Genomic DNA, 52,471 nt, shown 5'->3' on the forward strand with positions numbered 1-52,471 from the left:
TCGGACGCCGTCACCGCGCCGTCCGACACGGCCATCTTGGCGCTGAGCGCAATCAGAGCGAGGGTGAATGCGGCATCCTTGCCGCCGGGGAGCCAGGTATCCGGATCGAGCGCATTCGCCAGCGAACCCACGACACCGGTGCGCTCGCCGACCGAGCCGATAAAGGCGCCGAGGCGCTGCCAGACGGACACAGGGCTCTCCAGATTGCCATGGTGTGCAAACGTCGACGTCGCCGACTCAATTCGAATTTGTCGTAACACGAAAGCGGGCGGCCGCCCACGCAGGGCGCCCGTCGCGCTTTATGAACCCTGACTAGAACAGCAGGAAGTCGAAGTCGCGGTCGTCACGGAACCGCCGGCGATTGTCGCGATTGGGACCCTCGTCGAGGAAGAACCCATCCGGATCATAGTCGCTGTCATTAGCTGCCGAGCCGGAGCGGTTCGTATTGATCAGACCGCGCCGCTCCAGATAGTCGGCGAGCGAGCCGGAATCCCACTCCTCCAGCTGATCGCCATAGATCACCTCACCCTCGTCATCACTGAGCGGGAAAGGCTCGACGGACGGGGAACGGCTGGCCTGCTGGCGCGGCGTTTCGTCGATGATCAGCGGCGTCTCGGCAGGTGCCGAAGGCTGCGACGGCAGCACTGCGACGCTGCTCGTGGCAGGACGTGCGCTGCGCGGTAGCGGCACCGGCGGCGTCTCCTCCTCGCGCGGCAGCGAAGCCACATCCGTCGTCCCCGGCAGGCTCACCGGCGCGGCAGGCTTTGGCACGGAGCCAGAATTGACCGCCGGCGCCTTCACGGCAGCAGGTGCGGCCGGCGCATCGGAGATATAGTCGGGCAAGGGCTTGCCGATCTGAACGAATGTGTCGACCGGATCGCCCGAGACGCTGGCAGTCTCGATGGCATCGGGCGTCGCAGTCGGTTTGGCGGCCGGCAGCTGCAGCTTCGGCGCGGTCGTGACGGCTGAAGTGTCGGAGGTCATCGTCATGGCGCTGTCGCTCGGGCTGCCCAGCAGCACGTTCGCAGCAGGCACCGCGAGGATCACGAACAGGCCGGTCCAGGCAAGACCGCCTTTGAGCTTTGAATCGAACTTCATCTTGCGAACAGCCCCTAGTCAGTGCCCCCGCACCGCATGGGTGAACGAAAGCCGATCAACGTGGCCATATTGTGGATTGGCCAGCATTGGGAACACTGCGCTTTCGTGGCTGAACGGGACCTGAACGCCGCGCCTCAATCCGGCCGGATGCCGAGCAAACGCGCCAGCGCCAGAATGAGACTGGAGCGGTTGAGCGTATAGAAATGGAACTCGGTATGGCCTGCATCGACCAGTTCCAGAACCTGCTCGGCGGCGACCGCAGAGGCCACCAGCGCGTGGGTCTCCGGGTCCTCGTCGAGGCCCTCGAAACGGGCCGCCAGCCAGTCCGGGATCGAAGCCCCGCACCGCGCCGCAAATCCCGAAATCTGCTTGAAACTGTGGATCGGCTGAATCCCCGGCACGATCGGCGCGGTAATGCCCGCTGCCCGCGCCCGCTCGACGAAACGGAAATAGTCGTCGTTGTCGAAATACATCTGCGTGATGGCCCGCGCCGCCCCCGCGTCGAGCTTGCGCTTCAGATTGTCGATATCGGAGGCCCAGTCGGCGCTTTGCGGGTGCTTTTCCGGATAGGCTGCAACCGTGATGTCGAACTCCCCGATGCGCCGGATGCCGGCAACGAGATCAGCCGCATTGGCATAGCCTTCGGGGTGCGGCGTAAAGGGCTGACCGATCCCTTCGGCCGGATCGCCGCGCAAGGCAACGATACGGCTGATCCCCGCGTCCTGATAGCCGCGCACCACGGCATCGACTTCGTCGCGAGACGCGCCGACACAAGTCAGATGCGCCGCCGCATCGACCCCGGTCTCGGCCTTGATCGAGCGCACCATGCGCAGCGTGCGCTCGCGCGTCGACCCGCCCGCCCCATAGGTCACCGACACGAAACGCGGATTGAGCGGCGCCAGCCGGTTGACGCTCTCCCAGAAGCGCTGCTCCATCACGTCGGTCTTGGGCGGAAAGAACTCGAACGAAACCTGGAAAGGCGGCCGCGCATCGCCGGACTGACGGCTGGCGCGAGGATCGTTAGGCAGGGTCATGACGCAAGGGTTCCGGTTTCGTCGATAAGGCGCCAGAGGCACACGGTAAGTCCCTCGTCGGCATTGGCGGGTGGAAAGCTGCGCAGTTCGGCGACGCCAAGCCCGGCGGCACGCGCCCAGTTTGCCATCTGCTCGGCCCCGAGGCCAAGCCGCCGGTGCGCGTGGTGAGTGCGTAGAAATTCGAGTTCATGCGGGCCGAAATCGATCACCAGCATTTCGCCGCCGGGCGCCAGTGCTTGCCGCGCATGGGTCAACATCCGGCCCGGATCGTCGAAATAATGCAGCACCTGATGCAGCACGATCAGATCGGCCTTGCCGATACCGGGGTCGAGATCGGCGATATCGCCCAGCCGCACCTGGGCATTGGCAATCCCAGCGCTGCCCAGCTTGGCCCGTGCCACCGCGATCATCTCGCGGCTCGAATCGACGCCGATGCCGCGCCGATACACATCGGCCAACAGTTCCAGCATACGCCCCGTGCCGGTCCCCAGATCAAGCATGAAGTCGACCTTGCGGCCGCCCATGATTTCGACAATGCCGGCCTCGACCGCCTCTTCCGGCACATGCAGCGCGCGCAGCCCGTCCCAGCTCTCAGCCACCGTGGCGAAATAGGCGGCGGCCTGGGTTTGCTGGGCGGCGTGAACCGCATCGAGACGCGTCTTGTCGCGCTGGCGCTCGGGGTCGTCGGTCGGCAGCCTGTGGATCAGCCAGCGGGCCAGATCGCCCCCCACCATGTCGTCTTCGGCCAAACGGTAATAGGCCCAGGCGCCTTCGGCATTGCGACGCACCAGACCGGCATCGGCAAGCAGCTTCAGGTGACGCGAGACGCGCGGCTGGCTCTGGCCAAGAATTTCAGTGAGATCCTTGACCGACTGCTCGCCGTCGGCGAGCAATGCGAGCAGGCGCAGACGGGTGGGTTCACCCGCCGCACGCAGCATGCCGATCAGGTCTGTCGAGTCGCTCATGCACCCTCACGAGATATAAAGATATCTTTATATCTATCGCGCCGAGCGGTCCAGCGTTTCATCGCGCCACAGCTTTCGATCACCAATAAACCCTTATCATCCGGGCGACAGGGCCCACAGCTGGCGGCGCCGCCATGGCGCAGTCTGACGAAGGCGCATCACTGCTTTACCTAACGCTACCTAACCCTGTTCAATGGCGCGGGGTCGCGTGCGCGCGATCCGTATTGGAGGAGTTTCATGAAATATCGCTATCTGGGCCGCTCAGGCCTTCTGGTCTCGCGCCTGTGCCTCGGCACCATGACATTCGGCAATTCGCAATGGGGCTGCGACCAGGAAACATCTAGCGCGCTGGTCGACAAATTCGTCTCGGGCGGCGGCAACTTCATCGACACGGCGAACGGCTATTCGGGCGGCGAGTCCGAGAAAATGCTGGGCGTGGCGCTGAAATCGCATCAGCGCGACGAACTGGTCATCGCCACCAAATGCTGGTTCCCGACATCAAGCGCCACCAACGCCCGTGGCCTGAGCCGCAAGAACATCGTCGAGGCTTGCGAAGCGAGCCTCAAGCGGCTCGATACCGACTATATCGACCTGTATCAGTTCCATGGCCCCGACCCGCAGACTCCGATCGAGGAATCCCTGCGGGCGGTCGGCGACCTGATCCGCGCCGGCAAGATCCGCTATCTGGGCTGTTCGAACTTTTATGCCTGGCAGATCGCCCATGCCAACGGCATGGCAGCGCTCAAGAACTACGAGCCGCTCGTATCGGCCCAGCACCTCTACAATCTGGTGCGCCGCGACATCGAAAGCGAAATCCTGCCTGCCTGCGACAATCTCGGCCTCGGCATGATCTGCTGGAGCCCGCTGGCCGCGGGCATGCTGTCGGGCAAGTACCGCAACAAGGACAAGCCCGACGAACTGTCGCGCATCGGCATCCAGGCGTCGATCACCCTGCCCCGCTACTGGTTCGACGATGCCTTGAACATGATCGATGTGGTCTGTGAGATGGCCGACGATCTCGGCCGCAGCCCGGCCCAGGTCGCGCTGAGCTGGCTGCTCGGCGACGAGCGCGTGACGGCCGCCATCATCGGTGCCCGCAAACTCGAGCAGCTCGAAGACAATATGGCTGCAGGCGATTTCGATCTGAGCGCCGAACAGCGCCAGAAGCTGACCGACGCCATGCCGCTCAAGCTCGGCTATCCCTATGAATGGATGGAAACCAATCTGGCGAGCACGTTCAAGCAGCACGAAATGGCGCCTGCGCATATGCAGCGCCTGCCCTGATACGAAAAACGGGCGGCCATTGGCCGCCCGTTGTCACTTTACTCGATACTGCGCCTAGTTCGTGGCAGAGATCTTTTCATCGGTATTGCCGCGCCGGCGGAAAGCATGTGTCCGCCAGAGCTCGAAAATGCCCTGCGCCTCTTCCTTGCTCAGCGCCTCGAAGCGGGTGCGTACCTTGGACAGGTCGTCCTGGGTCGGCATGTCGCGCCACGGCATGGTCGATACGATGGCCTCGAACAGGTCCGGCGCCACGCCGAGTGCCCGTAGAGCAACGGTCACGGCCACATAGTCCTGCATGGCCAGCCATTTGACAAAAACTTCCGGCCCCACATGCAGCAGCATGGTGAGCGCCGCAGCGCTGTGATGGCCGTAGCCGAAGCGGGCAAACCGCACCAGCGCACGCTCATTGAGCTCCTTGCGGTCGGACAGCGCCTTGACCTGATTATAGGCGACCTTCCATTCCTGCGCCGAAAAGCCGGCCCGGTTCCGCATCCGGTTATAGACCACCGCGCTGACCTTGCCCGCGGTCTCGCGATCGACCTTGACCGCGTCGCCAGCAATGGTCTCGAGGATCTTGCCGCTTTCGGCGTTGATCTCGCCACCGAGCGATTTCCAGTCGATGTCCTCGCGACCGCGAAGATCATTGGCGATCGCCTGATTCTCGGCCGCCAGCCTGGCAAGCTTTTGCAGCGTATGGACATCGAGTTCGGCATTGGTGTTGCGCACCAGACGCGTCACCGATTCCTCCTCGCCATGCTCGACAATAGCTTCGCCGACGCGCGCCGCGACTTCTTGGCGACCGGCAATTGCGACGCGATGCGCCTCGGACTGCTTGGACGCGATCTCGATCAGATCGTCGTCCGACAGAACGTTCGAGAATTCAAGCAGGGGCGTGGCCACCCGAATCTCGTCATTTGCAAGCTTGACGACCACGTTGCCGGGCGCCCGATCGAGCGGAGCCAGCAGCTTGGCGACGTGTTCACGCGCTTCCATCTCGACCAGTTCGGCGAGCTGACACAATACTTCATCGTACTGCATGACCTGCTCGTCATCACAACGATCCGAGACGTAGGAGAACAGCTGGGCCATGTTTCGGAACAGCTGGTCTCTTTCGACGATGTTGGAATCCCCGTTCAGGACCCGAAAAGTCGAGAAAGCGCGTGCCTCGCCTTCATCCAGTTCAGTCATGTCACTTCCTTCCGGCTTCTGCCGACGACACGCTACCTTGCACCCACAGGTACATTCGGGCGCTGAAAGCAACGCGCGGCAGTTGAACGAAATGCCACCGAACCAGGCAAGGTCTCGTCAACCTACGAGCCACGGAAGCACCGAGGGGACAATGGCCCCCTCGGTGGCCAGTTCCTCTCAGGCGAGGTCGAACCGGTCGGCGTTCATTACCTTGACCCACGCAGCGACGAAATCGCCGGTGAACTTTTCGGCGGAATCCGACTGCGCATAGACCTCGGCCAGCGCACGCAGCTGCGAGTGCGAACCGAAGATCAGATCGACGCTCGTGCCGGTCCAGCGCAGATCGCCACTCTTGCGGTCACGACCTTCGTAAACGCCCTCCTCGCCCTCCTTGGGCTGCCAGGCGGTCGCCATGTCGAGCAGGTTGACGAAGAAGTCGTTGGTCAGCACTTCCGGCCGGTCGGTGAAGACGCCGTGTTCGTTGACGCCCGCCTTGAGCACACGCAGTCCGCCGACCAGCGCGGTCATTTCCGGACCCGTCAGCCGCAGCAGCTGCGCCCGGTCGACCAGACCTTCTTCAGGTGCCATGAACCGGCGCGGGCTCAGATAATTGCGGAACCCGTCGGTGCGCGGCTCGAGCGCCTTGAATGAGTCGACGTCCGTCTGCTCGATCGATGCATCGGTCCGCCCCGGCGTGAACGGCACGGTGATCTGCTGCCCGGCCTCGCGCGCTGCCTTCTCGATGCCCGCACCACCGGCGAGGACGATCAGGTCGGCCAGCGAGACCTTCTTGCCGCCGGACTGGCGTGAGTTGAAGCCGCCCTGGATGGTTTCGAGCTTGGCCAGAACATGCGCCAGTTGCTCGGGCTGATTGACCTCCCAGTCCTTCTGCGGCGCAAGCCGGATGCGTGCGCCATTGGCACCACCGCGCTTGTCGGACCCGCGGAAGGTCGAGGCCGAGGCCCAGGCGGTCGAAACCAGTTCGGAGACGCTGAGGCCCGACGACAGGATCGTCGCCTTCAGCTCGGCGATATCAGCCTCGTCGATCAGTTCGTGATCGACCGGCGGCACGACATCCTGCCAGATCAGGTCTTCCGCCGGCACTTCGGGGCCGAGATACCGGGCCTTGGGACCCATGTCGCGATGCGTCAGCTTGAACCAGGCGCGGGCAAAAGCGTCGTTGAACTGGTCCGGGTTCTCGAGGAAACGCCGCGAGATCTTCTCGTATTCAGGGTCGAAGCGCAGCGCCAGGTCGGTCGTCAGCATGGTCGGCAGACGCTTTTTCGACGGATCGAACGGATCCGGGATCGAGGCCTCGGCATTCTTGGCCTGCCACTGCTGCGCCCCGGCGGGGCTCTTGGTCAGCTCCCACTCGAAAGCGAACAGATTCTCGAAGAAGTGGTTGCTCCACTGCGTCGGCGTCTGTGACCAGATGACTTCCGGCCCGCCGGTGATCGCATCGGCGCCGACACCCGTGCCATGCGTGCTCTTCCAGCCCAGCCCCTGATCCTCGAGCGCTCCGCCTTCCGGCGCTTCGCCGATGAACGAGGGATCCCCCGCGCCATGGGTCTTGCCCAGCGTATGCCCACCGGCGATCAGCGCCACCGTTTCTTCGTCGTTCATCGCCATGCGCGCAAAGGTCTGGCGGATGTCGCGGGCGGCCGCGACCGGGTCGGGATTGCCGTTCGGCCCCTCGGGATTTACGTAGATGAGGCCCATCTGCACCGCACCCAGCGGCTCGGACAGCTCGCGCTCGCCGCTATAGCGTTCATCGCCGAGCCAGGTGCCTTCCGGCCCCCAGAACAGCTCTTCCGGCTCCCACACATCGGCGCGGCCACCGGCGAAGCCAAAGGTCTTGAAGCCCATGGATTCGAGCGCGACATTGCCGGTCAGCACCATCAGATCGGCCCAGGAAATCTTGTTGCCGTACTTCTGCTTGATCGGCCAGATCAGCCGGCGCGCCTTGTCGAGATTGGCATTGTCCGGCCAGCTGTTGAGCGGCGCGAAGCGCTGCTGTCCGGCGCCGGCGCCACCCCGGCCATCGGTGATGCGATAGGTACCGGCGCTGTGCCAGGCCATGCGGATGAACAACCCGCCATAGTGACCGAAATCGGCCGGCCACCAGTCCTGCGAGTCGGTCATCAGCGCCCTGAGGTCAGCCTTGACCGCGTCCAGATCCAGCGTCTTGAACGCTTCGGCATAGGCAAAGTCCGGTCCCATCGGGTCCGACAATGCCGAGTTGCGGTGGAGGATCTGCAGGTCCAGCTGATCCGGCCACCAGTCGCGATTGCTATGGCCACGTGTCCCATGCACCACCGGGCATTTGCCGGCGCCGCCTTCACTCAAGGCATCCATGTTGATCTCCGATCTGTCTTCGAGACTGAAATGTCTGGGCCGCGGGGCTCCGCAATGCGGCACACGCCCGCCACCGGCTCAGCCGGCCTGCCCTTGGCAGCAGTTATGGCCCACGAGGCAGGATAACACCAATTGATTGTCCTGCTTGTGATGATAACATAGACTTATCATGACTATGACCCTGAGACAGCTCCACTATGCCACGACGCTCGCTGAAACCGGCCATTTCGGCCGTGCTGCCGAGCGCTGCCACGTCTCTCAGCCGGCGCTCAGCCAGCAGATCCGCCAGATCGAGGAGCTCTGCGGCGCGGCGCTGTTCGACCGGCTCGGCAAGTCGGTGCGCCTCACGCCCTTTGGTCACGAGTTCGTCAGCCGGGCCCGCCCGATCCTCGAACAGACCGACGCGCTCGAGGCGATGATCGCCGGGCGGCGCGGCGAGCCCGACCGTCCCCTCCGATTCGGTCTGATTCCCACGGTCGCGCCCTACCTGCTGCCCGAGATCTTCCCGGTGCTCGAACGCGACCTGCCAACGCTCACCTTCGCCGTCAGCGAGGCGCGCACCGATGCGCTGCTCGAAGCCCTGGTCGACGGCAGCCTCGATCTGGCGCTCATCGCCACCGAACCCGAACCCGGGGGACCCAGACTCACGCTCGCGCCGCTGTTCGCCGATGAATTCGTGCTGGCGACCGACGCCAGCGCGCCCGTCTCGGAGCCCGTGCCGCTCGCCACGCTCGACCGCACCCGCATGCTGCTGCTCGACGAAGGCCACTGCTTTCGCGAACAGGCGCTTGCCGCCTGCGCCATCGACCCAGAGGCCAGCCGTCGCACCTTTGCCGCCACCTCCCTGTCGACCATCGTTGAATTCGTCGCCAACGGTCAGGGCGTGACGCTGCTGCCGGAGATCGCCATCCGCAAGGAGGCGACCGACAGCCGCATTCAGATCCACCGGCTGGCGGCGCCCGGTGCGCGGCGCATGCTCTATCTGGTGTGGCGCGAGGCGACGCCTTTTGCGCCGCTGTTCGAGCAGGTCGCTGCGACGATCAGGCCGTTGAGGGCGGCGGCACCGGCACCCGGGCGCGTCGCCGCCGAATGATCGAGTCGGCGGTGTAGACCGCCAGCGAGAACCAGATGAACCCGAAGCTGACGAGCCGCGTCGTGTTGAGATGCTCGCCCATAACGAAGATCGCCAGCAGGAAGGCGATCGACGGTGCGAGATATTGCAGCATGCCGATCGTCGCCAGCCGCAGCCGCTGCGCCGCATAGGCAAAAAGCAGCAGCGGGATCGCGGTGGCCGGCCCCGTCAGCATCAGCAGCACCATGATCGTCGGTTCGCCCTGCGCCCCGAGCCCGCCGTCGCGAATGAGGCCATAAGTCAAATAGCCGATCGCCAGCGGGCTCATCAGCAATGTTTCGACGAAGAGCCCCGTGGCCGAGGAGGCCTGTGCCGTCTTGCGCAGATAGCCATAGATCGCGAACGAGAAAGCCAGCGTCAGCGCGATGAACGGAATATTCCCCAGTCCCGCCGCCTGGATGCCGATGCCGATCACTGCGATCCCCACTGACACCGCCTGCCAGCGGTTCAGCTTCTCCCCCAAAAGCGCCATGCCCACGGCGACGCTGACCAGCGGATTGATGAAATAGCCGAAACTGCCCTCGAGCAGTTGCCCAGACTCCACCGCGTAGATGAAGACCAGCCAGTTGAGGCCCAGCACCAGCGCCGACAGCGCCATGGTGCGCACCGCCTTGCCGTCGCGCAGCACGGCGCGCACTTCCTTCGTGCGGCCGCCGACGATGAGGATCGCGCCGACGAACAGCACCGACCAGATGGTCCGGTTGGCGACGATGGTGATCGACCCTGCCGGCTCCAGCGCATCGAACAGCAGCGGCAAAAAGCCCCAGAGTAGATATGACGCCAGTCCGGCGACGAGCCCGTATTCCCCCGGTTTCTCGTGAACTGTAACGCTCGCCATGGCCCTCACTCCCGGCCGTTTGGCCTTACTCGCGCTGCCTCCATATCAGCGGTCACACTCTCGCACCAATCAGAGTTTGTGATCGGCATCGGCGGGCGAAGCGTCGGCATCGAAATCGATGTCTCGCGCGTTGACCGCCACTAGCCAGAACAGGAGTTTTAGATGAAAGCCACGACCACATGGATCCTGATCGCCGATGGCGCTGAGGCCAAGGTATTTGCCCACCGCGGGCCGGGAAAAGGCCTTCAGATCGTCGAGAACATGCACTTTTCGCAAGAACCCCTGCAGGCACGCGACATCATGGCCGACCGCCCCGGCAACGCCACCGGCTCGCAGGGCGCGCGCAACAGCGGCGGCGTTGAATATTCATCCGATCCAGTCGCCGTCCGCGAGCGGCGTTTCGTCGAGGAGGTCGCCAGCGAACTCGACACCCGCCTGAACAAGGGAGAATTCGAGCGCCTGATCATTGCCGCCGCGCCGACGGCGCTGGGCGACATCCGCCCCGCCCTCAGCAAGGGCGTCAAAGCGACCGTCCTCGCTGAACTCGACAAGGACCTCACCAATGTGCCGACAGCACAATTGGGCAAGCATTTCGACGCGGTCCTCGCGGTCTGATTGCCGCTGAAGATCACGATGCGAGCCGGCCATCCACAGGTGGCCGGCTCTTTTTTCGCACTGCGCCTCCGCCGCACAGGGCGCCCTATCGCTGAATATCAAGTGAACCAGCAGTCCAGTTCGCATTAAGTCCGGGCCGTACAGACTTCCCTCCAACGTGCACAGCACACATGAAGGGAAACCGAAATGAAACGTCTTGTCAGCCTCACTCTCGCAGCCACCGCAGCCCTTACCTTTGCCGCTCAGGCCAATAGCGATCACTGGGACAAGTTCAGCTGCTACGCCTACGTTCACGATCAATGCTACAACAGTGGCGAGGACAACTGTTCCGACGAGGGCTATGCCTGGGGTCTGAACGAGTGCGACGGCTACTACCCCTCCTCAACGAAGCGGCACCAGTTCGCCGGCAGTTCCAACCTGAAGAGCCCGGCGACCGGCACCAGCAAGCGCAAGGTCATTCGTCGGGACTGACCCGCAGGCTTGGTTTTGTGGTGCAGGGCCAGCCCTGCCCCCATCGCAGATGAAAATGATCCCGGCCGCACCATGCGGTCGGGATCATTGCATTTTGTAAGTGCGTAGGTGCTGGTGGCTGTTCGTCGCTCATCATCGCGAGCAAGTCTGCTGCCCGACCGAGCGCCACGACTGAATGAAACCCACAACCACTTGGATCCTGGTCGCCGATGGTGCTGAGGGCAGGATATCTGCCCACCGGCAGCCTCCCGATGAACGGCCAGTTTTTCGGCCGTCACAGAGCCTTTGCGAAGCACGCACGGCGGCGTGCACGCGGTGAACGCCACATGAACCCCCCGCCCAGAACCAATTAATATTAGTTCCCTTAGAAGCCCTTTCATCGCATTCAGCGACAAACCTGAAAGGACTTGAAAATGAAACGACTGATTTCTGTCTCCGCCCTGCTGATCGTCGGCCTCACCTCCGCCGCGCAGGCCGAATACAACACACTCATCGGCTGCTACGCCTACAACCACGATCAGTGCTTCCCGAACGGCGGCGAGAACGTGTGCGAAGGCGACTGGTACGAGACCGCACTGGACGGCTGTCACCTCGAGTTCCCGAACGCCTCGGGTGGAACAAAGCAACTGATCCGGAGCAAGTCGCTGGCGAGCCCGATGACCAGCACCAGCAAGCGCAAGGTTATTCGCATCGACTGACCGTCTTCCCTGGTTGCCAATGCGGCCGGAGATTGCCGGCCCCTCAAAATGAAAATGATCCCGGCCGCGACGTGCGGTCGGGATCATTGCATTGTGTAGGTGCGTTTGCGCTGGTGGCTATTCGCAGCTCATCGTCGCCAACATGTCGGCTGCACAATCCAGCGCCACCTTTAGGTGCAATCCACAAACACATGAATCCTGGATGCCCCATGGCGCTGAGGCCACCGTATTGTCCGCCGCGAACACGAAAAAGGTTTTCTTCCGGTCTCCTCAGAGCCTGAACCGCCGACTTCGATCTTTAGGCACTGATTGGGCACTCCGTGGACGGCCACTTTTTCCCGCCTGTCGAAAGACTACTTTCAAGCGCACGCGACGTCGTCGATGTGGTGAATGCCACATGAACTCCCGCCCCAGCTCCAATTAATATTAATCGCCTTAGAAGCCCTTTCATCGCATCGAGCGAAACATTGAAAGGAACTGACCATGAAGAAACTGATCGCTGCCTCTGCATTTCTGCTTCTCGGCTTCACCTCCACGGCCCAGGCCGAATACAGCACCCTGTTCGGCTGCTATGCCCATGTGCACGACCTTTGCTATCCAGGTGGCGGAGAAGGCGTCTGCGATGACGGCGCGTACGAAGAAGAGCTCGACCACTGTGACGAGATTTTCCCCAGCGCTTCCAGTGGCTCTGGCAATTCCAAGCATTTCGCAAAGAGCACGTCGCTTGCGAGCCCGATGACCAGCACCAGCAAGCGCAAGGTCATCCGTCGGGACTGATCGTCGACCTGGCGAGTTGATGCGGCCGGTCAGTGCTGGCCCCACCTAATGAAAATGATCCCGGCCGCACCCTGCGGTCGGAATCATTGCATTGTGCAGGTGCGTCAGCGCTGGTGGTTACTCGTAGCTCATAGTCGCCAGCATGTCGGCGGCACGATCCATCGCCACCTGCTGGTCATCGACCACCGACCAGTAGACCATCTGGATCGACCCATAACCCTCTTCGATCAGATAGTAGTTCGTGTAGAACAGATTGAAGTCGCCGGTATCGACTGTGTAGTTGAGGTAATTCCACTCCTTGCCGTTCCACGACTCGGTGCCTTCGCCGACCACTTCGACCCTGCTCGGATCGTTGTTCGCCGGGATTGCAGCATTCTGCAAAACGCGCGAGCGGAACACGCCCTTTGGCACGGTGGCGGTCTCGGGAATGGACGAGAACCCCGTGCGGTCGTCAGCCGAGTAGAACAGGAACTCCTGCACGGCCAGCGGATCCTGCGGCAGCCACACCGAGTCATCTACGCAAAATGAGAAATCCATCCGCTCGCTTTGCAGGCGCAGAGAACAGGCTGCAGAATTGCCGATGGCAGGTGCCGTGGTTTCCGTTGTCGCGGATTGCGCCAACGCCAAAGGTGCCGACAGCACACTCAGCCCCAGCGCCGCCATTCCCAATGCAGCTCGTACTGTCGTTCCAATCTTCGCACGCGTCATTTGCGCAGGTCCTCTCTCGTCTGTGTTTTGAGCATTGCACCTGAAGGCATCGCCTCCGGAACAATGCGCCCTGTACTTGGACGTTCCAGGCACCAGATTGCTTGGGTCTGTTCCCACTGACAAGATTTTATTTCTTGACCAAGGCTTAAGGCGTCCAGCGCCACCCGACCGGTCGTACGGGTCAGCCGTCCAGCGCTTCGTCGGCGCCGTGCCCCGTGACGGCATCGAGAAACTCGAGCAGGATCGGGTTGAACAGGTCCGGACGCTCGAAGCTGGGCAGATGCGCCGTCTCCTCGATCATCACGGCGAAGCCGTTCTCGATCTCTTCCGACAGTTCATCGTGCAGCGTGATGATATCGGCGCAGTCGAGTTCGCCCACCACCAGCAGCGTCGGCGCCGTCAGCGTGTGCAGATTATCATAGGCCGAGATCATCGCATCTTCCTCATGCGACAGCTCCGGATGCGACAGGTGAATCTCGTTCATCGCCAGGAACAGATCACGGCGTTCGCCCTCGACGCGGCCGGACTGACCATAGGGACCATCCAGCCACTGATGCGCCTGGATCCGATTGGCCGTGCCGATCGTGCCGCGCTCGATGGCATATTCGGCCGCCTCTTCGAGCTGCGCGACTTCTTCATCCATCTCGTCGGTAATAGCGCCGCTCACGGCCGTCCCCATAAGCACCAGACCGATGGTGCGCTCTGGATGTTCCAGCGCGAAGTCGAGCGCGATACCGCCGCCCATAGACGCGCCCACGAACACTGCGGCATGAATGCTCAGCCGGTCGAGCACGGCTTCGAGATCGACCAGATGGCTGAAAGCCACGTCATTGGTTTCGGTCTCGCCAAAACCGCGCCGGTCATAGCTGATGACGTGATAGCCTTCGTTGACCAGCGTCTGCATCTGATCGGCCCACATGCGCCGGTCGGTCACACCCGCATGCAGAAACACCACCGGAATGCCGACGCCGTCGGATTCTCCACGGATCTGCGCGCCATCGAACTCAATCTCAAACGGGGTCATGCACGGCTCCTGTCGCTACGAGCGCGCCATAACACCGCCATGCCCGCGAACACAACGCATCACCCGCCGAATTCCGGCAAGCGGGGCGCCGCGATCAGCTTATGACGTGTTCGGACAGAACCTCCAGAGCACGATCATCCCGCACATCGGCGCCACCATGCGCTGCCAGCGCTCTGTCACGTGCATGGATGAGTTCGGTGATTTCCGCCTCATAGGCGACGAGCACCGCTGTCAGCCAGCGATTGACCAGATAGTTCGGCCGCGGCATCTGCATGTCGAAGCGGGTGAGCAGCGGTGCGAGTTCACCGGCATCGAGCCAGTCGTCACCCACCACCCACTGGTTCACGGTGAACAGCCGCAACAGACGTCCCTCGGCGTCGACCCCGACGGCGACCAGGTGGTGGATCGGGCCATTCGGCCCCTCGGGCCGGACGAAGCAGTGAAAATGCCCGTGCTCGGCGACGCCTTCTTCGGCCGGATGACAGTGATAATACCACTGCGCCTGGCTCGCCGGGTCATAAACGTCGCCCTCGGGGTAATGCGCGAAGGCAGAAAGACTGGTGACGCCCGCCAGCGTTTCGCTGAGCACGCTGAGCCCGCCCTTGGCGAGGATCGACTCGCAAAAGGCGATCTCGGCCAGCGCCTGAGTGCGGGCGTCTTCTGTCACTCCGCACCCTCCACGACGAGATCCGGGGCTTCCTCGCCTGCCGGTTTCGCCTTGGGTGCGGGTGGCGGCGGGGCGAGCTTGGGCTCTTCAGCAGCAGCAGCCGGCGGCTTGGCCGGCGGCGGCGGTGGTGCCTTCTTGCCACTGCCAGCGCTTTCGGGCGGCTTTGCCGGCGCCGGCGGCGGCGCCTTCAATGTCGGCACGCCGGCCGCGCACGGCGCAGTCGGCACGCCTGCGGCACAGGGCGCCACAGCCATGCCAGCCGAGCACGGCGCTGCGCCCGAGGCGGTCGCCGTCGCCTGCTGGCTCGGGCGCGGCGGCACGGGATGGGTCACGTGATCATAGGCGATCGCCGCGGTGGAGGCCGCCAGAGCGGCACCGAAGAGCAATGTGTTGCGCGCGCTCATTTCTTCGAAAATCCGTCAAGACCAAACAGGGGACGCAGCGCAATGCCGCCGATAGAGCCGATGAATGCCATCACGAACCACAGCCAGCCGTGCAGGCTCCCGGTCGCGACGCCCGAAAACAGCGCCCCGATATTGCAGCCAAAGCTCAGCCGGGCGCCGTAGCCCATGAGCAACCCGCCGATGATTGCCGCCAGCAGCGACCCGAGCGGCAGTTTGGCCTTCGGGGCGAACTTGCCGGCAATCGCCGCAGCGGCCGCGGCCCCCAGCACCAGACCGAAATCCAGCACCGACACGGTATCGGCCAAAACGCTGGACGACAGCGCCTGTGCCTGGGCCGGTGCCTGCCAGAAGGCCCAGCTGGCGACATCGATGCCGACAGCCTGCGCGATCTTGGCGCCCCACAGCCCGAACCCATAGGTGATCGACCACGGATGTCCGGCGACCAGCAGCACGGTGACATTGAGCGCTGCGAGCGCCAGCCCGGCCCCGACCAGCGGCCAAGGGCCACGCCAGATCCACGACCAGCCCGGACGCCGCGGCCCGGGATCCGTCTCCAGCGCGCCATGCACATGCCGCTCGATGACGGCCGTGACATAGGCGACCGCTGCCAGCCCGGCGACCGTGACGGCAATCGCCGTCCCGACACCCAGCTCGGCCCCCAGGCTGATCGGCGGCAGTGACGGCAGCGACAGCCAGAACGGCAGATGCGCGGTGCCCACCAGCGCGCCAATGATGAAGAAGGCCAGCGTCACCAGCATGCGGGCCGAGCCACCGCCCACGGTGAACAGCGTCCCCGAACCGCAGCCGCCACCCAGCTGCATCCCCAGCCCGAACATCGCCGAGCCGAGGAACACCGAAACGCCGACCGGCGCGATGGCCCCGACGATCCCCTGCCCGCCGATATTGCCGGCGGCCACCAAGGGGATCATCGCCAGCGCGGCGACGCCGATCGCCAGCATCTGGGCGCGCATGCCGCGGCCCCGCTGTTCGACCACCATGCGGCGCCAGCCGCCGGTGAAGCCAAACGAGCCGTGGTAAAGCGCCACGCCCAGTGCGCCGCCAATCACGAACAGCGCGCCCTGGCGCAGATCGACCAGCGCGGTGATCGCCACAAAGCCGACCACCAGCATGAAAAGCGCCACGGCCAAAGGCCGGCGGTCCGCTGCGGCGGGCGGCAGATAGTTCGGCGCGGAAACGGAAAGATCGCTCATCTTGAAAGCATCACTCAGCTCATTGAAAAACCGGGCACCGGACGCAGTTTCTGCATCCGATGCCCGTCAGACCCTGCGGTGTAAACCCGCTTACTGAATCGGGCGGGCCGGATCGGCTGCCCATTCGGACATAGAGCCGTCATACATCGTGGTGTTCTCGTCGCCACCGATTTCATGCAGCGCGAACCAGACGACCGACGCCCAGTGACCGGTGTTGCAGAAAACGATGTTCTCCTCACCCGAGGCCAAATCGACGCCGATCTCGCTGGAGAGCGCCGCAACCGTCTCCGGCGTGGCAAAGCTGGCGTATTCGGCGCTGTAGAGCTTGGAGTTCGGCAGGTTCACGGCGCCCGGAATGGTGCCTTCGATCCTGACGACCGGCGACTTGGACTCGCCGAGATACTGCGCCTCGGGGCGGCCATCGACCAGCTTGGTGCCGCTCTCGAGCGCCGCTTCGACATCGGCGGTGGTGGCGCGCAGCTCGGGCTGGATCTCATAGGGGAATTCGGTCGGCTCGGGCGTCACCGCCTCGGCGACACGCTCGCCACCGGCGGCGTCATACTGGCGCCAGCCGCCATCGAGGATCGAAACCTCGTCGTGGCCGAGATATTTGAAAGTCCAGTAGATGCGGGTCGCACCACCGAACTCCGACGAATCCGTGCCCCACGGGACGATGACCACATGGTCATCGCCGTCGATGCCGAGGCTGCCGATCAGTTCGGCAATCTGCTCCGGCGGCGGGATCTGGCCCGGCACGCCGTCGATCTCGGTGCGCCAGCCGGCGGTCGCATAGGGGGCGACGACGCCATGGGCGAGATAGGGCAGATCGCCCAGATCGGTGCCTTCGATATCGCCGCGGATATCCAGAATGACGACATTGTCGTCGCCGGCGTGCGCCTTGACCCAGTCGGCGGTGACCAGCGGCGTGGCGTCGGCAGCATAAGCGGCAAGGGGGGCGGCAGCGATGAACGCGGCAGCAGCGAACGATGCGAAGCGCATGAGAAAACTCCTTCGGAAACTGTCGCCTATTCTATCGAACCCGCCACCCCCAATCGACGCCGCGGAAACCAAATCCCGCGCACCCCGGATAAAGTCGACCTCAACTGTCGCTATTGGCAGAGAATGATTTTGCTTGAGCCACGTAAGACGGCCATCCGCCAGCCGGATGCTCTGTCGCTCTGCACGGTCATCCTTCCCACCTCCGTATCGACCGTATGACCATCGCCCCCCCGATTTTTCTGCCTGCACTGGCGCCAGTGTGCGGCGCCTTGGACCGCCGGGGATAAAGCTTGATTTTTCGTAGATTCGGCAATGGCTTGCCGCCAGTACCGGAATCACTTCACGAGCGGCGCCCAGCGCCGTGACCGAAGTTTGCCGCGAACTCGCCTTCGCCCTGCCGCGATGATGAACGCTTCCTGACGCGCGTCCGAGATCGGTGCGGATTTCTCGGCTAGTCTGCCGGCAGGTCGCGCACCGCGCCCTCGCCCTTCGGGGTCAGCCGGTAGATGCCCCGCTCGACCCGCTCGAACCAGCCATAGTGATCATCGGCCATGATGGAGCGCGCCCGCCCGACCGAGGTCGCTGCTGCAACCACCGCTGCCTTGCACGGCCCCGCGGCGCGCAGATGCAGCGCCACGCGCACCGCATCCTGCCGGTAGGCGGTGACGATGGTGGTGCGGGTGCTGCCGCCGAGATTGGGGTCGCCCGCCCGCCGCGCGAACTCGCGCAGCATGCGGCCTGCACGCGCCTTGGATTTCCGCGGCGCATAGGGGCCAGGATCGAGATGGATTTCCGCCAGCCCGTCACTGAGCCGGATGGTGATGAGCCCCAGGCCCAGCCGCCGGCAGAGCGTCAGGTTGGCCTTGAGCGCCGAAAGGAATGGCCGCCCCGCGCCGCGTGGCACCGCGACATAAACCAGATCGGTGATCGCCAGCCGCGCCACCGCCTGGTGGAAGAGCGTCAGCGAGAACCCGGCCTTGAGCTCGACGATCACCGGCGGCTCGTCGCCGCGCACGGCAAAGACATCCGCCGCCCCGATCTCGGACTTCACCACAAAACCCTGCCCCTCAAGCAGGGCTTTGACGGGCGGATAAAGCTCGGTCTCTTTCGGTTTCGCTGTCCGCGCCACGCGCCCGTCCCTACCCTAGCGCACCGCGACGATGAACAGCCGCGGAAAGCGCAGCAGCACCTTGCCATCCGATGTCGCCGGATAGGCCTCGGTGATCGCCGCCAAATAGCGCGCAAGGAAATCGGCTTCCTCGTCGGCACTCAGCGGATCGAGGAATGGGCGGAGCCCCGTGCCCTTCACCCACTCGACGATCGCTGCGGGGCCGGCGAGCACGTGGTTATAGATCGTGTGCCAGATTTCGAGCCGCGACGCTCCGGGCGCCAGCGCCTCGTAATAGGTCGCGACGGGCGGCAGCGGCGCCCTTGCGGCATCCGCAAGCCGCGCGGCCCACAGGCCATCCGCCGCCACATCGCGCATCAGCTGATGAGTGGGTTCGGCCATGTTGTCGGGCATCTGCACCGCCAGCACCCCGCCCTTCGGCAGCGCCGCGACGACCTTCGGCAACACAGTCAGATGCTCCGGGATCCACTGATAGGTGGCGTTCGCGAACACCAGATCCGTGCCCGGCTCGGGCATCCAGCTATTGGCATCGGCTTCGGCAAATTGCACCTGCGGCAGTCGCTGCCGCGCCGCCGCCAGCATGGCGGGCGAGCTGTCTAGCCCCGTCACCGCGGCATCGGGATAGCGCCCGACCAGCAGTTCGGTGGAATTGCCCGGCCCGCAGCCCATGTCGACGACCCTCTGCGCCGCCGTCAGCGGCACCTGCGCGACGAGGTCACGCGCCGGCCGCGTCCGCTCGTCTTCAAAGCTCAGATAGGTGGATGGGGACCAGTCGGGCATGGCGACACTCCTTGGGGTGTGAGCGGTTTAGGCCCGACCGGCCCCGTTGGAAAGAGCGCCCGGCACCCGCCGGCCCGACCCCCTGCGCGCTGCTGCCGCTAGGCGCGGCGCGTGAAGTTTGCTATGCGCCCCGGCAGCATCACCAACTTTTCGAGCCGACTGGAGCCAACCCCCGTGTCCACCATTTTGAAGAGCCTGCCCAAGGGCGAGAAAGTCGGCATTGCCTTTTCCGGCGGCCTCGACACCAGCGCCGCCCTGCTGTGGATGAAGCTCAACGGCGCCAAGGTCCATGCCTATACCGCCAATCTCGGCCAACCCGACGAGACCGATTATGACGCCATTCCGGAAAAGGCGATGGAGTTCGGCGCCGAGAACGCCCGGCTGATCGACTGCCGCACCCAGCTGGTGCATGAGGGCATTGCCGCCATCCAGTCCGGCGCCTTCCACGTCACGACCGGCGGCATCACCTATTTCAACACCACCCCGCTCGGCCGCGCCGTAACCGGCACCATGCTGGTTTCGGCGATGAAGGAAGATGGCGTCAACATCTGGGGCGACGGCTCGACCTACAAGGGCAATGATATCGAGCGCTTCTACCGCTACGGCCTGCTGACCAACCCGAACCTGCAGATCTACAAGCCCTGGCTGGACGACGAATTCATCGAGGAACTGGGCGGCCGCGCCGAGATGTCCGCCTTCCTCACCGCCAACGGCTTTGGCTACAAGATGAGCGCCGAAAAGGCCTATTCGACCGACTCCAACCTGCTCGGCGCGACACATGAGGCAAAGGATCTCGAAAGCCTCGACACCGGCATCAACATCGTCAGCCCGATAATGGGCGTCCCCTTCTGGCGTGACGACTGTGATGTGAAAGCCGAAAAGGTCACGGTGCGCTTTTCCGAAGGCCAGCCCGTGGCGCTCAATGGACAGACCTTTGCCGACCCGGTCGCCATGTTCCTCGAAGCCAATGCCATCGGCGGCCGCCATGGCCTCGGCATGAGCGACCAGATCGAGAACCGCATCATCGAGGCCAAGAGCCGCGGCATCTACGAGGCGCCAGGCATGGCGCTGCTGCACATCGCCTATGAGCGGCTGGTGACCGGCATCCACAACGAGGATACGATCGAGCAGTACCGCATTAACGGCATGCGGCTCGGGCGCCTGCTCTATCAGGGCCGCTGGTTCGACAGCCAGGCGCTGATGCTGCGCGAAACCGCCCAGCGCTGGGTGGCGAGCGCCATCACCGGCGAGGTGACGCTGGAGCTGCGCCGCGGCAACGACTACTCGCTGATGAACACCGAAAGCCCCAACCTCACCTATGCCCCCGAGCGGCTGAGCATGGAAAAGGTCGAGGACGCGCCGTTCTCCCCGGGCGACCGGATCGGCCAGCTGACGATGCGCAACCTCGATATCGCGGACACGCGCGCGAAGCTGGATTTGTACGGCAAGACCGGCCTGATCTCCGGCACCGAGGGCGGCGAGATGTTCCGGATCGAGGGCGGGAAGGACTGAGGTTCCGCTGAGGACTGGACATGAGGGGCTCCGCCGGTGGCGGGGCCCTTTTTTGTTTTGGCCGCCCGCCGCACGTTTGCGCATACGACTAACTGTTCTCTCGGTCCTCATGGCCGGGCTTGTCCCGGCCATCCAGTTGCGGGACGATGCAGCGTGGAGGGCACGGTCATGAAGGGCTATGTCTATATCCTCGCCTCGAAGCGCAACGGCACGCTCTATTGCGGCGTCACGCGAGATCCCTCGCGGCGCTGGTTTGAGCACCAGCACGGGCTGACACCCGGGTTCACGGCGCGCTACGGCGTGCACCGGCTGGTATGGATCGAGGAACACGACCTCTTGGTCTCTGCGATCCAGCGCGAAAAGAACATCAAGAAATACCCGCGCCGCTGGAAGCTCAACCTCGTCGAAAGCCTGAACCCGGAGTGGGAAGACCTGAGCCCCTGGCTACTGGGACGCTAACCCGCAGGGCGCCGCGGGCCTGAGGTCTGGATCACCGGGACAAGCCCGGTGATGAGGGGGAGAAATTGAGCAGTCACCCGTAGCCTGGTGCGGAGGAAAGTCGCTCCCCTACCCCCCTCATGGCCGGACTTGGCCCGGCCATCCAGCCTCTCGATCAGCCGCACAAAAAAGCCGGGCACATGGCCCGGCTTTCGCATTCTGCGTCTGTAGCGGCTTAGCGCTCCAGCTTCTTGTGCCCTGCGCGCTTGGGGTTCACGGCGTCCGGTCCGAAGCGGCGGATCTTGTCGGCTTCGTAGTCGGCGAAATTCCCTTCGAACCACTCGAAATGGCTGTCGCCCTCATAGGCGAGCATGTGGGTCGCGAGGCGGTCGAGGAACATGCGATCATGGCTGATGATCACGGCGCAGCCGGCGAATTCCTCCAGCGCCTCTTCGAGCGCGGCGAGGGTTTCGGTGTCGAGATCGTTGGTCGGTTCGTCGAGCAGTAGCACGTTGGCGCCCGATTTCAGCATCTTGGCCAGATGAACCCGGTTGCGCTGGCCGCCCGACAGGTTGCCGACCTTTTGCTGCTGGTCGGCGCCCTTGAAGTTGAAGGCCGAGGTATAGGCGCGTGAATTCATCTCGCGCTTGCCCAGCATCAGGATCTCGTTGCCGCCGGAGATCTCTTCCCACACCGTCTTGTTGGGGTCGAGCGTGTCGCGGCTCTGGTCGACATAGCCCATGTTGACCGCATCAGCGACCTTGATGGTGCCGTTGTCGGGCTCTTCCTGGCCGGTCAGCATGCGGAACAGCGTGGTCTTGCCGACGCCGTTGGGGCCGATGACGCCGACGATGCCACCCGGCGGCAGCTTGAAGGTCAGATCGTCGATCAGCACCCGGTCGCCGAACGACTTGGTGAGCCCTTCGATATCGATGACGTTCTGGCCTAGCCGCTCGCCCGGCGGGATAATGATCTGCGCCGTGGTCGAGCGCGTGCGCTCCTCGTTGAGCTTGACCAGTTCGTCATAGGCCTTGAGGCGGGCCTTGGACTTGGACTGGCGTGCCTGCGGCGACTGGCCCATCCATTCCTTTTCCTTTTCCAGCACCTTCATTCGGGCGGCGTCTTCACGCTCTTCCTGTGCATAGCGCTTGGTCTTGGCTTCGAGATAGGCGGTGTAATTGCCCTCGTAGGGGACGCCCCGGCCGCGATCTAGCTCGAGAATCCAGCCAGTGACGTTGTCGAGGAAATAGCGATCATGGGTGATGATCAGCACGGCGCCGGGGAACTCGCGCAGGTGCCGTTCCAGCCAGCCGGTGGTTTCGGCGTCGAGATGGTTGGTGGGCTCGTCGAGCAGCAGCAGGTCGGGTTTCGACAGCAGCAGTGCACACAGCGCCACACGGCGCTTCTCACCGCCCGAAAGGTTGTCGACCGAGGCATCGCCCGGCGGGCAGCCGAGAGCCTCCATCGCCACCTCGACCTGGGATTCGATATCCCACAGGTTCTGGCTGTCGATGATGTCCTGCAGCTTGGTCGCCTCGTCGGCGGTCTCGTCGGAATAGTTCATCATCAACTCGTTGTAGCGGTCGACGATGTCGGTCTTTTCCTTGACCCCGGTCATCACGTTGCCGAGCACATTGAGCTGCGGGTCGAGCTGCGGCTCCTGCGGCAGGTAGCCGACCTTGGCGCCATCGGCGACCCAGGCCTCGCCCTGGAACTCGGTCTCGATGCCGGCCATGATTTTCAGCAGCGTCGACTTACCGGCGCCGTTCGGGCCGAGCACGCCGATCTTGGCGTCCGGGTAGAAACTCAGGTGCACATTGTCGAGCACCTTCTTGCCGTTGGAATAGGCCTTCGACAGGCCGTGCATGTGATAGATGAACTGACGCGCCATGGAGCGGTGAACCTGCAGCTGGATTGGCGGGGAAAATTTGGCCCGTATGTAGGCGATGCGGCCCGCCGGGGCAAGCGGGGGTAGCCGCGCTGTGCGCCTGCCTTCTCAGGCAAGCGAATTGAGTGCCGCGCCCGCGTCGTTTGGCAGGCTTACAGTGAGGGCAGATGCGGGACCGCGATCCTGCCTGGCCTGACGCTGAGCGCAGCCGAAACATGAGTCCGGTTCGACCAGCCCCAGAGCCCGCTCACACCGGCCACACCACCTGCAGCAACGGCACGGCGATGAGAACGACGAGGATGGAGAGCGGCAACCCCAGCCGCCAGTAGTCGCCGAACTTGTAGCCGCCCGGCCCCATCACCAGCGTATTGCACTGGTGGCCGATGGGCGTGAGAAAATCGCTGCCCGCGCCGATGGCGACGGCCATCAGGAAGGCCTCGGGGCGGAGGCCCAGATTGGTGGCGAAGGTCGCCGCGATCGGCGCCATCACCAGCACGGTCGCCGCATTGTTGAGAAATGGCGTCACCGCCATCGCCGCGACGAGGATCAGCCCCAGCGCAGCCCAGGGCGGCAGGCCCATGGCGATCGAGCTCAGCCAGGTGGCGATCACGTCGGTCGCTCCCGTCGACCGCAGCGAATCCGAGATCGGGATCAACGCCGCCAGCATGATGAGGATCGTGCCGTCGAGCTGGCGATAGATGTCACGCGTGCCGATGCTGCCCGTCGCCACCATGGCGACCGCCGCCGCAAAGAACGCCACTGACACCGGCAGGATGCCCAATGCCGTCACGGCGATCGCCACCGCAAGGATGGCAAGCGGCACGATGCGGTTGCGCACGCTCCCCAGCTGCAGGTTGCGCTCGGCCAGCGGCATGCAGTCGAGCTCACGCAGCTGTTCGGCCATGCCCTCGCGATTGCCGCGCAGCAGCATGACGTCGCCGGCCTCGAACCGGATCTGGCTCAGCCGCTCGGAAAACCGCCGTTCACGCCGGGCGATGGCCAGCAGGTTGATGCGGGTGCGTTCAAACAGCTGGAAATCGCTGGCCGTGGTCCCGACCAGCGGCGAGTTCGGCCCGATGATCGCCTCGACCGTGATGATGTCGACGCCGCGCGCCCGCCGGCCCTCGTTGAGCCGCAGGCCGCCCTGCGCCACCATCTTGTCGAGCGCCTCGGGCTCGCCCTCGAGCGCCAGACGGTCGCCCGAACGGATCACCGCATCGGGCAGCGGCGTGCGCCGGCGGCCGCGCGAGGAGACGATCGAGGTGATCATCGCCCTGCCCTCGGCGAGCTTTTGCAGCGCCGACACGGTCTTGTCGACCGCCGAGGAATCCGCCGGCACCGTCGCCTCGGTGGTGTAATTCTTGATCTCGATCGCGTCGTTGACTGACAGCCCCTCGCGCTTGCGCGCCGGCAGTAGCCAGTAGAACAGCGACAAAAAGATCACGCCGGCGATCGCCAGCACCACGCCCATCGGCGCGAAATCGAACATCTTGAAGCTGACACCGGTCAGTTCCTCGCGCAGCCGGGACACGATGACGTTCGGCGAAGTGCCGACCTGGGTCATCAAGCCGCCGAGCAGCGCCGCAAAGGCCATGGGCATCAGGAACATCGACGGCGAGACTTTCGAGCGCCGCGCCATCTGAAAGGCGATGGGGATCATGATTGCCAGGGCGCCGATATTCTTGACGAAGGCCGACAGCGCCGCGACCAGCGTGACCAGCAGCAGCAACTGCAAACGCGGCGCCGTGATATTGGGCGCAAAGCGCTGGATCGCCAGTTCCATGATGCCCGAGCGCGACACCGCCGCGCTGACCAGCAGCGCGCTGCCCACGATAATGACAATGTCGTCGGAAAACCCGGAAAACGCCTGGTCCGCAGGCACGATGCCGATAATCACGCTGACCAGCAGCGCCCCGGCAGCGACCAGGTCATAGCGCACCTTGCCGGAGATGAAGACGACCATCATGGCGCCGATAACGCCAAAGGCCAGTAGCTGCTCAACAGTCAAATGGCGCACTCCATAAGCGCCTTTTATCTGATCCGCCCGCCCGCGACAGCCGCCAAACGCACAGTTTCGCCACTTTCCCCGCTTGCGTCAGACTTCCCGTGCCCTTGGCTACAGACTCGGCCGGACTGCACCGCTCGTTAAACCCGCTGCGCCATCCGCTACCTCAAACCAGGAAGTTTGTTCCGGACGTGACTTTATTGTCATAGCTATCAACACTTATGAGTAGCTAAATTGCGCCCAGTTGTTCGCACGCCGATGGATGTGACCCCGATGCGCCCCGCCCTGCTTTCCGCCACTGCACTCGCCTCTTCGATCGCTTTTCTCGTTCCCGGTGGCGCTCTGGCGCAGTCTCCCCTCGATTGGTCGGGCTTTTATGCGGGCTTGTCGGCGGGCGTCCTCGGGTCGAGCTCCGACATCGAGTTGTCGGACTATGACACTATCACTGGCCCCGACGCCGTCACTGTCGAAGGCTTCGGCGGCCTCATCGGCGCGACGGTCGGCTACAACCAGCAGCTCGGCAGCTTCGTTCTCGGTGTCGAGACGGATGCAAGCGTCGTCGGCCAGGTGCTGTCGACGACCTTCGGGTCGGACCCGACAGAGTACGACGCCGAGACCACGCTCAGCTCACTTCTGACCCTGCGGGCGCGGCTCGGCTACGCCGCCGGGAACATGCTGTTCTATGGAACGGCCGGCCTGGCCGGCGGGCAGGCCAGTTTTTCGACCAACAACGTCGGCTCTAATGCCGCGGCATCCGGCTTCACGACGGGCGTCGTCGCCGGTGCCGGCGTCGAGGTGGCCGTGAACGACAATGTTTCGATCAAGACCGAAGGGCTGATGTACCAGCTCTCGCCGCTGTCTGACGTGTCGGATTCTGGCAAATACAATGCCGAGTACCAGCCCTCCGGCGTCGTGGTGCGCAGTGGCGTGAACTTCAAGTTCTGATCCGCGCCAGATGCAACTCGTAAAGGCCGTCATCCACCAGGCCCGCCGGTGCGAAACTGACCCGGCGGTCGCGTTCGGTGGCGGTATCGTCGATTTTCGCGGCCTGATCGGCCAGACCGGCGCCGCCATCGAGGCGATACGCCTGCTGGGACTGCCATCCGGCGCGCTGGTGCTGCTCGATATCCGCAACCCCATCCATCACCTCGCGACGATCTACGCCCTGGCCCTCCTCGGTCTGAAATCGGCCTCGGTAGGTGCCAGCTTCACGGCGCAAGCGGCGGGCGGGCCACGCCCGGCGGTATTCCTGACGGACCGCGACGACCTCAACGGGACCGACATTCCGCTGCAACGGGTCGATAGCCGCTGGTTCGCCTTCGACGCCGCGCGGCCCATCGACTACGCCAAGCTGCTGGCGATGCCGGGCTTTCCCGACCCCGACGACGTCTTCCGCTACGTCTATTCGTCCGGCACGACCGGTCGGCCGAAATGTGTGGCGCTGACCAATCGCGCCATGGAAGCGCGAATTGGGCACCTCATGCTAAGCCTGTCTCGCCGTTCCTCGGCCGGCGCCGAGATCAACCTGATGGGCTTTTCGACGACCCTCGGAATCATGGCGCCGCTCTTTACCCATACAGTCGGCGCACTGCTGTGCTTTCCTTCCAGCCCTGCAGAAACCCTGCATATGACGCGCCTGTTCAATGTGACGTCGATCAACGGTGCAGTCGTTCAGATCAAGGCATTGGTGGACGCACTCGGCAGTTCGCCGCCGCCCGCAGGTCTACGCAGCGTCGGCGTCGCAGCGGCCCGCGTTCCCCCGGCCCTGTTGAAGGATATCCGGGCGCGCCTGTGCAGCCACGTCATCAGCGCCTATGGCTCGACCGAACTTGGTGCACTGAGCTTCGGCACGGCTGCCGATCTCGAGCGCGGCGACGGAGCGACGGGGCATGTGCTGCCATGGGTCAAGCTGGAGGTGGTTGATGACGACCGCAACCCGCTGCCGCCCGGAGCGGATGGCATCATCCGCGCGCAGACCGACGAACTCGCCTTTTACGTCGATGCCGAAGGCAACGCCGCGGAAATGCTGGAGGATGGCTGGTTCTACCCGGGGGACTATGGCCGTATCGAGCCGGACGGCCTGGTGGTGATCACCGGGCGTATCGGCGACATCATCAACCGAGGCGGCGTGGTCGTCGCGCCCGACTATGTTGAAGAGGTGCTGAAGCAGGCACCGGGCGTCGCAGATGTCGCCGTGGTCGGCGCGCCGGGGGACGATGGCCTCGACAAGATCTGGGCCGCGATCATCGCGCCCGAAGAGATCGACGGCGAGGCCGTGATGGCGTTCGCCCGGGCCCGCCTCAATGAACGCAGTCCCGATCGGCTGTTCCAGGTCGAGCGTTTTCCCCGCGCCGAAAGCGGCAAGCTGCAGCGCAACGCGCTGCGGCAGCAGTTGCAGGAGATGCTGGCGGCAGGGACCTCGGGCGGCTGATCCTGCCCGTTCGGGCGTCTGAGCGGACCGGCATCTTCTCCCGCGCAAAGTCGCCATGGCGGTTTTTTTTGGCCAATACTGTCCAATTCCGGCAGCGTCACGCATCACTGTGATGCAAGATGTAAAACCGGATGGAGGACAAAATGAGCACCCGCAAGTTTCTTTGCCTGCAAAAGAGCGTGCCGCGGCCTGCTGCCGAGGCGCAGCCGGGCACTGGCGACAAGCCATCGGCCGCCGAGATGCAGCAGATGTATGAGCGCTTCAACACCTGGCGCGAGACCTTTGCCGACAATATTGTCGATCTGGGCGCGCAACTGACCGGCCCGATGCGCGTCGCCTCTGAAGACGACATCGAGGGCACCGCGGTGGAGAGCCGCGAGGTGTTCGGCGGCTACATGATCATTGCGGCCGACTCGCTGGAGCAGGCCGTCGAGATCGCCCGTGGCTGTCCCGGCATCGTCAGCCCCGGCTCCAATCTGGTCGTTCGTGAAATCGCCGCGCCGGCGTGAGGCGGAGCTCGCCGAGCGCTACTTTCCGCATGCCCATGGCCGTCTGGTTGCCCTGCTCGCGCGGCGCTTCCGCACGACGGAACTGGCGCCCATCGAGGACGCGGTGCAGACGGCCATGCTGCGGGCGCTGGAAACCTGGCCCCGCACCGGCGCTCCGGACGCGCCGGATGCCTGGCTCTATCGCGTCGCCTTCAACCTGATCCTCGAACAGCGGCGCACTGAGGCCCGCCGCCGCAACATCGCGGCGAGCCACCCCGAACTCGCTGGCGACGACAGCCTGCCCGCCGATCTCGAGGCGCCGGATGCGGCAATGGTGCGCATGCTGCTGATCTGCTGCCACGACCGGCTGCCGCGGCGCAGCCAGTTGATCCTGGCGCTCAAGCTGATGTGCGGCCTCGGGGTGCCCGAGATCGCCCGGCGCCTGTTCGAGACCGAGGCTGCCGTCTACAAGACATTGCAGCGTGCCCGCCGGGCGCTGCGCGCCGATACCCCGGCCCTGCTGGAACTGCCCCTCGCCAGGCTCGCCGGGCGTCTGCCCCGGCTCTGCGAGGTGCTCTATGCGCTGTTTTGCGAGGGGTTCAACGCACTCGGCGGCGAGCGGGCGATCCGCGCCGAACTCTGCGCCGAAGCCGTGCGCCTCGCCGAGGTGGCGGCGGCGACGCCGATCGGACGGGACCCGCAGCTCGCCGCCCTTCTTGCCCTGATGCATTTCGGCCTCGTCCGCCTGCCCGGCCGCACCGGACCCGATGGCGAACTGCTTTTGCTGGCCGAACAGGACCGCGCGGTATGGAACCGCGATCACATCGCTGTCGGGCTCGGCTGGCTGGCGCAATCGGCGGCCGGCGACAAGTTCTCGCGCTATCACGCTGAAGCCGGCATCGCCGCCGAACACTGCCGGGCGCCGAGCTGGGCGGAAACCGACTGGGCACGGATCGTCGCCTGTCACGATCTGCTGCACGCCCATGGGACGACACCGCTGCAGCAGCTCGACCGCGCCGTCGCCATTGCCGAACTCCGGGGCCCCGAAGCCGGGCTTGCAGCGCTCGCGGGCATTTCTGCGCCCTCCCGCGTCGAGCAAAGCTATCTGTGGCTTGCGGTGACGGCAGAGCTGAACGCCCGGCTAGACCGTGCGGCCGAGGCCGAGCGGCTGCGGCAGGCCGCTATTGCCGCCGCACCGACGCCGTGGATGCAACAACTGATTGCCCGCCGCGCCTGACCGGGGTGCCGCACCACCCCGGCATGCGATGGCCGGTGAGATGCGCTAGCGGCGCTGCAGCACCACGCCGATCCAGCCCATGCCGTCATATTCCTGATAGCCATGGGTGCGCGCATAGGCGACGAGACCGCCGCGCCGGTCGGCATAGAGCCCGCGTTCGCCGTGGCGCATGTCGAGCTCGAAGCGCGTGAACAGCATGTCCGGCTGCGTCGAGGCGATCACCCGGCGCTGGCCATCGAGCAGCATGACGGTGGTCTGTGCCGCCTCCTGGCCACTGAGCGCGATCTCGTCGCCGACGATCGATGCCCCCTGCGTTTCCCAGTCGAAATAGACCCCGAGCGCGCCAAGCGGCGCACCCAGCGTCTCTCCGCCGGCGCGGATCGCCGTGCCGTAGATCAGCACCTGGCGCCCGTCCTGTGAACGCGACTGGCGCACCTCGTCGGCGATATACTGGTCGCCCGACGGCGTCTCCATCGCCCGCCGGAACCAGTCGGCGGTGCAAAAATCCATCCTCTGCACCCGGCTGCGATAGGCCGGATTGGCATTGGCGACGGCCCGGCCATTGCGATCGACCAGAACAAGATCGGAATAGACGGTGTAGTAGCGGTGGATCACCCCGAGCCGCGCCTGGGCATGTGCCAGCGCCGCGGGCGCCGGGTCCATCAGCGCCGACCACAGCGAGCTGTCCGTGGCCCACCAGCGCACGTCGCAGGTCCGCTCATAGAGATTGCGCACGATGAGCTGCACCAGCGACTCGGCCATGTCGACCAGCCGCGCCCCTTCCAGCCCGTCGACCATGTCGCGGCTCGCCGCGATGCGGGTGCTGACGAGGTCCTGGAAGCGGCTCGCGATCTGGCCCGCCTCGTCGGCCAGCCGCTGCACCTCCTGTGCGACGACGGAAAAGCCCCGCCCCGCCTCCCCCGCGCGGGCCGCCTCGATCACCGCATTGAGCGCCAGCAGGCGGGTCTGCATGACCACCTGCTTGTTGGTCGCCCCGTAGTGCTCCAGTTCGGAATGGATGCCTTCGATCACGCCGCGCATCCCCTGCGGCTCCTGGTACGGTTTCGCGTCCACTCGAAATCCCCAAAAAGCGCAAAGCAAGAATATACGCACTACTATGCGTAAAACCCCCTACGACCGGGTTAAGCCGCGAAGGATATGTGGGGCGCGGGATCGGGTGTGGCGGAAGCCCGGCCGGTCAGGCGACGGAGAGGCTGACCGGCACCGATTTGAACGCCGGCGTCTTGGAGCGCGGATCGACCGCGGTGCCGCACAGCACATTGGCTTCGGGGTAATAGGCCAGCGCCGAGCCGCGTGGCAGGTCGAAGCTCAGCGCGGTCGCGATCATCTCGCCGGCGTCGGAGCGCAAGGTCACCTTCTGCCCATCGACCACGCCAAACCCGGCCATGTCCTCGGCATTGAGGAACACCGTGTCGCGCCCGGCCTTGCGCCGATAGCTGTCCTGCTCCTCATAGATCATCGTGTTGAACTGACCCTCGGAGCGGACCGTCGCCAGCGTCAGCGACGCAGGACTGTCCGGCGTCGGCGTCACCACGAAATGTGCCTTGCCGTCGGCCGTGCCGAACTGAGGCGTATGCAGCACCCGGTTGCGGATGTGAAACTCGCGCCTCGCGACGTCGATGGCGCCCATCTGCTCCATGCCGGGGACGATTTTGGCAATCGCTTCACGCACGTGCCGGTGTTCCTTAAATCGGTCGAACGGCACCGGCGTGTCGGGCAGCAGGCGCATGGCGAGGTCGCTGAGGATCACCGTTTCGGGCCGCGTATGGGCAAGGCGCCGGATACCCCCCTCAGACAGGCGCACATAGTTGAACATCGATTCCTGCGTCGTGGGCGACCATTCCTCGTCGCGCGCTGTGACCGGCAGGACCAGGCTTTCCCCGGCCCCGAGCCCGTTCACATGACCGCGGTTGAGCGTCGTCGTCAGGAACATCTTGAAGCCGATGGCGTCCATCGCCTTGCTCGCAAAGGCCGTGTCCGGCGTCGCACCCCACAGGTTCCCCCCCATGATCACGGCCGCGTCGATCTTGCCGTCGGCCGCCGCCTGAAGCCCGGACATCGTGTCATGGCCCTTGGCGCGGCTCAGCGTGACGCCGAAGGCAGCCTCCATCGCTGCAAAGACTTCCTCTGAGACAACCGGCTTCACCCCGATGGTGCCGATGCCCTGGACGTTGGAATGTCCGCGCAACGGCAGCAGCCCGGCGTGACGCTTGCCCACCATGCCGCGCAGCAGCGCCAGATTGGCGATCGCCTCGACATTGTCGACGCCGTTGATGTGATGCGTCATGCCCATGCCCCAGGCAAACACCACCCGCTGGCGATTGGCATAGCGCGTCGCGACCCGCTCGATTTCGGCCCGCGACAGCCCGCAGCGCGCGGAAATCGTCTCCCAGTCCAGCGCCTCGAGATCGGCCTTCAACGCCTGATAGCCATCGGTATGCGCTTCGATGAAGGCGCGGTCCTCGGCGCCCATCGCCAGCACCGCCTTCATCAGCCCCTTGAACAGCGCGATATCGGAGCCGATGCGCGGCTGCAGGTAGTCCGACGCGATCTCGGTGCCGCCCTTCAGCATCGAACCCGGGCTCTTCGGCACGGCGAATTTCACCAGCCCCGGTTCCTTCGCCGGGTTGATGATCACCACATCGCCACCGCGATCCCGGCAGTTCTTCAGCATGTGAATGAAGCGCGGATGATTGGAGGACGGATTGGCGCCGATGACGAAGATCATGTCGGCCCCGGTCAGGTCTTCCAGTTCGACCGTCGAGGTGCCCTTGCCGATCGTCGTCGCCAGACCTTCGCTGGTCGCCTGATGACAGTAATAGGAGCAGTTGTTGATATTGTTGGTGCCCCACAGCCGTGCCAGCAACTGAAACACGAACCCCGCCTCGCTCGAGGAGCGCCCCGAGCTGTAAAAGAACGCCCGCGCCGGATCGGTGGCCTGCAGCTTTTCCGCTGCATGCGCGATGGCGAAATCCCAGGTGACCGGCCGATAGCGATCGGCCCCGGCCTCTCGGAACAGTGGCGTATCGAGCCGCCCCAGCTGCTCCATTTCGCGGCCGGACAAGCGCCGCAGGGCCTCCAGCGGTCGGGTGAACTGACTTTCGGGGATCGCGGGCTGAATGTCGGTCGATTGCGCCTGCACCGACTTGTTGCAGACCGACGGGAACTCGCCGAGTTCGTTGGTCATGCCGCCGCGCTGCCCGCCCATGCCATAGGCACAGGCCTTGCACGTGTTCTTGGCCGTCAGCGCCTTGGCCGACTTGCCGACGCCGATGCGCCGGATCGTGTCGGCAGCGTAGAGCAGCTTGGCCGGGCCACCGCCCACAGTCCGCAATCTGTCGTCAATACTCATCAAAGGCTCCCCTGTGCCATCAATCTACTGCCCGGCACCGCACTTGCACAGCCTCACCCGGCATCACGAGCCCGCGACGATGGCGTTTTGTGTCCTCTATTGGTCTCTACCGTGCCTTTCGGCGCTCGACAGCAGGACTAAGCTCGCGTCATTCTCAGACTTAGGAGTGACACGAAATGTCCGATACCGCCCTGCTTGTCATCGATGCCCAGGAGAGCTTCCGCCAGCGGTCGAACTGGTTCGAGACCGACCACGCCCGCTATCTCGAGCGCCAGCAGGCGCTGATCGATGGCGCCGTGGCGGCAGGCATCCCGGTGGTGCGGGTGCTGCACCATGAGCCGGAGGGCGTGTTCGAACTGTTCAGCGGCCATGTGCGCAGCCTTGAAGAATTGCGGCTGACCCCCGAGGCGGAATTTCTGAAGACCCGCCACAGCGCCCTGGTCGGCACCGGGCTCGACGTCTGGCTGACCGAGCACGGCATTCGCCGGCTGCTGATCTCCGGCATCCGCACCGAACAGTGCTGCGAAACGACGACGCGCCACGCCTCCGATCTCGGCTGGCAGGTGGATTTCGTCGCCGAGGCCACGCTGACGACGCCGCTCGACTACAACGGCCGCACGCTCAGCCCCGCCGAGATCACCGAGCGCACCTGCGCCGCGCTCGCCGGGCGCTTTGCCACCGTCGTCACGGTGGACGAGGCCCTGGGCCGCACCCGGGCGGCCGCGTGACGGGCCCCGCGCGGCGCATTCCCACCCTCGTCGTCCTGCCGGCGCATACGCTGCTGCTCGACGTCGCAGGGCCGGTCGAGGCGCTGCGCAAGGCCAACCAGCTGCAGGGGGCGCTGCGCTACGACGTCAGCTTCGTCAGCCCCCTGCCCCAGGTGACGAGCTCGGTCGGGCTGCGGCTTGCCGATCTCTCGCCGCTGCCCGAAACCGTTAAGCCGGGCACGATGATCGTCGTCTGCGGCGATACCAAAGATATCCTCGGGCATGAGGCGGATGGCGACATTGAAGCGTGGCACACCGGCGACGACGCGATCGTCGCCTGGCTGCGCCGCGTCGTCGCCCCCGGCATCCGGCTGGTGACGATCTGCGCCGGCGCGCGGCTCGCCGCCCGGGCCGGCCTGCTCGACGGACATGCCTGCACCACGCATTTTTCCGATTGCGCCGAACTCGCCGAGATCGCGCCGACCGCCCGGGTGCTGGAGAACCGGCTTTATGTCGAGGACGGCGAGCGCTTTTCGAGCGCCGGCATCACCGCCGGCATCGACCTGATGCTGCACATCATTGCCAAGGATGCCGGCCCGGCGACGGCCGCCGCCGTGGCGCGCTTCCTCGTCGTCTACCTGCGCCGCGCCGGCTCCGACCCGCAGCTCTCGCCCTGGCTGACGGGCCGCAACCACATCCACCCGGCCATTCACCGCACGCAGGATGCGATCACTGCCGACCCGGCACATGACTGGAGCCTCGACGAGCTGGCGCGGATCGCCGTTACCAGCCCGCGCCACCTGTCGCGGCTTTTCAACGAACACGTGGGGATGAGCCTGCCCGACTACGTCAATCGCCTGCGGGTAGCGCTCGCTGCCGAACTGCTCGTCGGCAGCCGGGCCGACATGGAGCGCGTCGCCGAGCAAAGCGGCTTCAATTCCGCCCGGCAATTGCGCCGCGCCTGGACCCGCATTCACCCCACGCCGCCAAGTGCCGCCCGCCGCGCTGCGGCACACTGACAGCAAATCCGGCATGCCATGAGTACAGGGAACGCCAAGCGGCGCGGGGTAACCTCCATGCATTGGTCACATTGTTTGTACCAACTATCGGGAACCTCCCCGTTATGGAAATGTTAACCTTTGAACCAGTGGAAGGACACGCGGCATGCTCCACCACTTCGATGCGATATCAGTACGCAACCGGGCACCGGCCTGGCTGTTCATTGACCCCGTTCTACCGCAAACTCAGCCCATGCTGGATCTGTTCGAACTGATTGCTCAGGGTGATCTGGAAGGGCTGCGTGCTGCCGTGCGCCGCGATCCGAACGTCGTGACGCAGCGACACAGTTCGGGCGCCTCGGTTCTCGCCTGGGCCGCCTACATGGGCAATGTCGGCGCCATCGCCATTATCCGCGCCGCGCGCGACCGTCTCGATCCTTATGAGGCGATCATTGTCGAGGATAATGCCCGGCTCGCCGAGGCGCTGGATGAAGGCTTCGACGTCAACAGCCTCTCGCCGGACGGCTTTACACCGCTCGCGCTTGCGGCCTTTTTCGGGAATGGCGTCGCCTTCGACCTGCTGCTGCCCAGAACCCGCGACGTCAACGTCAACGCCGACAATCCGCAGCGCGTTGCCGCGCTGCATGCCGCGACGGCCCGGCGCGACGCACGCGCCGTCGAAGCGCTTTTGAAAGCCGGCGCGGACCCCGACCTGCTGCAGGCCGATGACGTCACCGCGCTGCACGCCGCGGCCATGCATGGCGACACGACGATCGTCGGGCTGCTGCTGCTCTTTGGCGCCGACCCCAGCCTGCGCAACGCCAAGGGCAAGACCGCGGCCGACTTCGCCCGCGACGCCGGCCACGGCTGGCTGGCAAAACGGCTCGCGCGCTGAACGCAACTAGCGCGTCGCGGCGATCCAGCGTTCGACCAGCGTGCGGATGGCTTCGGCGCGGTCGTCGAGATGGGCAGCATCGCGCACCGTCACCTCGCCCCGATCGCGGGCCAGCCAGCGCAGCAGCCCCGATTCATCGATGAAGTCGAAATCGCTGGCGTCCCGCACCTTGGCGCCACGATGGAGGATCAGTTGCACCCGCTCGCCCGGCTGCAGCCGCATGGTCACCCGATCCTCGTCGCCGATCCCGAAGCTCGGGGCATTCCATTTGATCTGCTCGACCATCGCCGGCGACACGGACAGTATCATTGCCCGCAGCCGTTCGATCTCCGGCTTCCGCGCATGCGCGAGCCGCGCCATGTAGTCGTCGACGCGCGTCACCGCTGCCATTGGCGACCCTAGTTCCCCATGGTCGAGCGGTGCGCCCATTTGGTCGAGCGCTTCTCGATCCAGGCCATGATCGCGTACATGACGATGCCTTCGACCGCGAGCATCACCAGCCCGGCAAAGACCAGCGGCACGTTGAACTGGCTCTGCGCCTGGCTCATCATCTGCCCCAGCCCGTTGTTCGAGGCGACGGTTTCGCTGACCACCGAGCCGACGAAGGCCAGGGTGATGGCGATCTTCAGCGAGCCGAAGAAATAGGGCATCGAGCGCGGAATGCCGACCTTGAGCATGATGTCCATCTTCTTCGCTCCCAGCGCCCGCAACACGTCCTCGGTTTCGGGCTCGATGGTGGCGAGGCCCGTCGCGACATTGACGACGATGGGGAAAAAGGAAATCAGGAATGCCGTCAGCACCGCCGGAATGGTGCCGATACCGAACCAGATGACGAGGATCGGCACCAGCGCCACCTTGGGGATGGCGTTGAAGCCGATCATCAGCGGGTAAAGCCCGGCATAGATCGTCTTCGACCAGCCGATGAACAGCCCGATCAGCATGCCGGCGACCACGGCAATGCCGAACCCGAGCAGCGTCGTGAACAGGGTCTGCACCGAGTTCTTCCAGATCGGGCTCCAGTACTGGACGATCGCCTGGAACACCCGTGTCGGGGCCGGCAGAATCGTGTGCGGCAGACCCGAGATGATCACCACCAGCTCCCACAGGACCAATAGCCCGATCGTGTAGAGCACCGGCGCCAGCTGCACCCAGGGAATGCGGATGGCGGGGCGGCTCAGATTGGAATTCTTGATGGTGATGTCGCTCATGCCGTTACCCTCGCCTCGGCGATCTCGCCGCGCAGCTCGTGGACTTTTTCGTTGAAGGCCGTCTCGTACATCAGCGAGATGTCGCGCGGCCGCTGGAAGGTAATCTTGTGCTCGGCCACCACCCTGCCGGGGCGGGCGCTCATCACGAAGATCCGGTCGGCGAGGAACACCGCCTCGCGCAGGTCGTGCGTCACCAGCATGATGGTGACACCCTGCGCCGCATGCAGGTCGCGGATCACCTGCCACAGCTCCTCGCGGGTGAAGGCGTCGAGCGCGCCGAACGGCTCGTCGAGCATCAGCAGCTCCGGCTGGTGGATCAGCGCCCGGCAGAGGTTCGCCCGCTGCTGCATGCCACCCGACAGCTGCCAGGGAAATTTGTCGCCGAACCCTTTGAGCCCGACAGTCGCCAGCAAGGCTTCGGCCTGCGCCACATATTCGGCCTTGTGCGCCCGCAGCCGGTGGCGGTGCTTTTCGACGATCTCGAGCGGCAGCAGCACATTGTCGAGCGTCGTGCGCCAGGGCAGCATCGTCGGGTTCTGAAACGCCATACCGACGATCGACACGGGCTTGGTCACCTGCTCGCCAGCGACCATCACCACCCCGCCCTGCGGGATGTGCAGCCCGGTCACCAGCTTCATCAGCGTGGACTTGCCGCAGCCGGACGGCCCGACGACGGCGACGAACTCGCCCTTTTCGACATGCATGTCGAGGCCCTTGACGGCCAGCGTGCCATCGACACCGCCATAGCGCATGTCGACATTTTCGATCGTGACGAGAGACATGTTTGCTCCGTGCGCCCTGCTCCACCCTCATCCGCCCTGCGGGCACCTTCTCCGACCAAGGGAGAAGGAGATGGAGCCGCTAAATCTCAGTCAGGCCTTCTCCCCTTTGTGGGAGAAGTGGACGAAGGCCGGATGAGGGGACGTCCCCGCACCCGGCCCATCGCTTTGCCTTACGGCAGCATGCGCTCTTCCTTTGGCGGCAGGTACTGCGGATCGAACACGTCATCCGCCGTCACATTGCCCTGCAGGTCCATCGAGGTTTTCAACGTCTCGATCGAGGCAGCGAGCTTGTCCATGTCGACGCCGCCCATGCCGTTTTCTTCGACATAGGGGGTCTTGATGTTCATATCGATCGCCATCTGCAGCCGCTCGGTTTCGAGGTCCTTGTCGAGCGTCTCGTTGACCTTCAGCACCGCGGCGGCGCCTTCGGCCGGATCAGCAACCGCATCGGCGAAGCCCTTGGCCAGCGCCTTGAGGAAGCCCTTGACCGCCTCGGGGTTCTCTTCGGCGAAGTCCTCGTTGACCAGCACGGCGTTGCCGTAGAGCTCGAGCCCATTGTCGGCGAACAGGATCGTCGCGATGTCCTCGTCCGGCGTGCCCTGGGCCTTGAGGTTGAGGATCACCGAGAAGGCGAAGCCGAACACCGCATCCACGTCACCCTTGGCCAGCATCGGCTCGCGCACCGGGAAGCCGATGCTCTCGATGGTGATGTCACTGTCGTCGATGTCCGCGGCTTCCTTGAACGCCGCCCACTGCGCGAAGGCGCCATCCGGCGGCGGCGCGCCCAGCGTCTTGCCTTCGACCGACTTGGGATCCTCGGTAATGCCCAGCGACTTGCGGCCGACGAGCGCGAAAACCGGCTTGTCATAGACCATCATCACGGCCTTGACCTTCTGGCTCGGGTCCTCGTCGAGATACTTGATCACCGAGTTGATGTCGCCAAAGCCCATCTGGTAGGCGCCGGTAGCGACGCGCGGAATGGCCTCGACCGAGCCATTGCCGGTGTCGATGGTGACGTCCAGCCCCTCGTCTTTGAAGTAGCCCTTGTCGAGCGCCAGGAAGAAGCCGGCCGACGGGCCTTCGAACTTCCAGTCCAGTGTAAACTTGATCGGGGTCTGCGCCATGGCGGGCGCCACGACTGAAAGCGTGGCGGCCAATGCTGCGGCGCCAAGAGCAACTGCCCTGCGAGTGAAGAACATTTTTCCATCCATACTGTTTGCACCAGGGGATGATTTGGCCGCATGACGCGGCGCGTTGCAAGGGTAAATGCACACATTGCAGGCAAATAGGCGGATTGCCTGCATGATACGCACAAGCTGTTGATCCTTACCGCATTTTAATGTTGGCCGGCCTGTGCCAGTGCTAAGCAGGGTGGGCGGTATCGGCCGCCTATCTCCGCCAAGTTACAGGATTTTCGCCTTGCTCAGGCAGCTGTTGATTTCATTTGTCGTCATTGTCGCGGCATTCGCCGCCTACGTTCTTTTTGTTCCGAACGCGCGCGAAACACTCGCCGGCATCGGCATTGAACTGCCGTTTTCGGCTCCGGCCGAGGTCGCATCCGGCCCCGGCGGCCGAGGCGGCCCGGGCGGACCCGGCGGCCGGCGCGGCGGCTTCGGCGGTGGCCGCGAAATGGTCGTCGTGACCGAGCCCGTGGTGGTCGGCACCATCAACGACAGCCTGACCGCCATCGGCGATGGCTCGGCCACCCGTTCCGTCACCGTTGCATCGCCTTCAAGCGGCACTCTGGTCGATATTCTCGTCAAACCCGGCGACGCCGTTGCGGCCGGCGACCTGATCGGTCGGCTCGACGCCGAAGCCGAAACCATCGCCCGCGATCGCGCCAGACTGGCGCTGCAAAACGCCGAGGCCAGCCTCAGCCGGCTGCGCGAACTGGCCGGCGCCGCCAATGCTACCACCGTGCAGGTCGATACGGCCCAGCTTGCCGCCAGCGACGCCCAGCTCGCTTATGACAATGCCGAGCTGGCACTCAGCCGCCGCACCATCACCACGCCGATCGCCGGCACCGTCGGCCTGATTCAGGTCAGCGCCGGCAACGCGGTGTCCGCCCAGACCACCGTCACCACCATCGAGGACATCTCGCACATCACCGTCAGCTTCTGGGTGCCCGAGCGCTATGCCACCAAGGTCACGACCGGCATGCCGGTCAGCGCCAGCGCCGTGGCGCTCCCCGGCGAAACGCTCGAAGGCACCGTCAGCGCCGTCGACAACCGCGTCGATCCGGCCAGCCGCACCCTCGAGGTCGAGGCCGACTTCGCCAATCCCGATGGCCGGCTGAAGCCCGGCATGAGCTTTTCGGTGGCGCTCGCTTTCAGCGGCGAGCAGTTCCCGTCGGTCGACCCGCTGTCGATCCAGTGGTCGTCGGATGGCGCCTATCTGTGGCGCTTCACCGACGGCAAGGTCGAGCAAGTCCCTGTCAAAATCATCCAGCGCAATTCCGATGGCGTGATGGTCGATGCCGATCTCGCCGCCGGCGACGAGGTGGTGACCCAGGGCGTGCAGCAGCTGTCGGATGGCGCCTCGGTGCGCCTGCTCGACGCCCCGCAGGGAGAGTCCTGATGAGCATTTCCGGCCAGAACGAACGCGGTGGCCAGATCGCCGGGCTCTTCGTCCGCCGCCCGGTGCTCGCGGTCGTCGTCAGCGCGCTGATCATCGTCGCCGGCCTCGCCGCCCTGTTCGGCATTGAAGTGCGCGAACTGCCCTCGGTCGAGCGCCCCACCCTGTCGGTCTCCACCAGTTTCAACGGGGCATCAGCCGAAACCGTTGACCGCGAGATCACCGCCGCCGTCGAAGGTGCAGTCGCCCGCGTGCAGGGCGTCGCCTCGATTTCCTCGAGCTCGAGCTATGGCCGTAGCCGCGTCACACTGACCTTCAACGACGGCACCAATCTCGACAACGCCACCTCCGACATTCGCGATGCGCTGGGGCGCATCACCAATCGCCTGCCCGACGGCGCCGACGATCCGACCATCATCAAGGCCGATTCCAACGCCCAGGCGATCATCCGCCTGTCGGTCACCTCCGCCACCATGCCGCGGGGCGAACTGACCGAGCTGGTCGAGGATGTCATATCCGAACGCCTCGCCTCGGTGCCCGGCGTCGCCGAGGTGCAGGTCTATGGCACCCAGACTCGCAGCTTCGAGGTCGATGTCGATCAGGTGAAGCTCGCCAGCCTCGGGCTGACCGTCGCCGATATCCGCAACGCGCTATCGACAATTTCCTTTGATAGCCCCGCCGGCTCGCTGAACGGCACCAACCAGAACATCGCCATCCGCGCCATTGCCGAGGTCAACACGCCCGAGCAGTTCGAAAACATCATCATCCGCGACCGCATCCGGCTCGGCGATGTGGCAAGCGTGGTGTTTTCGACCGGCGCCAGCAATTCGGGCCTGAGGAGCGATGGCCGCTCCGGCATCGGGCTCGGCATTGTCCGTCAGGCCCAGTCCAACACGGTGCAGATCTCCGAGGCTGTCCACAAGGCCGTCGAAGACCTCGACGCAGTGGTGCCTGATGGCGTCGATATCCGCATCTCTTCCGACGACTCCGTCTTCATCGACGGCGCCATCCACGAAGTGCAGCGCTCGCTGCTGATCGCGGTGATCGGCGTCATCGTCATCATCTTCCTCTTCCTGCTCGATTGGCGCGCCACCATTGTCCCGGCCATCACCATGCCGGTGGCGCTGATCGGCACGATTGCCGGAATCTATGCCTTCGGTTTTTCGCTCAACATCCTGACACTGCTGGCCCTTGTCATTGCCACCGGCCTCGTCGTCGACGACGCCATTGTCGTGCTCGAAAACATCACCCGCCGCCGCGCCATGGGCCTCGGCCCACGCGCCGCCGCCGTGCTCGGCACCCAGGAAGTGTTCTTCGCCGTGGTGGCGACGACCGCGACGCTGGCGGCCGTGTTCATTCCGATTTCGTTCCTGCCCGGCCAGACCGGCCAGCTGTTCCGCGAATTCGGCTTCACCCTCGCCATCTCCGTGGCGCTCTCCGCCGTCGTCGCCCTGTCGCTCGCACCCATGCTGGCCTCGCGCCTGCTGAAGCCGCACAAGGCGCGCAAACCTAATGCCATCGAACGCTTCGGCGGCCTGCTGTCGGCCTTCTACCGGGTCACGCTGCGCGTCGTCCTGCGCAACCCGATGGTGGTGATCGTCATCGCCCTGCTGTTCGCGGCCTCCGCCTGGGTCGCCTTCGGCAATCTGCGCCAGGAACTCACACCCGCCGAAGACCGCGCCGCTATTGCTATCCGCGTCAGCGCGCCGAACACCGTCAGCCTCGATTTCACCCGTACCGAGATGCAGAAGATCGAGGACATGCTGGCGCCCTACGTCGAAAGCGGCGAAGGCCTGTCCACCTTCTCGATCTCCGGCTTCGGCTCCAGCACCAACTCTGGCTTCATCATCATGACGCTGGCGCCCTGGGAAGAGCGCACCCGCTCGCAGCAGGAGATCGCCAGCGAGATCAATGCCCAGCTCGGCACCGTACCGGGCGTCCGCGCCTTCATTTTGCAGGGCAACAGTCTCGGCATTCGTGGCGGCGGCTCGGGCCTGCAGTTCGCGCTGGTCGGCAGCAACTACGAGGTGCTGTCGGACGCCGCCAATGCGGTGAAAGCGCAGCTGGAGACCCAGCCGAAATGGGGCCGGGTCAGCGTCAACTACGAGACCACCCAGCCGCAGATGACCCTCACCGTTGATCGTGAACGGGCCGCCCGGCTCGGCATCGACATCAACGGTCTCGCCAGCACCATGCAGGCGATGATCGACGGCTCCGATATCGGCACCGTCTTCATCAACGACCAGAGCTATTCGGTGCGTATGGTCTCGACCTCCAGCCCGGTCAACGACCCGGGCGACCTGGAGTCGCTGTTCCTCAAGACCGCCGACGGGCGTTACGTCCCCATGTCGACAGTTGCCAGTATCGACGAGGCGCCGATCGCCCCCTCTCTCGGGCGCGAGGAACAGCGCCGCGCCGTCACCGTGACTGCCGGGCTGACCGACGGCTTCGCGCTCGGCGACGCCTATGCCGAAGCGGTCGAGATCGCCCGCCCGCTGCTGCCCGATGGCGCCGCCATCGTGCCCATGGCCGAAGCCCGCACCATCGGCGACAGCAACAACGGCCTGCTGATCACTTTCGGCTTTGCGCTGATCGTCATCCTGCTGGTCCTCGCCGCGCAGTTCGAAAGCGTTTGGAGCGCCATCATCGTCATGGCGACGGTGCCCTTCGGTCTCGCCTGCGCGGTCTATGCCATGCTGCTGACGGGGGTGACGCTCAACGTCTACAGCCAGATCGGGCTGATCCTCGTTGTCGGCATCATGGCCAAGAACGGCATCCTGATCGTTGAATTCGCCAACCAGTTGCGCGATCGCGGAGAGTCGGTGGCCGAAGCGGTCGAGAACGCCTCGAACATCCGTCTACGACCGGTGGTGATGACCATGATCGCCACGGTACTCGGCGGCCTGCCGCTGATCCTCGCCGGTGGCGCCGGCTCGGAAGCCCGCGCCGCGCTCGGCTGGATCATGGTCGGCGGGCTGACGCTCGCCGCTGTCGCTACACTCTATCTGACGCCCGTCGCCTACCTGCTGCTGGCCCGCTTCTCCAAGCCCAAGTCGGAAGAAGAAGCCCGGTTGCAGACCGAACTGGACGCCGCCGATCAGATCACTCCGCCGGCGCCGGCAGAGTGATCCCGCGCGCCTCAAGCAGTGCCCGTACGCGGGCCTGCCCCGCCTCCACTTCACCGGCCGCGGCTTGAATCCGGGTCTGAAGTCGCGGCCGCAACCCCCTGGACTGACTCAATAGATCGAGCCGCGCCGCATAGCCTTCGCGCTGCTCGGCCATGTACGCCGTCAGACCATGACCCTCGGCATCCACAGCACCGGCATCCGCGCCCGCATCGAGCAAGACCGCCGCGACCTCCGCCTGGCCGAGCGCCGCAGCGACCAGTAGCGGCGTCTCCTCCAGCGATCCGCGCGCATCCACCGCAACACCGGCCTTCAGCAACAGCGTCACTGCCGCGTGGCGGTTGTTTTCAGCCGCAGCGATCAGCGCCGCGCCACCGAACCGCGCCACATCCACACCGCGTGACAGAATCTCCTCCAGAAAATCTGTACGCGACATGCCCGCCGCTGCCGCCAGCATCGATGGCCCATCTTCCGGCACGAAATTGACGTCCACACCGCGCGCGATCAGCAGCCGCGCCACCGCCTCGGCCTCGACGCTAAGGGCCGCGATGAGGGCCCGGTCCCGGTCATTGCTGTAGCGCGCCAGCAGCAACGCCGCCTGCTTGCCGCGCAGCTCGCCGGTCTTTGACGGTGTCAACGCCATCAGGATCGGGGTCAGCCCCGCATCATCGCGCGCATCCAGCAACGCCCGCGCAGCGATCAAGGTCTTCACCGCATCCATATTGCCCGCGGCAGCCGCGTTGTGCAGCGCCGTCTGCCCCTTCCAGTTGCGCACCCGCGCGGAGGCCCCGGCCGCGAGTAGCTGCGCAACCATCGAGCCCGGGTGCAGCGCCGCATAATGCAGGGGCGTTTCGATCAGGATATCGGTCACCACATTGGGGTTGGCGCCGGCCGCCAGCAGCAGTTCGACCAGTTGGGGATTGGCCGTGCGCGCCGCAAGAAAGATCGGCGTGGTGCCGAAGTCGTCGAAGCCATTGACGCGCGCGCCGTGCGCCATGAGCAACTGGCACAGCGCCGTATCACCGCGTCGCGCCGCCTCCATCAGCGGCGACACACCATGCGGATCCGCCGCCGCCTCCACCGGCGAACCGGCCTTGAGCAGCATTTTCACGGCTTCCGTCGCGCCGGCATTCACTGCCCACAAGAGCGCCCGTTCGCCATTGTGGTCGCGATATTCGGTATCGGCGCCCGACGTCAGCAGAGCGGCGATGAGCTCGAGATTGCCGTTGCGGGCCGCGAACTGCAGCGGCGAATAGCCATCATGCCAGCTTGGCGGATCGGGATCGTCACCGGCTTCGAGCAGCTGCAGCGCCGCCGCGCCGTCATCCGTACGCGCCGCGGTCAGCAGACCCTGAAAGTCCGCCAGCGCCCCGCCGCCCAGCGCCACCCACACCACGAGTGCCAGAACCCTTGTCCGCATGGTCTGTCTCCCCCACAAGCCGTTGCGCGTTCGTTTCACAGTATGACGCACGAAAAAGGGCGCGGCTTTGGCCGCGCCCAAGTCGTGTTCTGGTTCGGGGGAGGAGTTCAGAACACACTGACCATCGAACATGTGCCGTTTGGCGTCGCGGGAGGGGGACACGCGACGTTCGGGCCAGGCGCATCATTGCCGCCGCCTACCTTCTGATAGGCAAAACCCATTCGATAAAACTGCACCGATCGCACTCGTCGTCACCCAGTATGGGGTGCGTTGCGAGGCGACTACGGATTTCGTCACTATGTGCTGGCAATGATCTGTAAGGAGCGCGGAGTAGAAACTCCGCGCTCCCCCGGCACTATCCACAAGGGAGCGTCAGCCCTTGCAGATACTCACCGAGATCGAGGCCGAACGACACCGTTGTCGCAATCAGATCAAGGTTGAAACTGCCGCGTCGCGCGGCAGAGTCGGCGGTGCGTCGGCTCTTGCCCGGTCAACGGCACGGTGCGGGATTTGGTTGCTCAGGAAAGCCACAATGAAAGGCCCCGCAGCTCACGAATGAGTGCGGGGCCCGAGGTGTCGGTGCAAACAACCTCTGCCGAAGGTGATCCTTCGGTGACACCACTCTAGCACCACACGCGATACTGCACAGCGCCATGCTGCTGACTGTGCACCGCCAAAACAACCCGTCTTTGCCCAAATATTAAGCAAGCGTGAATCCCGATGCCCAGAGAACCGGCACCGCTTTGTATACAATCATCACCGAGTGGCTACGCGTCTGACTGTGTATTAGCTGAATCAAGTGCTTAGCCGATTGTGACAGGAGCTGGCACGACGATTGCAACTGTTCCGGCGGTGCAAACATCCAACTGTCGGAGGAAAATATGACAGGAGTTCGCCGCGTACTGGCCGGTATCGGCCTAGGGGTGACGATGACTGCAAGCGCCCTGGCGCCTGTAACCGCAATCGCTCAGGAAACAATCAAGGTGGGAATTCTGCATTCGCTGTCGGGCACGATGGCGATTTCTGAGACCACCCTGAAAGATACGATGCTGTTCCTGATCGATGAACAGAATAAGAAGGGTGGACTACTCGGCAAGCAGCTCGAGCCCGTAGTCGTCGATCCGGCGTCCGACTGGCCGCTCTTTGCAGAAAAAGCCCGCGAGCTGATCTCGGTCAATGACGTGGCTGCCGTGTTCGGCTGCTGGACCTCGGTCAGCCGCAAGTCCGTGCTGCCGGTCTTCAAGGAGCTCAACTCGATCCTGTTCTACCCCGTGCAGTACGAGGGTGAAGAGTCCGAGCGCAACGTGTTCTACACCGGTGCCGCCCCGAACCAGCAGGCGATCCCGGCCGTCGACTACCTGATGGAAAACGAAGAAGTCGAACGCTGGGTTCTGGCCGGTACCGACTATGTCTACCCGCAGACCACCAACAAGATCCTCGAGCAGTACCTCAAGGATCACGGCGTGGCTGAAGAAGACATCATGATCAACTACACGCCGTTCGGGCATTCCGATTGGCAGACGATCGTTTCCGACATCAAGGCCTTCGGCTCGGAAGGCAAGAAGACCGCTGTGGTGTCGACCATCAACGGTGACGCCAACGTGCCGTTCTACAAGGAACTCGCCAACCAGGGCATTTCGGCCGAGGACATCCCGGTCGTCGCCTTCTCGGTCGGCGAAGAAGAGCTCGCCGGCTTCGACACCGAGCCGCTCGTGGGTCACCTCGCCGCCTGGAACTACTTCCAGTCCGTCGACACCCCCGAGAACGAAGAGTTCATCACCGCCTGGCGTGAATTCATCGGCAATCCCGAGCGCGTCACCAACGACCCGATGGAAGCCCATGTGATCGGCTTCAACCTGTGGGTCCAGGCCGTCGAAAAGGCCGGCACGACCGACACCGACGCCGTGCTTGACGCCATCATCGGCCTCGAGACGCCGAACCTGACCGGTGGCACCGCCACCATGCTGCCGAACCACCACATCACCAAGCCCGTCCTGATCGGCGAAATCCAGGACGATGGCCAGTTCGAAGTGGTGTCCGAGAGCGACCTCGTACCGGGCGACGCCTGGTCCGACTTCCTGCCGGAATCCAAGATGATCGAGGCCGATTGGACCGCCCCGATCAACTGCGGCAACTACAACACCGAAACCGAGACCTGCGGCGCCGAGTAATCGGCCCAGCACGACCTGCCGGGGGCGGCCTGCCCGCCCCCGGACCACCCCAGATACCCGGCGCCTGAGGATGACGATGACCGCAAAAAGACTATTCCTGCTTGTTGCGTTCTTCCTTGCCCTTCTGCCCACCCTGCCCGCCATTGCGCAGACCGACGACGCCACTCTGACTCAGCGCGTCGACGCACTCTATCCTGGCAATTTCCGGGCCCGGGGCGATGCGGCAGCCGAACTGGCTGACACCGGCGACCCGCGCGCCGTACCGGTGCTGGAGCACCTGCTGGAGGGTGATCTTTACGCCATCGAAGCCACTGAAAAGGTGATCTTTGTCGACGCAGGCCAGGCCACCGACCCGGTCACCGGTGCGGATCTCGGCGAAATCGCCAAGTCCGACTACGACAAGGTCAAGGTCAACAATTCCCTGCGCCGCAAGCTGCGCACGCTGATCGGCCAGATGACGCTGATGAGCAAGGATACCGCGACCCGCCGCACGGCCGCGGAATCGATCCTCAAGAACGCAGATCCGGATACGCTCGAACTGCTCGACGAGGCGATCGCTGCCGAGACCGACGCGGGGGTCCGCTCGGTGATGGAAACCGCCCGCGCCGCCATCATTCTCAAAACCGACGCGCCGGTCGCCGACAAGGAAGCGGCCATCGATCTGGTCGCGGCCCGCGCCGGACGCGATGCCATGACGATCGTCAATTCCGCCCGCGCCGACGCGCCGCCGGAGCTGCTGCCCAAGATCGACGCGGCCATCGAGGCGCTGGAGGCCACCCAGGCCGCCTGGGGCGTGGCGCAGAATGTCTGGTACGGCATTTCGCTCGGCTCGGTGCTGCTGCTCGCTGCCATCGGCCTCGCCATCACCTTCGGTGTCATGGGCGTCATCAACATGGCGCATGGCGAAATGGTCATGCTCGGCGCCTATGCCACCTTCGTCGTGCAGGAAATCATCCGCCAGAATGCCCCGGGCCTGTTCGACTATTCCCTCGCCATCGCCCTGCCCGTCGCCTTCCTCTTCACGGCGCTCGTCGGCATCGCCATCGAGCGCGGCGTCATCCGCTGGCTCTATGGGCGCCCGCTCGAAACCCTGCTCGCCACCTGGGGCCTGTCGCTGATCATCCAGCAGGCGGTGCGCACCGTGTTTAGCCCGAACAACCGCGAGGTCGGCAACCCGAGCTGGATGTCCGGGTCCTTCGATCTGGGCGGCCTCGCCATCACCTGGAACCGCTTCTTCATCGTGCTGTTCGCCATAGCGGTTTTCTTCGCGCTGCTCGCCGTGCTCAACAAGACCCCGCTCGGCCTGCAGATGCGCGCCGTGACCCAGAACCGCCGCATGGCTTCGTCCATGGGTATTCGCACGCCGCTCGTCGATGCACTGACTTTCGGCCTCGGCTCCGGCATTGCCGGCCTTGCCGGCGTGGCGCTGAGCCAGATCGACAATGTCTCGCCGAACCTGGGGCAGAACTACATCATCGACAGCTTCATGGTCGTCGTCTTCGGCGGCGTGGGCAATCTGTGGGGCACGCTGATCGGCGCCCTCTCCATCGGCGTCGCCAACAAGTTCCTCGAACCCTTTGCCGGTGCCGTGGTCGCCAAGATCATCATTCTGGTGCTGATAATCCTGTTCATCCAGCGGCGTCCCCGCGGCCTCTTCGCCCTCAAGGGCCGGGCGGTGGAGTCATGATGTCGGTGCGAGCCTATCCGGCTGAGGCACCCTCACCCGGCCTCCGCCTAACCTCTCCCCCGAGGAGAGAGGTGGCCCTGCGGCACCATCTCGCCACTCTCTCACCCCTCCGCGGGTTGAGAAGTCGACGCGCAGCGTCGGGTACGGGGGCCTTCGCAAATCTTCAAGGTGACTTCGCATGATCACCCAGATGCTCTTTCGCGCGCTGGACAAGAAGGCGATCTGGCTGGTCGCCATCCTCGTGGCGATCGCCATCGCCATTCCGGCCGGCAACCTGCTGATCCCGCCCGGCCAGTTTGGCCACGTGCCGATCTATGTCGTGACGTTGTTCGGCAAATACCTGTGCTACGCCATCCTGGCGCTCGCGCTCGATCTGGTCTGGGGCTATGTCGGCATCCTGTCGCTCGGCCACGGCGCCTTCTTCGCGCTCGGCGGCTATGCCATGGGCATGTATCTGATGCGCCAGATCGGCACCCGTGGCGTTTATGCCAACCCGGTCCTGCCGGACTTCATGGTGTTCCTCAACTGGAAGGAACTGCCCTGGTACTGGTACGGCTTCGACATGTTCTGGTTCGCCATGATCATGGTCATGGTGGTGCCCGGGCTGCTGGCCTTCGTCTTCGGCTGGTTCGCCTTCCGCAGCCGCGTCACCGGCGTTTACCTGTCGATCATCACCCAGGCGATGACCTACGCCCTGTTGCTCGCCTTCTTCCGCAACGATTTCGGCTTTGGCGGCAACAACGGGCTGACCGACTTCAAGGACATTCTCGGCTTCAACATCCAGGCCGATACGACCCGCGCTATGCTCTTTGCGCTGTCCGCGCTGGCGCTCGCGCTTTTCGTCCTCATCTGTTCGATGATCGTCAATTCCAAGCTCGGCAAGGTGATGGTGGCGGTGCGCGACGCCGAAAGCCGTACCCGCTTCCTCGGCTGGCGGCCGGAGAATGTGAAGCTCTTCGCCTTCACCGTCTCGGCGGTGATGGCCGGCATCGCCGGCGCGCTCTATGTGCCGCAGGTCGGCATCATCAACCCGGGCGAATTCGCGCCGGAAAACTCCATCGAAGCGGTGATCTGGGTCGCCGTGGGCGGCCGCGGCACCATCATCGGGCCAATCATCGGCGCGCTGCTGGTCAATTACGGCAAGACCATCTTCACCTCGGCCCTACCCGAATACTGGCTCTTCGCCCTCGGCGGTCTCTTCGTCATCGTCACGCTGTTCCTGCCCAAGGGCATCGTCGGCCTGGTCGGTCAGATCCGCGATGGCCGGATCAAGCCCAACTCCACCAAGCTCGATGCGCAGAGCGCCGCGGCGGAGGCCGGAGAGGACCCGTCGACCCTGCCCCCCACCAAGCCGGAGCCAGCCGAATGAGCGACAAGACGGGCACCATGCTCTATCTCAGCGGCGTCTCGGTTTCCTTCGACGGCTTCAAGGCCCTGAACAACCTGTCGATCATCGTCCGCCCCGCCGAAATGCTCGCCATCATCGGCCCCAACGGCGCCGGCAAGACCACGATGATGGACATCATCACCGGCAAGACGCGACCCGACGAGGGCGAGGTCTATTTCGATGACCGCACCGACCTGACCAAGCTCGACGAGGCGAACATCGCCAATCTCGGCATCGGCCGGAAGTTTCAAAAGCCCACCGTCTTCGAAAGCCATAGCGTCTTCGACAATCTGGTGCTGGCGCTGAAAAAGCCGCGCAATGTGCTCAGCGCCCTGCTCTATGCCCAGTCGGACGCGGATGAGGCCCGGCTCGACGAAATCCTCGACACCGTGCGCCTCAGCCACCGCAAGAACGATCTCGCTGCCGACCTCAGCCACGGCCAGAAACAGTGGCTGGAAATCGGCATGCTGCTGGCGCAGGACCCCAAACTGCTGCTGGTCGACGAACCGGTGGCCGGCATGACCGATGCCGAGACCGAGGAAACCGCCAAGCTGCTGAAGGAAATCGCCAAAACCCGCTCGGTCGTCGTCGTCGAACACGACATGAGCTTCGTGCGCGACCTCGGCACCCGAGTCACCTGTCTCGCCGAGGGCTCGGTGCTGGCCGAAGGCTCGCTCGACCAGGTCAGCGCCAACCCGATTGTCATTGAACGCTATCTCGGCAGATGAGGATTAACATATGGATTTGATCCTGTGCGGTCGCCTCGGGGCCTACACCTTCATGCCCGCCGTGGCGCCTTCCTCTCCCGACGATGCGACGGGCGGAGTATTCACCCTGGCGCCATCCTTGGCTTCCCGCCTGCGCAAGTGGTCTCGCCGCGCACCAGCGCGCCGGATCGCACACGCCTTTGACACACCAGCATTCGGTGCTCGCGCATGACCGCCCTCTCCATCCGCACCATTGATCTGCACTACGGCGCCGCCCAGGCGTTGAAGGGCATCACCATCGAGGCCAAGCCCAACCGGATCACCGCCGTGCTGGGCCGCAACGGCGTCGGCAAGAGCTCGACCCTGCGCGCCGTCACCGGCATCAATAATGTCTCGGCCGGCGAGATCCGCTTCGACGATGAAGTGCTGAAAAAACTGCCGCCCTACAAGCGCGCCCGGATGGGCATCGGCTACGTGCCGCAGGGTCGCGAGATCTTCGCGCTGCTCACCGTGAAGGAAAACCTCGAAACCGGCTATGCCGGCCTGAAATCGGGCGAGCGCAATATCCCCGACTACATTTTCGAACTCTTCCCTGTACTCAAATCCATGCTCGGCCGGCGCGGCGGCGACCTGTCGGGCGGCCAGCAGCAGCAACTCGCCATCGGCCGCGCGCTGGTGACCCGCCCCAAGGTGCTGGTGCTCGATGAACCCACCGAAGGCATCCAGCCTTCGATCATCAAGGATATCGGCCGCGCCCTGCAGTTTCTGCGCGACGAAAAGGGCATGACCATCCTGCTGGTCGAGCAGTATCTGGACTTCTGCCGCGAAATCGCCGACGACATCTATGTGATGGACCGCGGAGAAATCATGCATTCAGGACCGGCTTCCGACCTCGACCTGCCCGACGTGCGCCGCCATTTGATGGTGTGAGGCGGCGCGTGTTGCTGAGCGGGACATTCGGCCAGCCGCCGAACGGCGGAAGGACCTCATGGTGAGCCTGTCGAACCACGAGGTCCGGGACAACGCCCTGCCCCGCCACCAGCGCGCCCGCGGCATCGGCCGCATAGGCACCCAGGTACATGGCGGCCGCACCCGGCTCGACACGCTGTTCCAGGAAGGCTGCGCCAAGATCCGCTTGCCGCACGGCCCCGGCGCGGCGCTGCAGGCCGTGCTGATCAACACCGCCGGCGGCCTGACCGGCGGCGACGATGTGCGCTGGGAGGCCGAGGCCGCACCCGGCGCCCGGCTCGTCCTCACCACCCAGGCCTGCGAGCGCGTCTACCGTTCGCTCGGCGACGACGCCAAGGTGACCAACCGGCTCACCGTCGGCGCCGGCGCGCATGTCGACTGGCTGCCACAGGAAACCATCCTGTTCGAAAACGGCCGGCTCGACCGCCGCCTCGATGTTGATCTTGCCGCCGATGCGACGCTGTTTGCCATCGAGGCCGTGCTGCTCGGCCGCGAAGCCATGGGCGAGGCCGCCCGCGGTGCCCGGTTGCACGATCGCTGGCGCATCCGACGCGCGGGCCGGCTGATCCACGCCGAGGACACGGCGCTCACCGGCGAGGCCGCCGAACGCGACGGGTTGTCGACACTCGCCGGCGCCGGCGCCTTCGCCTCGATGCTGCTCGTCGCACCGGATGCGGAACGGCAGCTTGCCCGCATCCGCACCATGATCGAAGGCCATCTTGACGCCAGTGCGGGTGCCAGCCTTGTGGGCGAACGGCTGCTGGTGCGCGCCACGGCCAAATCCGGGCTTGCCTTGCGCCGTCTCATCGCGCCAATAATTGCAAAGCTTTCCGGCGCCGGCACCTTGCCACGCCTCTGGCACCTCTAGGACGATCGCATGAACCTGACGCCCCGTGAAAAAGACAAGCTTCTCATTTCCATGGCGGCCGTGGTCGCCCGTAAGCGCCTCGAGCGCGGCGTGAAGCTCAACCATCCCGAGGCCATCGCGCTGATCACCGATTTCGTCGTCGAAGGCGCCCGCGACGGCCGCTCGGTCGCCGACCTGATGGAGGCCGGCGCCCATGTCGTCAGCCGCACCCAGGTGATGGATGG

General features: G+C 64.7%; 47 protein-coding genes and 1 pseudogene. 24 read left to right on the forward strand and 24 right to left on the reverse strand.

All coding sequences use genetic code 11. The features are described from left to right. The 4 genes and pseudogenes from ACN0TK_RS16440 to ACN0TK_RS16455 form a co-directional block, all read right to left on the reverse strand. Positions 1 to 191: pseudogene (locus ACN0TK_RS16440) on the reverse strand (molecular chaperone DjiA); the annotation flags it as partial. A 121-nt stretch (positions 192 to 312) separates the two neighbouring features. Next, a complete protein-coding gene (locus tag ACN0TK_RS16445) occupies positions 313 to 1,098 on the reverse strand; it encodes a hypothetical protein (RefSeq protein WP_417310617.1) in 786 nt (261 codons plus the stop codon). 134 nt (positions 1,099 to 1,232) lie between these two features. Beyond that, complete coding sequence (gene metF / locus ACN0TK_RS16450; protein ID WP_417310618.1) at positions 1,233 to 2,132, reverse strand: methylenetetrahydrofolate reductase [NAD(P)H]; 900 nt, start codon at positions 2,130 to 2,132, stop codon at positions 1,233 to 1,235. Continuing rightward, positions 2,129 to 3,097, reverse strand: coding sequence for an ArsR/SmtB family transcription factor (locus ACN0TK_RS16455; protein WP_417310619.1), 969 nt, complete (start codon positions 3,095 to 3,097; stop codon positions 2,129 to 2,131). Before ACN0TK_RS16455 ends, metF begins: the two co-directional genes overlap by 4 nt. Before the next feature lie 237 nt (positions 3,098 to 3,334). On the opposite strand from ACN0TK_RS16455, the gene ACN0TK_RS16460 reads away from it, so the two are divergent. After that, complete coding sequence (locus ACN0TK_RS16460) at positions 3,335 to 4,381, forward strand: aldo/keto reductase (RefSeq protein WP_417310620.1); 1,047 nt, start codon at positions 3,335 to 3,337, stop codon at positions 4,379 to 4,381. A 54-nt stretch (positions 4,382 to 4,435) separates the two neighbouring features. On the opposite strand, the gene ACN0TK_RS16465 is transcribed toward ACN0TK_RS16460, so the two are convergent. After that, complete coding sequence (locus tag ACN0TK_RS16465; protein ID WP_417310621.1) at positions 4,436 to 5,569, reverse strand: DUF2336 domain-containing protein; 1,134 nt, start codon at positions 5,567 to 5,569, stop codon at positions 4,436 to 4,438. 177 nt (positions 5,570 to 5,746) lie between these two features. Beyond that, a complete protein-coding gene (gene katG, locus ACN0TK_RS16470; protein WP_417310622.1) occupies positions 5,747 to 7,924 on the reverse strand; it encodes a catalase/peroxidase HPI in 2,178 nt (725 codons plus the stop codon). A gap of 175 nt (positions 7,925 to 8,099) precedes the next feature. On the opposite strand from katG, the gene ACN0TK_RS16475 reads away from it, so the two are divergent. Then, positions 8,100 to 9,017, forward strand: coding sequence for a LysR substrate-binding domain-containing protein (locus ACN0TK_RS16475; protein WP_417310623.1), 918 nt, complete (start codon positions 8,100 to 8,102; stop codon positions 9,015 to 9,017). Here the strand turns inward: ACN0TK_RS16475 and rarD are convergent. Next, positions 8,965 to 9,894, reverse strand: coding sequence for an EamA family transporter RarD (gene rarD / locus ACN0TK_RS16480; RefSeq protein WP_417310624.1), 930 nt, complete (start codon positions 9,892 to 9,894; stop codon positions 8,965 to 8,967). The genes ACN0TK_RS16475 and rarD overlap by 53 nt on opposite strands. A gap of 162 nt (positions 9,895 to 10,056) precedes the next feature. Between rarD and ACN0TK_RS16485 the strand changes: the two genes are divergently transcribed. From ACN0TK_RS16485 to ACN0TK_RS16500, 4 genes are all read left to right on the forward strand, one after another. Then, positions 10,057 to 10,509 carry a host attachment protein gene (locus tag ACN0TK_RS16485; RefSeq protein WP_417310625.1) on the forward strand — a complete coding sequence of 151 codons (453 nt, stop codon included), beginning with the start codon at positions 10,057 to 10,059 and terminating at the stop codon, positions 10,507 to 10,509. Between the two features lie 186 nt (positions 10,510 to 10,695). Further along, on the forward strand, positions 10,696 to 10,980 hold the full coding sequence (locus ACN0TK_RS16490; RefSeq protein WP_417310626.1) for a hypothetical protein: 285 nt from the start codon (positions 10,696 to 10,698) through the stop codon (positions 10,978 to 10,980). Between the two features lie 413 nt (positions 10,981 to 11,393). Beyond that, positions 11,394 to 11,678 carry a hypothetical protein gene (locus ACN0TK_RS16495; protein WP_417310627.1) on the forward strand — a complete coding sequence of 95 codons (285 nt, stop codon included), beginning with the start codon at positions 11,394 to 11,396 and terminating at the stop codon, positions 11,676 to 11,678. A 483-nt stretch (positions 11,679 to 12,161) separates the two neighbouring features. Further along, positions 12,162 to 12,455: a hypothetical protein gene (locus tag ACN0TK_RS16500; RefSeq protein WP_417310628.1), complete on the forward strand. Its 294-nt coding sequence runs from the start codon at positions 12,162 to 12,164 to the stop codon at positions 12,453 to 12,455. A 117-nt stretch (positions 12,456 to 12,572) separates the two neighbouring features. Here the strand turns inward: ACN0TK_RS16500 and ACN0TK_RS16505 are convergent, their stop codons facing one another. The 8 genes from ACN0TK_RS16505 to tam form a co-directional block, all read right to left on the reverse strand. Beyond that, positions 12,573 to 13,163, reverse strand: coding sequence for a hypothetical protein (locus ACN0TK_RS16505; RefSeq protein ID WP_417310629.1), 591 nt, complete (start codon positions 13,161 to 13,163; stop codon positions 12,573 to 12,575). A gap of 181 nt (positions 13,164 to 13,344) precedes the next feature. Further along, entirely contained in the window at positions 13,345 to 14,187 is an 843-nt protein-coding gene (locus ACN0TK_RS16510; protein WP_417310630.1) for an alpha/beta fold hydrolase, read from the reverse strand. Between the two features lie 94 nt (positions 14,188 to 14,281). Further along, positions 14,282 to 14,854, reverse strand: coding sequence for a DUF6969 family protein (locus ACN0TK_RS16515; RefSeq protein WP_417310631.1), 573 nt, complete (start codon positions 14,852 to 14,854; stop codon positions 14,282 to 14,284). Then, the gene (locus tag ACN0TK_RS16520) at positions 14,851 to 15,258 is read right to left on the reverse strand and encodes a hypothetical protein (RefSeq protein WP_417310632.1); all 408 of its coding nucleotides are present in this window, start codon (positions 15,256 to 15,258) and stop codon (positions 14,851 to 14,853) included. The genes ACN0TK_RS16515 and ACN0TK_RS16520 overlap by 4 nt, the downstream gene beginning before the upstream one ends. After that, entirely contained in the window at positions 15,255 to 16,469 is a 1,215-nt protein-coding gene (locus ACN0TK_RS16525; protein WP_417310633.1) for a YeeE/YedE family protein, read from the reverse strand. The genes ACN0TK_RS16520 and ACN0TK_RS16525 overlap by 4 nt, the downstream gene beginning before the upstream one ends. Before the next feature lie 90 nt (positions 16,470 to 16,559). Next, positions 16,560 to 17,468, reverse strand: coding sequence for a sulfurtransferase (locus tag ACN0TK_RS16530; protein ID WP_417310634.1), 909 nt, complete (start codon positions 17,466 to 17,468; stop codon positions 16,560 to 16,562). A gap of 451 nt (positions 17,469 to 17,919) precedes the next feature. Then, positions 17,920 to 18,597 carry a DUF2161 domain-containing phosphodiesterase gene (locus ACN0TK_RS16535; protein ID WP_417310635.1) on the reverse strand — a complete coding sequence of 226 codons (678 nt, stop codon included), beginning with the start codon at positions 18,595 to 18,597 and terminating at the stop codon, positions 17,920 to 17,922. Positions 18,598 to 18,612: 15 nt separating this feature from the next. Next, positions 18,613 to 19,377: a trans-aconitate 2-methyltransferase gene (tam, locus tag ACN0TK_RS16540; RefSeq protein WP_417310636.1), complete on the reverse strand. Its 765-nt coding sequence runs from the start codon at positions 19,375 to 19,377 to the stop codon at positions 18,613 to 18,615. A gap of 174 nt (positions 19,378 to 19,551) precedes the next feature. Here tam and argG point away from each other — a divergent pair, with 174 nt between their 5' ends. Together argG and ACN0TK_RS16550 are read left to right on the forward strand one after the other, a co-directional pair. Beyond that, positions 19,552 to 20,889, forward strand: coding sequence for an argininosuccinate synthase (gene argG, locus ACN0TK_RS16545; protein WP_417310637.1), 1,338 nt, complete (start codon positions 19,552 to 19,554; stop codon positions 20,887 to 20,889). Positions 20,890 to 21,057: 168 nt separating this feature from the next. Next, a complete protein-coding gene (locus tag ACN0TK_RS16550; RefSeq protein WP_417310638.1) occupies positions 21,058 to 21,348 on the forward strand; it encodes a GIY-YIG nuclease family protein in 291 nt (96 codons plus the stop codon). Between the two features lie 214 nt (positions 21,349 to 21,562). On the opposite strand, the gene ettA is transcribed toward ACN0TK_RS16550, so the two are convergent. Next, positions 21,563 to 23,218 carry an energy-dependent translational throttle protein EttA gene (gene ettA, locus ACN0TK_RS16555; RefSeq protein ID WP_417310639.1) on the reverse strand — a complete coding sequence of 552 codons (1,656 nt, stop codon included), beginning with the start codon at positions 23,216 to 23,218 and terminating at the stop codon, positions 21,563 to 21,565. Positions 23,219 to 23,462: 244 nt separating this feature from the next. Then, complete coding sequence (locus tag ACN0TK_RS16560; RefSeq protein WP_417310640.1) at positions 23,463 to 25,223, reverse strand: SLC13 family permease; 1,761 nt, start codon at positions 25,221 to 25,223, stop codon at positions 23,463 to 23,465. Between the two features lie 231 nt (positions 25,224 to 25,454). Here ACN0TK_RS16560 and ACN0TK_RS16565 point away from each other — a divergent pair, with 231 nt between their 5' ends. The 4 genes from ACN0TK_RS16565 to ACN0TK_RS16580 all read left to right on the forward strand — a co-directional run bounded on the left by ACN0TK_RS16565 (position 25,455) and on the right by ACN0TK_RS16580 (position 29,376). Further along, a complete protein-coding gene (locus tag ACN0TK_RS16565; RefSeq protein WP_417310641.1) occupies positions 25,455 to 26,165 on the forward strand; it encodes an outer membrane protein in 711 nt (236 codons plus the stop codon). A 10-nt stretch (positions 26,166 to 26,175) separates the two neighbouring features. Then, a complete protein-coding gene (locus ACN0TK_RS16570; RefSeq protein ID WP_417310642.1) occupies positions 26,176 to 27,651 on the forward strand; it encodes a class I adenylate-forming enzyme family protein in 1,476 nt (491 codons plus the stop codon). 143 nt (positions 27,652 to 27,794) lie between these two features. Then, positions 27,795 to 28,160, forward strand: a complete 366-nt coding sequence (locus ACN0TK_RS16575; RefSeq protein ID WP_417310643.1) for a YciI family protein — start codon at positions 27,795 to 27,797, stop codon at positions 28,158 to 28,160. Beyond that, on the forward strand, positions 28,138 to 29,376 hold the full coding sequence (locus ACN0TK_RS16580; protein ID WP_417310644.1) for an RNA polymerase sigma factor: 1,239 nt from the start codon (positions 28,138 to 28,140) through the stop codon (positions 29,374 to 29,376). Before ACN0TK_RS16575 ends, ACN0TK_RS16580 begins: the two co-directional genes overlap by 23 nt. 45 nt (positions 29,377 to 29,421) lie before the next feature. On the opposite strand, the gene ACN0TK_RS16585 is transcribed toward ACN0TK_RS16580, so the two are convergent. Together ACN0TK_RS16585 and ACN0TK_RS16590 are read right to left on the reverse strand one after the other, a co-directional pair. Then, positions 29,422 to 30,417, reverse strand: coding sequence for a methyl-accepting chemotaxis protein (locus tag ACN0TK_RS16585; protein ID WP_417310661.1), 996 nt, complete (start codon positions 30,415 to 30,417; stop codon positions 29,422 to 29,424). Between the two features lie 157 nt (positions 30,418 to 30,574). Beyond that, the gene (locus tag ACN0TK_RS16590) at positions 30,575 to 32,749 is read right to left on the reverse strand and encodes an FdhF/YdeP family oxidoreductase (RefSeq protein WP_417310645.1); all 2,175 of its coding nucleotides are present in this window, start codon (positions 32,747 to 32,749) and stop codon (positions 30,575 to 30,577) included. A 176-nt stretch (positions 32,750 to 32,925) separates the two neighbouring features. Here ACN0TK_RS16590 and ACN0TK_RS16595 point away from each other — a divergent pair, with 176 nt between their 5' ends. From ACN0TK_RS16595 to ACN0TK_RS16605, 3 genes are all read left to right on the forward strand, one after another. After that, a complete protein-coding gene (locus ACN0TK_RS16595; protein ID WP_417310646.1) occupies positions 32,926 to 33,477 on the forward strand; it encodes an isochorismatase family protein in 552 nt (183 codons plus the stop codon). Continuing rightward, entirely contained in the window at positions 33,474 to 34,475 is a 1,002-nt protein-coding gene (locus tag ACN0TK_RS16600; protein WP_417310647.1) for a GlxA family transcriptional regulator, read from the forward strand. The genes ACN0TK_RS16595 and ACN0TK_RS16600 overlap by 4 nt, the downstream gene beginning before the upstream one ends. 145 nt (positions 34,476 to 34,620) lie before the next feature. Continuing rightward, positions 34,621 to 35,349, forward strand: coding sequence for an ankyrin repeat domain-containing protein (locus ACN0TK_RS16605; RefSeq protein ID WP_417310648.1), 729 nt, complete (start codon positions 34,621 to 34,623; stop codon positions 35,347 to 35,349). 6 nt (positions 35,350 to 35,355) lie between these two features. Here ACN0TK_RS16605 and ACN0TK_RS16610 read toward each other — a convergent pair whose 3' ends face one another. The 4 genes from ACN0TK_RS16610 to ACN0TK_RS16625 form a co-directional block, all read right to left on the reverse strand. Next, on the reverse strand, positions 35,356 to 35,739 hold the full coding sequence (locus tag ACN0TK_RS16610) for a DUF1801 domain-containing protein (RefSeq protein WP_417310649.1): 384 nt from the start codon (positions 35,737 to 35,739) through the stop codon (positions 35,356 to 35,358). A gap of 8 nt (positions 35,740 to 35,747) precedes the next feature. Further along, positions 35,748 to 36,557: an ABC transporter permease gene (locus tag ACN0TK_RS16615; protein ID WP_417310650.1), complete on the reverse strand. Its 810-nt coding sequence runs from the start codon at positions 36,555 to 36,557 to the stop codon at positions 35,748 to 35,750. Next, a complete protein-coding gene (locus ACN0TK_RS16620; protein WP_417310662.1) occupies positions 36,554 to 37,309 on the reverse strand; it encodes an ABC transporter ATP-binding protein in 756 nt (251 codons plus the stop codon). Before ACN0TK_RS16620 ends, ACN0TK_RS16615 begins: the two co-directional genes overlap by 4 nt. A gap of 200 nt (positions 37,310 to 37,509) precedes the next feature. Further along, a complete protein-coding gene (locus ACN0TK_RS16625) occupies positions 37,510 to 38,538 on the reverse strand; it encodes an ABC transporter substrate-binding protein (protein WP_417310651.1) in 1,029 nt (342 codons plus the stop codon). A gap of 220 nt (positions 38,539 to 38,758) precedes the next feature. Between ACN0TK_RS16625 and ACN0TK_RS16630 the strand changes: the two genes are divergently transcribed. Further along, a complete protein-coding gene (locus ACN0TK_RS16630) occupies positions 38,759 to 39,916 on the forward strand; it encodes an efflux RND transporter periplasmic adaptor subunit (RefSeq protein ID WP_417310652.1) in 1,158 nt (385 codons plus the stop codon). Further along, positions 39,916 to 43,041 carry an efflux RND transporter permease subunit gene (locus ACN0TK_RS16635; RefSeq protein ID WP_417310653.1) on the forward strand — a complete coding sequence of 1,042 codons (3,126 nt, stop codon included), beginning with the start codon at positions 39,916 to 39,918 and terminating at the stop codon, positions 43,039 to 43,041. Before ACN0TK_RS16630 ends, ACN0TK_RS16635 begins: the two co-directional genes overlap by 1 nt. On the opposite strand, the gene ACN0TK_RS16640 is transcribed toward ACN0TK_RS16635, so the two are convergent. Beyond that, complete coding sequence (locus ACN0TK_RS16640; RefSeq protein WP_417310654.1) at positions 43,016 to 44,458, reverse strand: ankyrin repeat domain-containing protein; 1,443 nt, start codon at positions 44,456 to 44,458, stop codon at positions 43,016 to 43,018. The genes ACN0TK_RS16635 and ACN0TK_RS16640 overlap by 26 nt on opposite strands. Positions 44,459 to 45,387: 929 nt before the next feature. On the opposite strand from ACN0TK_RS16640, the gene urtA reads away from it, so the two are divergent. From urtA to ureA, 7 genes are all read left to right on the forward strand, one after another. Then, entirely contained in the window at positions 45,388 to 46,629 is a 1,242-nt protein-coding gene (gene urtA / locus ACN0TK_RS16645) for an urea ABC transporter substrate-binding protein (RefSeq protein ID WP_417310663.1), read from the forward strand. Positions 46,630 to 46,705: 76 nt separating this feature from the next. Next, positions 46,706 to 48,316, forward strand: a complete 1,611-nt coding sequence (gene urtB / locus ACN0TK_RS16650; RefSeq protein ID WP_417310655.1) for an urea ABC transporter permease subunit UrtB — start codon at positions 46,706 to 46,708, stop codon at positions 48,314 to 48,316. A 178-nt stretch (positions 48,317 to 48,494) separates the two neighbouring features. After that, positions 48,495 to 49,685, forward strand: a complete 1,191-nt coding sequence (urtC, locus tag ACN0TK_RS16655) for an urea ABC transporter permease subunit UrtC (RefSeq protein WP_417310656.1) — start codon at positions 48,495 to 48,497, stop codon at positions 49,683 to 49,685. Further along, positions 49,682 to 50,431 (forward strand): urea ABC transporter ATP-binding protein UrtD, encoded by a 750-nt coding sequence (gene urtD / locus ACN0TK_RS16660; protein ID WP_417310657.1) that lies wholly within the window; start codon positions 49,682 to 49,684, stop codon positions 50,429 to 50,431. Before urtC ends, urtD begins: the two co-directional genes overlap by 4 nt. Before the next feature lie 207 nt (positions 50,432 to 50,638). Further along, positions 50,639 to 51,340 carry an urea ABC transporter ATP-binding subunit UrtE gene (gene urtE, locus ACN0TK_RS16665; protein ID WP_417310658.1) on the forward strand — a complete coding sequence of 234 codons (702 nt, stop codon included), beginning with the start codon at positions 50,639 to 50,641 and terminating at the stop codon, positions 51,338 to 51,340. 58 nt (positions 51,341 to 51,398) lie between these two features. Then, positions 51,399 to 52,247, forward strand: a complete 849-nt coding sequence (locus tag ACN0TK_RS16670) for an urease accessory protein UreD (protein WP_417310659.1) — start codon at positions 51,399 to 51,401, stop codon at positions 52,245 to 52,247. A gap of 9 nt (positions 52,248 to 52,256) precedes the next feature. Further along, on the forward strand, positions 52,257 to 52,471 hold a 215-nt coding region (gene ureA / locus ACN0TK_RS16675; protein WP_417310660.1), incomplete at its 3' end, for an urease subunit gamma.

The sequence above is a fragment of the Devosia sp. genome (assembly GCF_048261455.1).
Taxonomy (GTDB): Bacteria; Pseudomonadota; Alphaproteobacteria; order Rhizobiales; family Devosiaceae; genus Devosia_A.

Excerpts from the sequence above, each read along its gene's own strand:
- ACN0TK_RS16445 (WP_417310617.1), bottom strand. The coding sequence starts at position 1,098 with ATGAAGTTCGATTCAAAGCTCAAAGGCGGTCTTGCCTGGACCGGCCTG.
- metF (WP_417310618.1), bottom strand. The coding sequence starts at position 2,132 with ATGACCCTGCCTAACGATCCTCGCGCCAGCCGTCAGTCCGGCGATGCG.
- ACN0TK_RS16455 (WP_417310619.1), bottom strand. The coding sequence starts at position 3,097 with ATGAGCGACTCGACAGACCTGATCGGCATGCTGCGTGCGGCGGGTGAA.
- ACN0TK_RS16460 (WP_417310620.1), top strand. The coding sequence starts at position 3,335 with ATGAAATATCGCTATCTGGGCCGCTCAGGCCTTCTGGTCTCGCGCCTG.
- ACN0TK_RS16465 (WP_417310621.1), bottom strand. The coding sequence starts at position 5,569 with ATGACTGAACTGGATGAAGGCGAGGCACGCGCTTTCTCGACTTTTCGG.
- katG (WP_417310622.1), bottom strand. The coding sequence starts at position 7,924 with ATGGATGCCTTGAGTGAAGGCGGCGCCGGCAAATGCCCGGTGGTGCAT.
- ACN0TK_RS16475 (WP_417310623.1), top strand. The coding sequence starts at position 8,100 with ATGACCCTGAGACAGCTCCACTATGCCACGACGCTCGCTGAAACCGGC.
- rarD (WP_417310624.1), bottom strand. The coding sequence starts at position 9,894 with ATGGCGAGCGTTACAGTTCACGAGAAACCGGGGGAATACGGGCTCGTC.
- ACN0TK_RS16485 (WP_417310625.1), top strand. The coding sequence starts at position 10,057 with ATGAAAGCCACGACCACATGGATCCTGATCGCCGATGGCGCTGAGGCC.
- ACN0TK_RS16490 (WP_417310626.1), top strand. The coding sequence starts at position 10,696 with ATGAAACGTCTTGTCAGCCTCACTCTCGCAGCCACCGCAGCCCTTACC.
- ACN0TK_RS16495 (WP_417310627.1), top strand. The coding sequence starts at position 11,394 with ATGAAACGACTGATTTCTGTCTCCGCCCTGCTGATCGTCGGCCTCACC.
- ACN0TK_RS16500 (WP_417310628.1), top strand. The coding sequence starts at position 12,162 with ATGAAGAAACTGATCGCTGCCTCTGCATTTCTGCTTCTCGGCTTCACC.
- ACN0TK_RS16505 (WP_417310629.1), bottom strand. The coding sequence starts at position 13,163 with ATGACGCGTGCGAAGATTGGAACGACAGTACGAGCTGCATTGGGAATG.
- ACN0TK_RS16510 (WP_417310630.1), bottom strand. The coding sequence starts at position 14,187 with ATGACCCCGTTTGAGATTGAGTTCGATGGCGCGCAGATCCGTGGAGAA.
- ACN0TK_RS16520 (WP_417310632.1), bottom strand. The coding sequence starts at position 15,258 with ATGAGCGCGCGCAACACATTGCTCTTCGGTGCCGCTCTGGCGGCCTCC.
- ACN0TK_RS16525 (WP_417310633.1), bottom strand. The coding sequence starts at position 16,469 with ATGAGCGATCTTTCCGTTTCCGCGCCGAACTATCTGCCGCCCGCCGCA.
- ACN0TK_RS16530 (WP_417310634.1), bottom strand. The coding sequence starts at position 17,468 with ATGCGCTTCGCATCGTTCGCTGCTGCCGCGTTCATCGCTGCCGCCCCC.
- tam (WP_417310636.1), bottom strand. The coding sequence starts at position 19,377 with ATGCCCGACTGGTCCCCATCCACCTATCTGAGCTTTGAAGACGAGCGG.
- ACN0TK_RS16550 (WP_417310638.1), top strand. The coding sequence starts at position 21,058 with ATGAAGGGCTATGTCTATATCCTCGCCTCGAAGCGCAACGGCACGCTC.
- ettA (WP_417310639.1), bottom strand. The coding sequence starts at position 23,218 with ATGGCGCGTCAGTTCATCTATCACATGCACGGCCTGTCGAAGGCCTAT.
- ACN0TK_RS16570 (WP_417310642.1), top strand. The coding sequence starts at position 26,176 with ATGCAACTCGTAAAGGCCGTCATCCACCAGGCCCGCCGGTGCGAAACT.
- ACN0TK_RS16575 (WP_417310643.1), top strand. The coding sequence starts at position 27,795 with ATGAGCACCCGCAAGTTTCTTTGCCTGCAAAAGAGCGTGCCGCGGCCT.
- ACN0TK_RS16585 (WP_417310661.1), bottom strand. The coding sequence starts at position 30,417 with ATGCGCGGCGTGATCGAAGGCATCCATTCCGAACTGGAGCACTACGGG.
- ACN0TK_RS16590 (WP_417310645.1), bottom strand. The coding sequence starts at position 32,749 with ATGAGTATTGACGACAGATTGCGGACTGTGGGCGGTGGCCCGGCCAAG.
- ACN0TK_RS16595 (WP_417310646.1), top strand. The coding sequence starts at position 32,926 with ATGTCCGATACCGCCCTGCTTGTCATCGATGCCCAGGAGAGCTTCCGC.
- ACN0TK_RS16605 (WP_417310648.1), top strand. The coding sequence starts at position 34,621 with ATGCTCCACCACTTCGATGCGATATCAGTACGCAACCGGGCACCGGCC.
- ACN0TK_RS16610 (WP_417310649.1), bottom strand. The coding sequence starts at position 35,739 with ATGGCAGCGGTGACGCGCGTCGACGACTACATGGCGCGGCTCGCGCAT.
- ACN0TK_RS16615 (WP_417310650.1), bottom strand. The coding sequence starts at position 36,557 with ATGAGCGACATCACCATCAAGAATTCCAATCTGAGCCGCCCCGCCATC.
- ACN0TK_RS16620 (WP_417310662.1), bottom strand. The coding sequence starts at position 37,309 with ATGCGCTATGGCGGTGTCGATGGCACGCTGGCCGTCAAGGGCCTCGAC.
- ACN0TK_RS16625 (WP_417310651.1), bottom strand. The coding sequence starts at position 38,538 with ATGTTCTTCACTCGCAGGGCAGTTGCTCTTGGCGCCGCAGCATTGGCC.
- ACN0TK_RS16635 (WP_417310653.1), top strand. The coding sequence starts at position 39,916 with ATGAGCATTTCCGGCCAGAACGAACGCGGTGGCCAGATCGCCGGGCTC.
- ACN0TK_RS16640 (WP_417310654.1), bottom strand. The coding sequence starts at position 44,458 with ATGCGGACAAGGGTTCTGGCACTCGTGGTGTGGGTGGCGCTGGGCGGC.
- urtA (WP_417310663.1), top strand. The coding sequence starts at position 45,388 with ATGACTGCAAGCGCCCTGGCGCCTGTAACCGCAATCGCTCAGGAAACA.
- urtB (WP_417310655.1), top strand. The coding sequence starts at position 46,706 with ATGACCGCAAAAAGACTATTCCTGCTTGTTGCGTTCTTCCTTGCCCTT.
- urtC (WP_417310656.1), top strand. The coding sequence starts at position 48,495 with ATGATCACCCAGATGCTCTTTCGCGCGCTGGACAAGAAGGCGATCTGG.
- urtD (WP_417310657.1), top strand. The coding sequence starts at position 49,682 with ATGAGCGACAAGACGGGCACCATGCTCTATCTCAGCGGCGTCTCGGTT.
- urtE (WP_417310658.1), top strand. The coding sequence starts at position 50,639 with ATGACCGCCCTCTCCATCCGCACCATTGATCTGCACTACGGCGCCGCC.
- ACN0TK_RS16670 (WP_417310659.1), top strand. The coding sequence starts at position 51,399 with ATGGTGAGCCTGTCGAACCACGAGGTCCGGGACAACGCCCTGCCCCGC.